This is a genomic window from Salegentibacter agarivorans (assembly GCF_900113135.1).
GTDB classification, from domain to species: domain Bacteria; phylum Bacteroidota; class Bacteroidia; order Flavobacteriales; family Flavobacteriaceae; genus Salegentibacter; species Salegentibacter agarivorans.
Window position 1 is genome coordinate 172,515 of the sequence record NZ_FOOH01000001.1, and the last position, 57,671, is coordinate 230,185.

The 57,671-nt window shown below is 36.7% G+C and carries 38 protein-coding genes (2 of these 38 cut by a window edge); 35 read left to right on the forward strand and 3 right to left on the reverse strand.

The genetic code is table 11. The features are described from left to right. The 14 genes from BM084_RS00780 to BM084_RS00845 form a co-directional block, all read left to right on the forward strand. Positions 1 to 2,424: the 3' portion of a glycoside hydrolase family 2 TIM barrel-domain containing protein gene (locus BM084_RS00780; protein ID WP_093302065.1), read on the forward strand. The gene continues 696 nt to the left of window position 1, outside the view; 2,424 of the gene's 3,120 nt are visible here — the last part of the coding sequence; its start codon lies beyond the left edge, outside the window; it ends in the stop codon at positions 2,422 to 2,424. A gap of 31 nt (positions 2,425 to 2,455) precedes the next feature. Next, on the forward strand, positions 2,456 to 3,868 hold the full coding sequence (locus tag BM084_RS00785; protein ID WP_093302068.1) for an arylsulfatase: 1,413 nt from the start codon (positions 2,456 to 2,458) through the stop codon (positions 3,866 to 3,868). Positions 3,869 to 4,013: 145 nt separating this feature from the next. After that, a complete protein-coding gene (locus BM084_RS00790) occupies positions 4,014 to 5,177 on the forward strand; it encodes an SIS domain-containing protein (RefSeq protein ID WP_093302071.1) in 1,164 nt (387 codons plus the stop codon). Continuing rightward, positions 5,167 to 6,093, forward strand: a complete 927-nt coding sequence (locus BM084_RS00795; RefSeq protein WP_093302073.1) for a 1-phosphofructokinase family hexose kinase — start codon at positions 5,167 to 5,169, stop codon at positions 6,091 to 6,093. Before BM084_RS00790 ends, BM084_RS00795 begins: the two co-directional genes overlap by 11 nt. Beyond that, positions 6,083 to 7,027, forward strand: a complete 945-nt coding sequence (locus BM084_RS00800) for a carbohydrate kinase family protein (RefSeq protein WP_075326312.1) — start codon at positions 6,083 to 6,085, stop codon at positions 7,025 to 7,027. The genes BM084_RS00795 and BM084_RS00800 overlap by 11 nt, the downstream gene beginning before the upstream one ends. Continuing rightward, positions 7,027 to 7,851 (forward strand): class II fructose-bisphosphate aldolase, encoded by an 825-nt coding sequence (locus BM084_RS00805; protein WP_075326313.1) that lies wholly within the window; start codon positions 7,027 to 7,029, stop codon positions 7,849 to 7,851. The genes BM084_RS00800 and BM084_RS00805 overlap by 1 nt, the downstream gene beginning before the upstream one ends. A gap of 88 nt (positions 7,852 to 7,939) precedes the next feature. Continuing rightward, positions 7,940 to 8,929 (forward strand): amidohydrolase family protein, encoded by a 990-nt coding sequence (locus BM084_RS00810; RefSeq protein WP_093302447.1) that lies wholly within the window; start codon positions 7,940 to 7,942, stop codon positions 8,927 to 8,929. A gap of 119 nt (positions 8,930 to 9,048) precedes the next feature. After that, the gene (locus BM084_RS00815; RefSeq protein ID WP_075326314.1) at positions 9,049 to 10,458 is read left to right on the forward strand and encodes a Gfo/Idh/MocA family protein; all 1,410 of its coding nucleotides are present in this window, start codon (positions 9,049 to 9,051) and stop codon (positions 10,456 to 10,458) included. Positions 10,459 to 10,662: 204 nt separating this feature from the next. Further along, positions 10,663 to 11,433 carry a transcriptional repressor AgaR gene (agaR, locus tag BM084_RS00820; protein ID WP_075326315.1) on the forward strand — a complete coding sequence of 257 codons (771 nt, stop codon included), beginning with the start codon at positions 10,663 to 10,665 and terminating at the stop codon, positions 11,431 to 11,433. 47 nt (positions 11,434 to 11,480) lie between these two features. Continuing rightward, positions 11,481 to 12,377 carry a dihydrodipicolinate synthase family protein gene (locus BM084_RS00825; RefSeq protein ID WP_093302076.1) on the forward strand — a complete coding sequence of 299 codons (897 nt, stop codon included), beginning with the start codon at positions 11,481 to 11,483 and terminating at the stop codon, positions 12,375 to 12,377. A 90-nt stretch (positions 12,378 to 12,467) separates the two neighbouring features. Further along, the gene (locus BM084_RS00830; protein ID WP_245764316.1) at positions 12,468 to 15,755 is read left to right on the forward strand and encodes a SusC/RagA family TonB-linked outer membrane protein; all 3,288 of its coding nucleotides are present in this window, start codon (positions 12,468 to 12,470) and stop codon (positions 15,753 to 15,755) included. A gap of 15 nt (positions 15,756 to 15,770) precedes the next feature. Continuing rightward, a complete protein-coding gene (locus BM084_RS00835; RefSeq protein WP_093302077.1) occupies positions 15,771 to 17,276 on the forward strand; it encodes a RagB/SusD family nutrient uptake outer membrane protein in 1,506 nt (501 codons plus the stop codon). 97 nt (positions 17,277 to 17,373) lie between these two features. Beyond that, entirely contained in the window at positions 17,374 to 18,498 is a 1,125-nt protein-coding gene (locus BM084_RS00840; RefSeq protein WP_093302080.1) for a sialidase family protein, read from the forward strand. Positions 18,499 to 18,710: 212 nt separating this feature from the next. Continuing rightward, positions 18,711 to 19,508 carry a 3-keto-disaccharide hydrolase gene (locus BM084_RS00845; RefSeq protein WP_093302081.1) on the forward strand — a complete coding sequence of 266 codons (798 nt, stop codon included), beginning with the start codon at positions 18,711 to 18,713 and terminating at the stop codon, positions 19,506 to 19,508. Between the two features lie 4 nt (positions 19,509 to 19,512). On the opposite strand, the gene BM084_RS00850 is transcribed toward BM084_RS00845, so the two are convergent. Beyond that, positions 19,513 to 20,220 carry a FadR/GntR family transcriptional regulator gene (locus BM084_RS00850; protein ID WP_075326319.1) on the reverse strand — a complete coding sequence of 236 codons (708 nt, stop codon included), beginning with the start codon at positions 20,218 to 20,220 and terminating at the stop codon, positions 19,513 to 19,515. Between the two features lie 114 nt (positions 20,221 to 20,334). On the opposite strand from BM084_RS00850, the gene BM084_RS00855 reads away from it, so the two are divergent. The 10 genes from BM084_RS00855 (at position 20,335) to BM084_RS00900 (ending at position 34,675) form a co-directional block, all read left to right on the forward strand. After that, the gene (locus BM084_RS00855; protein ID WP_093302083.1) at positions 20,335 to 21,489 is read left to right on the forward strand and encodes a n-acyl-d-glucosamine 2-epimerase; all 1,155 of its coding nucleotides are present in this window, start codon (positions 20,335 to 20,337) and stop codon (positions 21,487 to 21,489) included. Positions 21,490 to 21,603: 114 nt separating this feature from the next. Then, positions 21,604 to 23,280, forward strand: coding sequence for a beta-N-acetylhexosaminidase (locus BM084_RS00860; protein WP_093302086.1), 1,677 nt, complete (start codon positions 21,604 to 21,606; stop codon positions 23,278 to 23,280). 2 nt (positions 23,281 to 23,282) lie between these two features. Next, positions 23,283 to 24,209 carry a hydroxypyruvate isomerase family protein gene (locus BM084_RS00865; RefSeq protein WP_093302088.1) on the forward strand — a complete coding sequence of 309 codons (927 nt, stop codon included), beginning with the start codon at positions 23,283 to 23,285 and terminating at the stop codon, positions 24,207 to 24,209. 3 nt (positions 24,210 to 24,212) lie between these two features. Continuing rightward, positions 24,213 to 25,190: a formylglycine-generating enzyme family protein gene (locus BM084_RS00870; protein WP_093302091.1), complete on the forward strand. Its 978-nt coding sequence runs from the start codon at positions 24,213 to 24,215 to the stop codon at positions 25,188 to 25,190. A 16-nt stretch (positions 25,191 to 25,206) separates the two neighbouring features. Beyond that, positions 25,207 to 26,550 (forward strand): Gfo/Idh/MocA family protein, encoded by a 1,344-nt coding sequence (locus BM084_RS00875; RefSeq protein ID WP_093302452.1) that lies wholly within the window; start codon positions 25,207 to 25,209, stop codon positions 26,548 to 26,550. A 194-nt stretch (positions 26,551 to 26,744) separates the two neighbouring features. Continuing rightward, positions 26,745 to 28,775 (forward strand): family 20 glycosylhydrolase, encoded by a 2,031-nt coding sequence (locus BM084_RS00880; RefSeq protein WP_177195634.1) that lies wholly within the window; start codon positions 26,745 to 26,747, stop codon positions 28,773 to 28,775. A 3-nt stretch (positions 28,776 to 28,778) separates the two neighbouring features. Further along, positions 28,779 to 30,293: a sialate O-acetylesterase gene (locus BM084_RS00885; protein ID WP_093302096.1), complete on the forward strand. Its 1,515-nt coding sequence runs from the start codon at positions 28,779 to 28,781 to the stop codon at positions 30,291 to 30,293. 212 nt (positions 30,294 to 30,505) lie between these two features. Beyond that, a complete protein-coding gene (locus BM084_RS00890) occupies positions 30,506 to 30,814 on the forward strand; it encodes a hypothetical protein (RefSeq protein WP_093302098.1) in 309 nt (102 codons plus the stop codon). Between the two features lie 82 nt (positions 30,815 to 30,896). Further along, on the forward strand, positions 30,897 to 33,584 hold the full coding sequence (locus BM084_RS00895) for a sodium:solute symporter family protein (protein ID WP_093302101.1): 2,688 nt from the start codon (positions 30,897 to 30,899) through the stop codon (positions 33,582 to 33,584). Beyond that, positions 33,581 to 34,675, forward strand: coding sequence for an SGNH/GDSL hydrolase family protein (locus BM084_RS00900; RefSeq protein WP_093302103.1), 1,095 nt, complete (start codon positions 33,581 to 33,583; stop codon positions 34,673 to 34,675). The genes BM084_RS00895 and BM084_RS00900 overlap by 4 nt, the downstream gene beginning before the upstream one ends. A gap of 42 nt (positions 34,676 to 34,717) precedes the next feature. On the opposite strand, the gene BM084_RS00905 is transcribed toward BM084_RS00900, so the two are convergent. Both BM084_RS00905 and BM084_RS00910 read right to left on the reverse strand, forming a co-directional pair. After that, complete coding sequence (locus BM084_RS00905) at positions 34,718 to 35,407, reverse strand: LytR/AlgR family response regulator transcription factor (RefSeq protein ID WP_075326334.1); 690 nt, start codon at positions 35,405 to 35,407, stop codon at positions 34,718 to 34,720. Continuing rightward, positions 35,404 to 36,492: a sensor histidine kinase gene (locus BM084_RS00910; RefSeq protein WP_075326335.1), complete on the reverse strand. Its 1,089-nt coding sequence runs from the start codon at positions 36,490 to 36,492 to the stop codon at positions 35,404 to 35,406. The genes BM084_RS00905 and BM084_RS00910 overlap by 4 nt, the downstream gene beginning before the upstream one ends. A gap of 108 nt (positions 36,493 to 36,600) precedes the next feature. Between BM084_RS00910 and BM084_RS00915 the strand changes: the two genes are divergently transcribed. The 11 genes from BM084_RS00915 to BM084_RS00965 form a co-directional block, all read left to right on the forward strand. Then, a complete protein-coding gene (locus BM084_RS00915) occupies positions 36,601 to 38,883 on the forward strand; it encodes a GH92 family glycosyl hydrolase (protein ID WP_075326337.1) in 2,283 nt (760 codons plus the stop codon). Continuing rightward, positions 38,883 to 40,760 (forward strand): sodium:solute symporter family protein, encoded by a 1,878-nt coding sequence (locus tag BM084_RS00920; protein ID WP_075326339.1) that lies wholly within the window; start codon positions 38,883 to 38,885, stop codon positions 40,758 to 40,760. The genes BM084_RS00915 and BM084_RS00920 overlap by 1 nt, the downstream gene beginning before the upstream one ends. Before the next feature lies 1 nt (position 40,761). After that, positions 40,762 to 41,736 (forward strand): glycoside hydrolase family 130 protein, encoded by a 975-nt coding sequence (locus tag BM084_RS00925; protein WP_093302106.1) that lies wholly within the window; start codon positions 40,762 to 40,764, stop codon positions 41,734 to 41,736. Continuing rightward, positions 41,733 to 42,806: a carbohydrate-binding family 9-like protein gene (locus tag BM084_RS00930; protein ID WP_075326343.1), complete on the forward strand. Its 1,074-nt coding sequence runs from the start codon at positions 41,733 to 41,735 to the stop codon at positions 42,804 to 42,806. Before BM084_RS00925 ends, BM084_RS00930 begins: the two co-directional genes overlap by 4 nt. Before the next feature lie 19 nt (positions 42,807 to 42,825). After that, positions 42,826 to 43,953 (forward strand): family 10 glycosylhydrolase, encoded by a 1,128-nt coding sequence (locus BM084_RS00935; protein WP_075326344.1) that lies wholly within the window; start codon positions 42,826 to 42,828, stop codon positions 43,951 to 43,953. After that, positions 43,953 to 47,114, forward strand: coding sequence for a beta-galactosidase, LacZ type (locus BM084_RS00940; RefSeq protein ID WP_093302108.1), 3,162 nt, complete (start codon positions 43,953 to 43,955; stop codon positions 47,112 to 47,114). The genes BM084_RS00935 and BM084_RS00940 overlap by 1 nt, the downstream gene beginning before the upstream one ends. Before the next feature lie 3 nt (positions 47,115 to 47,117). Next, positions 47,118 to 49,436, forward strand: a complete 2,319-nt coding sequence (locus BM084_RS00945) for a glycoside hydrolase family 20 protein (RefSeq protein WP_093302111.1) — start codon at positions 47,118 to 47,120, stop codon at positions 49,434 to 49,436. A 15-nt stretch (positions 49,437 to 49,451) separates the two neighbouring features. Next, positions 49,452 to 50,639, forward strand: coding sequence for a PNGase F N-terminal domain-containing protein (locus BM084_RS00950; protein WP_093302113.1), 1,188 nt, complete (start codon positions 49,452 to 49,454; stop codon positions 50,637 to 50,639). Between the two features lie 2 nt (positions 50,640 to 50,641). After that, complete coding sequence (locus BM084_RS00955; protein ID WP_093302116.1) at positions 50,642 to 52,888, forward strand: GH92 family glycosyl hydrolase; 2,247 nt, start codon at positions 50,642 to 50,644, stop codon at positions 52,886 to 52,888. Positions 52,889 to 53,086: 198 nt separating this feature from the next. After that, positions 53,087 to 56,203 carry a SusC/RagA family TonB-linked outer membrane protein gene (locus BM084_RS00960; protein WP_093302118.1) on the forward strand — a complete coding sequence of 1,039 codons (3,117 nt, stop codon included), beginning with the start codon at positions 53,087 to 53,089 and terminating at the stop codon, positions 56,201 to 56,203. Between the two features lie 18 nt (positions 56,204 to 56,221). Further along, positions 56,222 to 57,671, forward strand: the 5' portion of a protein-coding gene (locus tag BM084_RS00965) for a SusD/RagB family nutrient-binding outer membrane lipoprotein (protein ID WP_093302121.1). 455 nt of this gene lie beyond the right edge of the window; the window shows 1,450 of its 1,905 coding nt (coding positions 1–1,450); the start codon lies at positions 56,222 to 56,224; its stop codon lies beyond the right edge, outside the window.

Here is a 57,671-nt window from a genome sequence, read left to right on the forward strand (position 1 = left end):
GTTTATTTGTATTCGCGTCCCCAGGTACATTTTTACGATCTTTTTGTAAAAAGTGGGTTAATTAATAATTATCGAGATGGAGAATTAAGCTTTGATATTGAACTCTGGAATCGAACTAATACCGATCAGGGTGAGAATATTGTTGAGGTTCTTTTAAAGGATAAGAATGGTGTTCTTCTCTATAAAGAAGAAAAACCCACTATTGGCTTAAAGCGTAAAAATGGAAAAACCTTGCTGCGTTTTGAAGAGAAAATAAAGAATGTGAATGCCTGGTCTGCTGAAACGCCTTATTTATACGATCTCATTATTAATTTAAAATCACCAAAAGGAAAGACTATAGAAAGTATTAAACAAAAAGTCGGTTTTAAAACTTATGAAGTGAAAGGCAACCAATTTTTGGTGAATGGTAAACCCGTTTTGTTTAAAGGAGTAAATAGACATGAATCTCATCCTGAAACTCACCATGTGGTTACCGAGGAACAAATGCTTACAGATATAAGAATAATGAAAGAGCTTAATATGAACGCGGTTAGACTTTCTCATTATCCCAATGACCCTCGGTGGTACGAGTTATGTGATCAATACGGTTTTTACGTCATTGATGAAGCAAATATAGAATCTCACGGGATGTATTATGACCCTGAACGTACCCTTGGAAATGATCCTGAATGGGAGCACGCGCATATGCTTAGAATTAAACGGATGGTAGAGAGGGATAAAAACTTTCCTTCTATTGTGGCCTGGAGTATGGGGAACGAAGCCGGGAATGGTTATAATTTTTATAAAGCTTACAATTGGATTAAAGCTTTTGATCCTACACGGCCGGTTCAATACGAACGTTCCACTACCGAATGGAATACAGATATAATTGTACCCCAATATCCTCACCCCAATACCATGAAATATTATGCTGAAAATGGTTTGGAACGTCCGTATATTATGAGTGAGTATGCACATGCCATGGGCAATAGTATGGGTAACTTTAAAGAATACTGGGAGGTTATCGAAGAATATGATGGCTTACAGGGCGGTTATATCTGGGATTGGGTAGACCAGGGGATTTACAATGAAGTAGATGGAAAGAAAATTTTTAGTTATGGTGGGGATTGGGGTCCAGAAGAAACCCCCAGCGATAATAACTTTTTGGTTAATGGAGTGATTATGCCAGATCGTACCTGGAATCCTCATGCGTATGAGGTTAGAAAAGTACATCAGGAAATTGGCTTCGAATTTAATAATGCAAATCGAAGGATAGAAATTACTAATAAGTATTTTTTTCGTGATCTAGCTAATTTTAAATATGAAATAGATTTGCTTAAAAATGGAGAAATAGTAAACTCAACTAATGTTGCGCCCATATCTCTTGCTTCGCAAAATATAACTGAAATTCCATTAGATTTTGAAATTCCAACGGATACTACTGCCGAATTCAGAGTACATATTAAAGCTAAACTTGCCAGTGATGAAAATTTAATGGAGGCGGGTACGCTTTTAGCAGAAGATGAATTTGCTATTACTAAACCGGTATCTACCGCGCCTAAATTAAACCCGACGACCTTTAATGTAGAAGAAACTGAAGAAATTTTGAAAATCTCAAAAAGAAGGTTTTCTGTGAAATTTGATAAAAAAACAGGTCGGTTTTTTGATTATGAATATAAGAGAGATATCCTAATTGAAAAAGGACCTAAACTTTCTCTTTTTCGACCCTTAGTCGATAATGATTTTGGTGCGGGCTTAAATAAAAGTTTGGATTATCTAAAAAACCCAGGTTTAAAGATTAAGAATTTTAGACATGAAAACCTTAAAAGTGGAGGGTATCTAGTAGAAGTACACTATTCTTTACTCAATGATGATGCTGAATTTATTCAAACTTTCGAGTTATATGATAACGCAAAAATAAAAGTAACGAATAGTTTTAAAGCCCTTGGGGGAGACCATAAATTATTGTTGAAGGTAGGAAATTCTATGCAATTACCTAAGGACCTGGAAGACTTCAGCTGGTATGGACGTGGCCCCTGGGAAAGCTATGCCGATAGAAAGTTTAGCGCTATGGTAGGAATTTATAAAGGCCTGGTAAAAGATCAATATCATCCATATATCCGTCCGCAGGAATCGGGGAATAAAACAGATGTACGTTGGGCAACAGTTTCTCAAGGAAAGAAAAAAGGAATAAAAATAGATTATATTGATAAGCTATTAAATGTTTCCGCATTGCCTTATTCATTAGAACAACTTTATCCATCGGCAAAAAAGAGCCAGGAGCATTCGCGACTATTGGAAGAAGATGATGTAATTCATCTCGATGTAGATCTCAAACAAATGGGTGTGGCCGGCATTAATAGCTGGGGTAGCCTTGCTTTAGAAAAGTACCGCATACCTTTTCAGGATTATGAATATAGCTATATAATTTCTCCCTTGGAATAACAAGGATTATTAACAGGCTTAAAAATTTAAAATGAAAAAAATAATTCATCTACTTGGGTTAAGTTTTCTTATTCTGGCTTGTGGAGATAACGCTAAGCACCAAGAGGAGAAATCACAAAAATCAATGCCAAATATAGTTTTTATTATGGCTGATGATTTAGGTATTGGAGATATCGGGGTCTATGGTCAGAATATTATTAAGACTCCCAATATTGACCAACTGGCGACAAATGGGATGAAATTTGAAAACTTTTACGCAGGTAGTACCGTTTGTGCGCCGTCTAGAGCGGCATTGTTAACAGGGCAACATACTGGAAATACTGAAGTAAGAGGGAATGGGGAATTTCCGCTAAATCCCGACAAGAAAATTATCCCCGAAATTTTAAAGGAGCAGGGATATACCACTGCAATGTATGGGAAGTGGGGGCTAGGGCTTGCCGGTAGCACTGGTTCACCCGAAAAAAGGGACTGGGATGAATTTCTTGGCCATTTGCACCATGTAGACGCCCATTATCAACAACCCGATTCCCTGGATGTGATAGAAAACGGACTATTAACTAAAGAGAAAACCCCTCCTAATAGTTACGCCAATGAACTGTTTACCGATGCTGCAGTTAACTTTATTGAAGAACGGAAAAAAAATGTTCCATTTTTTCTGTATTTATCGTTTACCATTCCTCACGCAGAACTTGTTGTCCCTAACACATATATAGAGCCGCATTTAAACAAAGATGGCTCAAGCAAATATGAGCCGGAGAAAGCCTGGCCTGAAGGACGACATTACGGTTCACAAGAATATCCTAAAGCGGCCTATGCGGCGTTGGTGGAAAGTATAGATGCTTACGTAGGGAAGGTGATAACCCAATTAAAAAAACAGGGGCTTGAAGAGAACACTATAGTCATTTTCACTAGTGATAACGGTACCCACCTGGAAGGCGGACGACGCCAGGCAGATGTTGACTTTTTTAGAAGTAGCGGTGATTATCGTGGAGTGAAAAGAGATTTATATGAAGGAGGAATTAAGGAGCCATTTATTGTTCAGTGGCCGGGAGTAGTAGAAGCCGGTAGTACCAGCAATTTTAAAGGAGCATTTTGGGATGTTTATCCTACTCTTGCAGAAATTACTGAGGCCAAAATTAAAGGAAATTCAATTGACGGCCTTTCTTTTTTACCGACACTTACGGGAAAAGGAAATCAAGAACAACACGAATATTTATACTGGGAGTTTCACGAGTTTGGTGGGAAACAAGCTTTATTACAAGAAGACTGGAAAGTTATTCGTCTTAATGTAAATGAAAATCCAAATGCTCCGGTAGCGCTATTTAATATTGAATCAGATCCAGGGGAACAAACGAATCTCGCAGAAGAATATCCTCAAAAAACTCTTGAACTATCGCAATTAATGAATTCTGTAAGAACACCGAACAAGAACTTTAATTTTTAGAAAAAATACCATTAATATCTAAATCAAAACTTTCGTTTCGTTAATTAAAAGTTTAAAAAAATCTGTAAAACGAAAAAAAATTTTTCGTTTTCAATTTTTTTTGTTTTATTTGAAAAAAGAAAGTTGGAGGTAACTTATAATATATATGAAGGAGAATAAATCAGGAGAACAAAGTGTCTCACATACCAAACAAGAAATAGAAGGTCAACCAGAATTATGGCAATCGGTTTTTGATCTAATTCAAGCACAACAAAAAGAAATCAAAGCTTTTTTAGACCCAATCTTGAATAAGAATGGTTTAGAAATAATTTTAACCGGGGCTGGGTCTTCAGCTTTCGTAGGAGAAGCAGCTCAAGGGCTGGTTCAAAAAAACAGCAAACGTACTACACGTGCCATTGCTACAACCGATTTAGTCACCCATCCTGAGCTTTTTTTTCCTAAAGATCATCCAGTGCTTTTAGTATCTTTTGCTCGTTCCGGTAACAGTCCGGAAAGTGTTGAAACTGTAAATTTAGCCGACAGTTTTTGCTCTGAAATTTTTCATTTAGTGATTACCTGCAATAAAGAAGGGGAGTTATTTAAATATACCAGAGCTAATACAAAAACCGCTTTAGCCATTTTACTCCCGGAAAAAGCGAATGACAAAAGCCTTGCAATGACTGGGAGTTTTACTTCAATGTTACTAAGTATATTATTGGTTAGTGATCTAAAGAATTTGGAAAGTCATAAACTGGAATTGCAACGAATAATGAACCAGGGGAATCTTCTTCTGGATAGTGCAAAGGCTTTTAAAGAAATTTCGGCGAAATATTTTGAACGCGTGGTATTTTTGGGTTCTGGACCTATGCTAGCAATTGCCCGGGAATGTCATTTAAAACTTCAGGAATTAACAGATGGTCAGATTATTTGTAAACATGATTCCTTTTTAGGTTTTAGACACGGTCCGCGTGCAGTGACTAATGAACAAACCTTATTGGTTTATCTTTTCTCGCCTAGTGACCATGTTTATAAATATGAATTAGATCTTGCAAAATCTATTGCAAAAGATCCCAGAACGATAGAATGTGTAAGTATTGGTCGTTCAGAAGATAAAGTCCTCCATTCCTGTCTAAATATAGATTTAAATTTAAATTCAAATCAGCAGTTAAATATTGTACCTGCGACTCTGGTGGGCCAGATTATGGGTTATTATAAATCTTTACAGTTAGGTCTAAATCCAGATAACCCCTCGATTTCTGGAGCAATAAGCCGGGTAGTGCAAGGCGTGAAAATTTATGAATATCCTGAAAAAATAGAGCATGATTCTTAATCTTTGTCCTAATCCTTCTATAGATAGTTACGCCTGGATGAATAATCTTGTTGCCGGCCAATCAAATAGAATATCAAATATAAAAGAATATCCAGGCGGTAAAGCCACCCATATAGCCCTGGCCCTTGCAGAACTAGGAACAGAATCTATGTTATACGCCTTTTGGGGTGGATCCTCTGGAGAATGGATAAAAAAGGAATGCCTAAAGAAGGGTGTTTATATAAATGGAATTGGTTTAAAAGACAATAACAGGAAGTGTTATACATTTTTATCGGAAAATAAAGCATTTAATAATACCGAGATTTTAGAACCGGGCCCCAGCCTTAATAAAAAGAACTGGGAAGATTTTAAACAGGGATATGTACGTTTAATTGAACATACCAGCATTATTTGTCTGGCTGGATCCTGGCCCAGGGGAATTTCTGCAGATACTTATGCCGAATTAATCCAGATAGGAAATAATTTTGGAAAGCGAAGTATACTTGATTGTACCGGTAAACAGCTTCAAAATGCACTTGAAATAGGTTTTTTTGGTTTGCACCTTAATGAGCACGAAGCCATGAGTCTTTGTGGTAGTGCTAATATGGAGGATTTGTTGAAGACTTTGAACGGCAGGGTAGAGCTAGTGGCTTTAACCCGCGGTAGTAAAGGATTGGAACTTTTTTATAGGGGAAAACTTATCACAGCAAATGTAAAAATAGATGAGGTAATAAGCCCAGTAGGGAGTGGTGACTGTCTTACTGCAGGTATTGCCTATGGTGTGGCAAATAACTTCTCACCATCTAAAATTGCCACCTATGGAGTGGCTTGTGGGGCAGCAAACTGTTTAAACGAAGATTTGGGAATGTTACATTTAGAAGATGTAAACCGGTTATTACCTCAGGTAGAAGTAAAAGAGATAATATATGAGCAATAAAAAACTATTGGTGGTTGGAGAGTTGAATATTGATCTTATTTTGAATCAAATTCAGGGTTTTCCGGAAATAGGTGCTGAAAAAATTGCTGAAAACATGGATTTTACCCTGGGTAGTTCTTCAGCAATTTTAGCTTCGAATATTGCTGCTCTGGGTGTTCCTACTTCCTTTTGTGGATTGCTTGGAGAGGATAATTTTGGTGATTTTATTTTGAAAGAATTACGAGGAAAAAATGTGGATACTCGGTTTATTAGTCGTTCTGAACACCACAAAACCGGTATTACCGTAGTGATGAATTATGATCAGGATAGGGCCAATGTAACTTATTGCGGAGCAATGAGTGTGCTAAGTATAGAACATATACCCTGGGAAAATATTTCAACATTTTCACATCTTCATTTTTCAAATTATTTTCTGCAGCCTGGTATGCAGCCTTATATTACTGAACTATTTAAGAAAGCAAAGGAAGCTGGACTTAGTACTTCTCTAGATTTACAGGTAGACCCACAGGATAAATGGGATTTTGATTATAAAAATTGTTTACCATTTGTAGATGTTTTTCTTCCTAACGAGAATGAGCTTTTGAAACTTACGGGAAAGAAAAATCTAAAAGGTGCTATTGAAGCGATAAAAAACCATACTAATATTCTGGCTTTAAAATTAGGAGATAAAGGTGGTAGGGTGGTATCCGGATCTGAAGATATTACAATAAAACCTTATTTAAACAACACATATAAAGATGCCATTGGTGCCGGTGATTCCTTTAATGCAGGTTTCTTAAAGAAATTCCTAAGCGGAGCATCTTTACGGGAGTGCCTTGATTATGCTAATCTCACAGGCTCAGTAAGTACAACGGCGGCCGGAGGTACTGGTGCTTTTAGTAATGAGAAAGAAATTAAAAGCAAAATTCAACAAATCGTGAATAAGAAATTATAATGAAATTAAAAGAAAAATTACAACAGTTGAGAAGTGAAGGCCGTGGAATTCTGGCTACTAATTTTTATAACCTAGAAACCTTGCATGGGGTATTAGGTGCCGCTTCAGAAATGAATGAACCTTTAATTTTACAACTTACCCAGAGCTCTATAGATTATATGGGATTGGAAACAGCGGTAAATTTAGGAAGAACTGGATTAAAACAGTTTGGAGTAGAAGGTTGGATTCATTTAGATCACGGTGGTTCGGTAGATTTAGCGCAGCGTTGCCTGGATGCAGGTTTTGATTCAGTAATGATAGATGGTAGTGAATTAGCTTTTGAAGAGAATATTCAAATTACCCGGGAAGTTGTAGAACGGGCTAAAAAATATGGAGCACATGTAGAAGCTGAATTGGGGTACGTTGCTAAGTTAGGACAATCTCACGATGAAGAAGTTTTTACTCAACCCGAAGAAGCCAAACAATTTGTAGAAGAAACGGGAATTGATGCCCTGGCAGTTGCTATTGGTACTGCACATGGATTTTACCAAAAAGAACCTGAGCTACAATTAGATTTACTGGAGAAAATTGCAAAAGCTACTCCTGTAGGATTGGTATTGCACGGTGGTTCTGGAGTGCCAGGTTCCCAGATGCAGGCAGCCATTTCCAGAGGGATTTGTAAAGTAAACCTTGCTACAGAAATCAAGAATATCTTTATGAAAACCTTGCAAAGTGAATTGCGTAATAATGAAGAGATAGACTTAAGAAAGGTATTTCCCGTAGCAACTGAAGAAATTACAAAACTGGTTAAAGGTAAATTAGAAATTGTAAAGAATAATAGGTAAAAGCTGTTAGAATAAAGTGCAGCCAAAATCTATTTCCTATGAAGAGGAAAAAAATTAAGTGCAAATAGAATTAAAAAAAGAAAACAATATGATATCAAAATTTATAGATGCGCACGTGCATTTAAACACGCTTTCTGCAGAAAAAATGGAGAAAATGATGGAATATAATTCGGGTTTTCTTTCTATAAACACCAATATCCCATTTTTTGATGAAATTGAAGAACAGGAAAAGATCATTCTTAAGCTTCAGAAAAAATATCCGGGAAGAATAAAATATTTTACCACGTTCAATTTTAAAAAATGGGGAACTTCAGAGTTTGTAGATGATGCTATCAATCAGATAAAGCGAGGGATAGATAATGGGGCAGTAGGGGTGAAGATATGGAAAGATGTAGGTTTTGATTATCATCACGAAGACGGCAGTTTTGTAATGATAGATGATCCTGTCTTTGATCCAATTTTTGATTTTATTCAAAAGAATAAAATTATGCTTATAGGTCATCAGGGAGAGCCTCGAAATTGTTGGTTACCTCTGGATGAAATGACCGTAGATTCAGATAGAAACTATTTTAAAGACCATCCCGAATATCATATGTTTCTTCAAAAGCAATATCCCTCTTATGAAGATCAAATGCAGGCCAGGGATAATATGCTAGAAAAATTCCCCGAAATAACCTATGTGGGGCTTCATTTGTTTAGCATGGAGTGGAGCATCAAAGAAGTTGCTGCTCGTTTGGAGGCATATCCAAATACTTTAACCGATGTAGCTGAGCGTGTTTGCCATTTACAATTGCAGGCTAAAGATAATTGGGAAGCTGTACGCAACTTCTGCATAAAATATCAGGATAGAATTATATACGGCACCGATGTGATTGACGACGGTAATACGCCAGCAGACGAAATCGCCGGAAGGTTTGAAAATTTGTGGCAATTTCATTACGATTTTTTCGCCACAGCAAAAACATTGAGCGCTCCGGAATTTCAAGGAGATTTCAAAGGTCTCGATCTCCCCAAAGATGTTGTGGAAAAGATATTCTATACTAATGCGAAAGAAACTTATGGTTTTTCCGATTTTTAAATTGCTAATGTTTGTTTTTCCGGGTTCGCTTTAAATAGTATGAAAACATATCTTTTATGATCTGCTACTTCTTAAGTACTTAATAACTATACAGATTTTCTAGAATTAAAACTTTTATTATGAAAAATAACCGAAGAGATTTTTTAAGAATAACCGGTCTTGGCGGGCTTGGACTGGTAAGCAGTAGCTTTTTAAACTGCAAAGGGCCTGAAGCATTTTTAGCAAATGCTCCTACCGGTCCCCAACAGTTTAATATGAGCGGTTATGCCGCTCCCAAATTAGATACCGTTCGTATTGGTTTTATTGGTCTGGGAATGAGAGGTCCGGGTGCGGTAAACCGTATGAGTCAGATTGAAGGAGTGGAGATTAAAGCACTGTGTGATTTAAGACCTAAACAGGCTGAAAAAGCAAAAGAACTTTTAAAGGGAACTTCCCATAATCCCGATTTATATTCGGGGAGTGATGATGCGTGGAAAGAAATGGTAGACAGGGAAGACCTGGATTTAATTTACATTGCAACCCCGTGGGACTGGCATACGCCAATGGCAGTATACGCTATGGAAGCCGGAAAACATGCTGCAGTAGAAGTTCCAGCGGCAAAGACTATAGATGAATGTTGGGAGCTTGTGGAAACATCTGAAAGAACTAAGAAGCATTGTATGATGCTTGAAAATTGCTGTTATGATTTCTTTGAACTTTTAACTTTGAATATGGCACGCCAAGGTTATTTTGGAGAAATTATTCACGGAGAAGGAGCGTATATCCATGATCTATTAGATCTAAATTTTCAGAAAAATGCTTATGAAGATATGTGGCGTCTAAGAGAGAACTATGAAAGAGATGGAAACCTTTATCCAACTCATGGTTTAGGCCCAATTTGCCAGATAATGAATGTAAACAGGGGTGACCAAATGGATTATTTAACGTCCCTATCCAGTAATGATTTTCATATGGCTGGGAAAGCTAAAGAATTAGCTAAAGATGATTCTTTTTATGACCAATTTGTTGGTAAAGATTATGCTGGAAATATGAATACCACCATGATTAAGACCAAAAATGGAAAAAGTATAATGGTGCAGCATGATGTTACTTCTCCACGCCCTTATTCTAGAATACACTTAGTAAGCGGGACTAAAGCTTTTGCGAGAAAATGGCCAAGCCCTGAGAGAGTAGCTAAGGGACATAGTTGGTTAAATGAGAACGAAATGTCTGAACTTGAAAGTAAATATACTCCTGAAATAGTGAAAAAAGTAGGTGATATGGCGAAGAAAGTCGGTGGCCATGGAGGAATGGATTTTATCATGGACTGGAGATTGATTGATTGTCTTAGAAATGGCCTTCCTTTAGACCAGGATGTATACGATGCAGCTTTATGGAGCGCAATCACCCCTCTTTCAGTAGATTCTGTTACCAATAGAGCTCAGTCTATGGACGTGCCTGATTTTACAAGAGGAGCATGGAAGAATAATAAGCCTGTAGATGTAACTTTAAAAGGAGGTGGAACAACCAATGTAATATTAAAAGCTTAGAAATTATTTATTCATTATTACGAAAAAACTTGTATATTTTGGAATAAAACTTTCAAACGAAATATAATATTTTTTAAATTCCTGTTTTGTTGTCTATAACTAACAGGAATTTTTTATTTTTTGTCTAATTTTGGAATAAATAATAAAAAAGTAACTATACCTCTAATAGGGAAAATAGTTAACTAAATAAATCAAAGCTAATCTATGAGAAAAGCCGCAGCACGCCGATCTAAAATTTTGGAAATTTTAGATGAAACAAATAAAGTGAATGTAACCGAATTAAGTGAGCACTTTAGTGTGAGTGAAGTTACTATTCGTAACGATTTAGATAAATTAGAAAAAAATAAACTCCTTGTTAGGGCTCATGGAGGTGCTTTTAAGACAAATAACCTGGCCTTAGCGGTATCAGAAAAGAAAAGTATTAATCGCGATCTTAAACGGCTAATTGGGAAGACCGCTGTTGGTCTTATCCAGGAAAATGATTCTATTATTCTGGACTCAGGAACAACTACTTTTGAAATTGCGAGTAATCTGGGGAAGTTTAAGGAAATTACGGTTATTTCTAATGCACTGGACATTGTTAACAATCTTGCTCAGTTTGATAATTTAAAAGTTTATATGCCTGGCGGATATTTAAAGGAATTTTCCATGTCCTTAGTGGGGCCAATGGCGGAGCGAAATTTAAAACAGCTTTTTTGTAATAAATTGTTTCTTGGAGTAGATAGTATTAGAAGTAATGTCGGTTTTTTCACCCACCATATGGAAGAGGCATATCTAAATCAAATAATGATTGAGATTGCTGAAGAAGTAATTGTGGTGGCAGATTCTACTAAGTTCAAAAAAACCGGCCTGGCTTTTATTCAGAATTTTGAACATATAGATAAGGTTATTACCGACGATGGAATTGATGAGAACGACCTTAAGATGTTACAAAAGAATAACGTGGAAGTTTTAATTGCAGGAAAAGGTGAATAAAAGATAATATTTTATATATTTGATATGTAATACATAATACATATCAAATGAAAAACTTGTTTGCGGCGACTTATGCGCCTATGAAAGATGATTGGAGCATTAATCCTGGGATGGTTGGTTCGTATGCCGATTTCCTTAAAAGGAATAAACTATCTGGAGTTTTTATTAATGGTTCAACTGGTGACTTTGTTTCATTAACCACTAATGAGCGTACAGAGCTACTGGAAGCCTGGGCAGATCATAAATCAAATGGCTTATACTTAATAAATCACGTGGGAAGCAATAGCCTGAAAGAGGCAGAAATTCTTGCAGCTTCTTCAGTGGGAAGGGCAGATGCAGTGGCAGCAATAGCTCCTTTTTATTTTACACCTTCAAATATCCAGCAATTAATTGACTATTGTAAATCAATTGCATTAAAGGCAAAAGACCTTCCTTTCTACTACTATCACTTACCTGTTTTAACCGGTGTAAATTTTCCAATGCTGAGTTTTGCTGAAAAAGCTAAGGGGCAAATTCCCAATTTTGCTGGTATTAAATTTACTGAGAATAATCTCGTAGAATTTCAAAAAACGAGTCTTGGTCATCCTGATTTGGATATTTTCTTTGGAGTAGATGAAGCTTTTTATTCTTCACTAGGCTTACAGGCTGGTGGTTGGGTTGGAAGTACTTACAATCATTTATCACCACTTTTTTATAAAATAAAGGAAGAATTTGATAAAGGTAATCTTCAGAAAGCTGCACAATTACAGAGTTTTGTAGCAAAATTTGTAGAAACATTGAGTAGCTATGGAAGCTTCAACGGATCTGGGAAAAGTTTTATGAAGAAACTTGGCATAGATTGTGGCCCCTCTCGTTATCCGCATCCTACTTTAAAAGATTCTGAAATAAAAAATGCTTTCGAAACTTTTGAAAACATTGGCTTATCCGAATATTTTTCATCATAACGAAAAATTTTTTATTAAATTATTATGTATAACATAATGCTTTTATTTATATTAGCAGTGTTAAAAACAAACAAATTAAATCCTAATTTTATGAAAAAAAGATTAATTATGGATGATTGGAGATACCTTTTGAATAAGGTATTACAATTATCCCGGCCAGATTTCACTAATAAAGTACTATTGGGTGGGCTTGTATTTTTGTGTTTTGGCTTTACGATGCAATCTCAGGATTTCGAAGTTTCAGGAGTTGTTTCAGATGAAGCAGGAATCCCTATACCAGGAGTTAATGTATTAGTGAAAAATACTAATCGTGGTGTTCAAACCGATTTTGATGGAGCATATAATATAGAAGTATCCCAGGGAGAAACTTTATCCTTTAGTTATATAGGTTTCAAAACTACCGAAATCGTTGTAGAAGACGGGGATTCTGAAATTAATGTTATTCTTGAAGAAGATCTATCCAGCCTGGATGAAGTGGTTGTTACCGGGTATTCCACCCAGTTGAGGAGTAATATGGCTACAGCAGTTTCCAAATTAGATACTAAGGTACTGGAAAGCGCGCCTAGATCTAATGCGGCTACAGCGCTTCAGGGTACTATTGCAGGTTTACGTGTAACTCAAAACACTGGACAACCCGGAGCTACACCAAGTATCTCCCTACGTGGGGGGAGTGATTTTGGTGGTGGCGGTAGTCCATTAATTTTAATTGACGGAGTTCCTGGATCCTTTTATGCTTTAAATTCCGACGATATTGAATCTATGGAAGTCTTAAAGGATGCTGCTTCTACTGCCGTATATGGTGCGCGAGCTGCAAACGGAGTTATTCTGGTAACTACCAAAAAAGGAAAAGCTGGACGTTCTAACATTACCTATAGGCATAGGTATACTATCAATGAAAGACGGGACACCCCAGAATATCTTGGGGCCGAAGATTTTATTATTTATAATCGTAGGGCCATTAGAAATACACAAAGAGTACTTGGTGAAGGCGCATTTAATAATTTTCTAGTAGGACCCCAGGGGATGGGAACTGGCAATAACACTACAAACTCTCCTTTTACTACAATGATTTTAGGAGAGGATAATAGATATTTGCTAGATCAGCCAGGTTGGAGTTCCATTCAAGATCCTATAAATCCGTCGCAGCAGTTAATTTTTCAAGAAAATGATATGAGTGAGTTGTTTTTTCAAAATAGTCATTCAAAAGATCATTCTCTTTCTTTTGATGGCGGTAATGAGAAAGGTACTTATTATGCCGGTTTGGGATATCTTGATGATCAAGGTATTGTTATTGGTTCTGGTTTTGAACGGTTTTCAGGAACGTTTAACGGATCCTATAACGTAAAAGATAATTTTAAAGTTTCTTCAAATTTACTTTATGCGCATTCCGAAGTTAATGGTACTTATTTGGGTAATGATAATCAAATATTCGAACGTGCGGCGGGGCAACCACCTACGTCCAGGATTTATAATAATAATCCCGATGGGAGTTTAAGTGATGATCCAAACCCTGGTACAAATACTAGTTTTGGTAATCCATTATACTATAAGGATAAATTTTTAAGTGAGAATTTGGAGCAGCGTCTTACTGCATCAGTACAATTGGACTGGCAGTTTATAGAAAATTTCAACTTAATGCTTAGGGGTTCCCATTTTACTATTAATAACACTAATGAGAGTTTTAATAAAGCGTACTTAAATGCGGGATCATTAGTAACCACTAGAAATGCTTCTGCCAGCCATCAAAAAACATTGAGGAATCAGGCCACGGCCACGGTTACTTATGATAATGTTTTTAATGAAAAACACAATGTTAATGCAATGTTGGGTGGAGAATTTTTTCGAGAAGACTATTTTGTATTGAGTGGAGCAACAAGGTTATCTCCTACCGATTTAATTACTACTCTGAATGCGGGAGCAGAAGCTAATGGAGTGCCTTCTTCCTCAAAAACTAATTATGCTATTGCTTCAGTTTTTGGGCAGGTAAATTATGATTATGATAATAGATATTTACTAGGTCTTACTTTTAGACAAGACGGAACTTCGAGATTAGGGACTGAAAAATATGATTTCTTCCCAGGGGTATCATTTGGTTGGAATCTTCATAATGAAAACTTTTATGAAAGTTCAAATGTTGAAAGCTTAGTATCGCGTATTAAGCCACGTGTAAGTTATGGGGTGAATGGGAATATAGATGTATTGAGTAATTATGGTGTTTATGGTTTATATGCGGAAACCGCTGTGTATGGTGGTCAAACCGGTTACGCTAATACCAATTTACCAACACTTGGTCTAAAATGGGAACGTGCCACTACACTCAATTTTGGATTGGATTTAGGCCTGTTTAAAAATCGTGTGAATCTTTTAGTAGATTATTTTATTCGAGATGTGGATGATAAACTTGCAGGTTTAACTTTACCTCAATGGACTGGATTTAGTTCTATCCTTGTGAATAACGGGACCTTAAGAAATAAAGGTTTTGAATTAGAATTGGATGCAACAATTGTCAATAACGACAATTGGAACTGGAATATTGGTGGTACTTATTTTACACAAAAAAGATATGTGGAATCTTTACCTGATAACGGGGTAGAAAACAACCGTCAAGGAGGGATTGAGGTTTATGACCCTGAAACCGATGGTACCCGATATATAGGTGGTTTACAGGAAGGACAACGAGTGGGAACTGATATTGTTACGGCTTATATTCAAGAAGGAGTTTATCAAACTGAAGCAGATCTGGCAGAGCACGAAGGTCGTAGAGTAGAAATGGCAACCAACCCAGAATTTCAGCAGTTAGGGGATTCTCGTTGGAGGGATGTGAATGGTGATAATATTATAGATTTTCGCGACAGGGTGAAAATTGGTAGAATTACACCAGATTTCTTTGGAGGATTCACCTCAGATCTTACCTATAAAAACTTTAACTTGTTTATAAAGACTGACTTTGCTTTAGGCCATCTAATACAAAACAATGCAAGATCCCGGGGAATGGCGCAAGTTCAAGGAAATATGAACTGGACTAACGAATTGTTAGATACCTGGACGGAAGAAAATCCAAATACAAACGTTCCCAGATACGATTTCACTGATCCACAACGTAACCACTTGTCCTTTCCGTATGGAGGACAGTACAATAGTAGTTCTCGTTATTGGGAAAAAGGGGACTACCTAGCTCTTAGGGAGGTGACCTTAAGTTACAATGTTCCAGGAGAACTTATAGGTAATGTATTCCAAAACCTTAGAATATATGGAACGGGAAGTAATTTAGCATACTTTAATGATTATACCGGTTACTCTCCAGAAAATGGAGGTATAGATAGCGGTCGTTTCCCCTTACCGGTAAGTTATACTCTGGGGGTTAATTTAAGTTTTTAATAAAAAATAATTATTATGAGGATTTATAAAATAGTTAGTGCACTTTTCTTAGTTTTTGCACTAGGAGCTTGCGAAAGCGAGTTAGATCTACAGCCAGAAAGCACCCTAACCTATAATGGGTTTTGGGAGAGTGAAGAGGCTGCAAGGGCCGCACAGGTTGGTTTATATGCTAATTTTAGAAATTATAATAGTACTTTCTGGGTTATGGGTGAAGTTCGGTCAGATATTTGGGGTGGCCCTACCTTTGAATCTCCTTCTAACCTTGATTTAATTAATCAAAATATTAGTGCTACTCAGGTGCCATTTGGAAATTGGGCCGGTTTTTACGGTTATATGCATCATATTAATGATTTTCTTTTAAATATTGAAAATATCGAATTTGACAATGAAGCCGATAAAGCTCACCTTATTGGACAGGTGTATGGAATTAGGGCATTTATGTATTTTACAATGTTAAAAACCTGGGGTGGAGTACCAATTTCAACTGAACCTTTGTTAGACGTTAATCCGAGCGAATTAGCTAAAGCTCGTTCTTCTAAAGAAGAGGTAATGGCATTAGTAAAAAGCGATATTGCCAGATCTTTAGAGGCTTTTGGAGATGATGAATCTTTTTGGAATGGGCAGCGAACCTATTGGTCTAAAGCTGCAAGTTTGGTCTTGAAAGGAAAAGTTTATTTATGGTCTGGTAAACTCCTTGGCGGGGGAGATACAGATTATAATGAAGCAAAATTAGCTCTAGAAGAAGTACAAGGAATGGGCTTTAGCCTGGTAGAAAATTACAATGATCTGTGGGGTGAAGAAAATGAAAATAATAATGAGTTCATTTTTAAATTTGATTATACACAAGATGAAGCTGGAAATTTTTATAGCGGATTATTTACTGGTCGGTCTACAGAGATAAATGCTACCTGGGATTCCTATGGTAACTCTATGGCCGATTTTATTTCTAATGGAGGTAACCGTTATGGTCCAAGTATTAAAATACTGGAAATGATTGATAATACTGAAGATGCTCGTAGGGATGAGACTTTTATTAGGCTTTATGGTAATGATGAAGGTCATATTCCATTTGATACTGAAGGGTATCAGGCCTCTATTCTGAAAAAGTTTTTGGGTGTAGTTGAAGCAGGTAGCCGTTTAAGTAATAATGATGTACCATTGTTTAGATATGCCGATGTTATATTGCTTTTGGCTGAGGCCAAAAATAATTTAGGGGAAGATCCGTCAGAAGAAATCAATCAAATTCGAATGAGAGCTTATGGAGAGGATTATACAGAAGCCGAAGATGCTTATACAGGTGGCTCTCAGGTAGAGAATACTCGTGCAATTCTTGATGAAAGGTTAAAAGAATTTATCGGGGAAGGAAAACGTTGGTGGGATTTAAGACGTGCAGGAGGCACATTTATATTTGATGAAATAGAAAGTTTGGATGCAGCTGAAGCTTATAAATTGGAACTACCAATTTCTCCAGGAATGATAGCCAATAATCCGCTATTGGAACAAACAGAAGGTTATGAATAATAATTATACCCATGGTTATTATTTATTAGTTAGTTAGTTAGTTAGCTGAAAAGGCCGCACTTGCGGCCTTTTTTAAAATTTAATTAAATTAAAAATTATGAAAAAAATTGTATTACTAATAGTGCTCGGTGCTTTTTTGCAAGGTTGCAATGATAACGCTAAAGAAAAAGAAGCCAAAATAGAAGAAATTAATGAGCCTGAAACACAGGAGTTAGTGTTTGAAGATCTTTTTAATGCAGAAGCTAAAGAGAATATTGCCTGTTATCGTATCCCTTCTTTGATAACTGCTCCTAATGGAGATCTTATAGCTGCAATAGATGAGAGAGTACCTTCTTGTGCTGATTTAAGAGGGAGCAAAGATATAAATATTGTACAGCGTAGAAGTACCGATAATGGTAGAACCTGGAGCGAAATTGAAACAGTAGTTGACTTTCCCGAGGGAGAATCTGCATCAGACCCTTCTATGATTGTTGATGAAGAGACAGAAGAAATTTTTATGTTCTATAACTTTATGGATCTTGACAATGAAGCGAATATCTATTATCTACATGTAGTTTCGAGTAAAGACAACGGCAAAACCTGGACAGAACCCCGCGATATTACTACGGAAATTGCTAAGGATGAATGGCATAAAGATTTTAAATTCATTACTTCTGGACGTGGAACACAAACAAGCTCTGGGAGGCTACTGCATACCCTTGTAAACCTGGATAATGGTCTACATTTATTTGGTAGTGATGACCACGGAGAAAACTGGTTTTTAATCGACACCCCAATTCAGCCTGCTGATGAATCTAAGGTTATTGAGCTTGCCGATGGAAGATATATGATTAATGCTCGAGTGAATACAGGTGAAGGACATCGATATGTACATATTTCTGATGATAAGGGAGAAAGTTGGGAAACCCGTCCCGAAACTAAATTAACCGACCCAGGAAATAATGCAAGTATTATTCGGTATACTCGTGAAGATAAGAACGAAAAAGATATACTGCTTTTTTCAAATTCCAATGATGCCGAGAAAAGAAAAAACCTAAGCGTTCGTATAAGTTATGACGAAGGAGAAACCTGGAGTGAAGGAAAAACTATATATCCTGGATCTGCAGCCTATTCTGATCTTACGGTTTTAGAGAATGGTGATATAGGTGTGTTTTTTGAAGCCGATGGCTATTCCAGGAATCTTTTTACAAGCTTTTCTTTAGAATGGTTGACTGATAAATAAAAACAATAACCAAAATACTTTCAATTATCCAGACTTGGTATTCTTTAATAATTTCACAGGTTTCCTTGATTAATTACAGTTGATTTAATTTAGCCAGTTGTGAATACCGAGATCTGGATTTTTTACAATACTAAATCAAAATTCCGCCCGGGAATTTTGATTTTGGTGTTTTTAAACTATTTTAACACCTAATTTTCCTATTTAATATTCAGATGAAATATAATATTATTAAATTCTTTTGTTGTTCCGCTAGCATTTTAATTTTGGTTTCTTGTAAAGTAATTACTTTAAAAAGTGAAAAAGATGATGGTTGGGAATATTTATTCAATGGAAAAAATCTGGATAACTGGATAGTAAAAATTCACAAACATGAATTGGGTGATAATTATCAAAACACTTTTCAGGTTAGAGATGGAGTTATTCAGGTAAATTATAAGGGATACGAACGTTTTAACGAAAGATACGGTCATCTTTTTTATGGGAAGCCATTTTCAAATTATCACTTAAAATTTGAATATCGTTTTACTGAAGAATGGATGGAAGATGCGCCAGGATACACCTTTCGTAACAGTGGAGTGATGTTTCATTCTCAGGATCCTAAAACAATTTTAAAAAATCAGGATTGGCCAATTTCAGTTGAATATCAAATGCTGGCAGATGCCGGTGACGGCAATCCACGCCCAACGGGAAATATGTGTTCCCCGGGCACTGAAGTTTTTTTTGAGGGAGAAATGGATCCACGGCATTGTATTAGTTCCTCTTCAGATACTTACTTATGGAACGAATGGGTGCAAGCTGAATTGATAGTTCAGGATAGTCTTGTTATCCACAAAGTGAATGGTAAAACGGTATTGAAATATACAAAACCTCAAATTGGTGGTGGTACCACTGAAGGTTATGATCCGGAAATAAAACAAGATGGAAAACTTTTAACCCAGGGATACATTGGTCTCCAGGCCGAAGGGCAAGGAGTTGAATTTCGGGATATTAAAATTAAGCGACTTGAATAAAAATTTATTTTTCTTTAAAAATAGAATCAAAATGAGGTTCTAAGTGATGACGCATGGCATTTCTAAATGTTTCTGGTGTTCCAATTTTGATATTATCCATTAACATTCGGTGAGTAACAAAATGTCCTGAAGAATATCGATGTTTAAAATCTTGCGGAGTGTTTTTTAAATGAACATATTCAAAAACGGGTAATAATAATTGCTGAAAGCCTTGGAGGGTTTTATTATTTGAAATTTGGTAAAGTTTCCCGTGAAAAGCTATTTCCTTATCAAGACTAAAATGGCTTTGATCTGACTCCTGTTCCTCTTCCTTTACAACAATCTCTTCCAGATCATCTAAATCTTTTTGGGTTTTTCTTTCAAAAAGAAAATCTGCCATTCCCATTTCTAAGATTAAACGCAGTTCAAAAAGATTCTTTAATATACCGGTGCCCAAAAGCGTGGGATCTAAAATACGAGCAAAATTATTTATAATATCTGGTTCAGTAAGAACCATGCCTCTATGTTTTTTTGACTCCACCAATCCAAGGGTTCTTAGCCTTAGTAATGCCTCCCTTATAACCGTACGACTAACTCCCAGTGATTCAGAAAACTCAAGTTCTTTGGGAATTGGATCTCCGGGTTTTAAATTGTTATTTTTAAAAAATTCTAAGAGTCGAATTTCAACTTTATCAACCAGAGAAAGTGTATCAATAGGTTTTATGTTCTTCATAGTCATGCAAATATTCCAAAAAAGCTAAGAAATAAAAATAATTTATAAAATATCAGATAATAGAGGATAAAGATATAACTAATTTTTATATTCGTATTATGTTATACATATAATATGAATTCAACTATATATAAAAAAGCACTTTTAGAAGATGTTATTCCTTTTTGGAGCAACTTTTCAATCGATAAGACACATGGAGGTTATTTTTCGTGCTTAACCCAGGAAGGCCAGGTGTATGATACTGATAAATTTGTCTGGTTGCAGGGAAGGCAGGCCTGGATGTATTCGTTTCTTTTCAATAATGTAGATCAAAAAAAGGAATGGCTTGACATTGCTAAAAACGGGATTGACTTTTTGCGCACTCATGGCATGGATAAAAATGGTAACTTTTATTTTTCCCTTTCCCGTGAAGGGAAACCTCTTATTGCTCCCTATAATATTTTTTCCGATTGTTTTGCAACGATGGCTTTCGGGCAATATGCAAAAGCCAGTGGAGATAAAGAGATTGAAGCACTGGCTCGTAAAACCTACTATAATATTCTAGATAGAAAGGAAAATCCAAAAGGTAAATACGATAAAACTACGGGTAACCGGCCCCTTAGAAATTTTTCCCTTCCAATGATTTTATCCAATCTTGTTTTGGAACTGGAATCGGTCTTACCAAAAGAAGAGGTTGATCTGCGGCTGGAACACAGCATAACGGAAGTGATGGAGGTGTTTCTTCAGGACGATGGACTAATTTATGAAAACTTAAATCCGGACGGTTCATTTTCAGATAGTTTTGAAGGTCGTCTTATTAACCCAGGCCACGGTATTGAAGCAATGTGGTTCATGATGGATATTGCAGAAAGAAAGAATGATAAAAAATTGTTGGATGAAGCGGTCCAGGTTGTTTTAAATACCTTAGAATTTGGCTGGGATAAGCAATACGGCGGAATTTTTTACTTTCTTGATATTAAAGGTTATCCACCCCAGCAGTTAGAATGGGATCAAAAACTTTGGTGGGTACACCTGGAAGCCCTTGTGGCGCTCTCAAAAGCCTATAGTTTAACCAAAAACCAGGAAGTATGGGAGTGGTATAAAAAAGTCCATGAATATGCGTGGAGTAAATTTTCCGACGAAAAGAATGGCGAGTGGTTTGGCTATTTAAATAGGCAGGGTGAACCACACCTTAGTTTAAAAGGAGGGAAATGGAAAGGTTGTTTTCATGTGCCTCGTGCTATGTATCAATGCTGGCAGGCTTTCGAAAAAATTGAAAATTCTCATTAATTAAAGGTGATTTTATTTTTAAAGATATCGAAAGTTAAAAATTATGAAGTATAAATTTTTAATTTTCGATATGATAATTATATTTATGCAAAATTTATATATAGAAAGTTAATTATGAAAAAATTTACTGCCTTCTTAATTTTAGCAGCCACTCTTATCTCCTGTGATCAATCCAAATCTTACGATGAATTTGCACAAGTTGAAAATAAAAAGCAAGATTATGCTATAATTCCGCTTCCACAAAAAATGGAAACTTCAAATGGGATTTTTGTTATAGACGAGAATACTCAAATACAGGCAAGTGAAGAATTAAGTCAGGAAGCTGAATTTCTTGCGGATTATATTGGGGAAATTGCCGGTTTTACCCCAGCAATTAAATCTGATAGAGATGAAGTGGAAAGAAGCATTAGTCTTAAAATTTCAATTGATTTTGATCAGGATGAAGCCTATAATTTAAAGATTACACACGAAAAGGTTGTAGTTGAAGGAGCTTCAGCTAAAGGTGTTTTTTATGGGATCCAAACGCTAAAACAACTTCTTCCTTTAAAATCTAAATTTCAAAATGAATCTGCAACAATCAGTATTCCTGCCGTAGCTATTTCAGATGCACCAGCATTTAATTATCGTGGCATGCATTTAGATGTGGCCCGACATATATTTCCGGTAGCGTTCATTAAAAAATATATAGATCTAATAGCAATCCATAAAATGAACACTTTCCACTGGCATTTAACCGAAGATCAGGGGTGGAGAATCGAAATTAAACAATATCCTAAACTTACCGAGATTGGCTCTATTAGGAAAGAAACGATGATAGAAAAGAATTTTGATCCATATAAAGGTGATGGCAAAGAATATGGGGGATATTACACGCAAGAAGAAGTAAAAGATATCGTGGAGTATGCTGCCAAAAGACATGTAACTGTTATACCTGAAATAGAATTGCCGGGCCACTCTCGCGCAGTTTTGGCTGCCTATCCAGAATTAGGTAATAATACAGGCCCCTATGAAGTGGCTACAAAATGGGGGGTGTTTGACGAAATATTGGCACCAAAAGAAGAAACTTTTGAATTCCTGGAAAATGTTTTAACCGAGGTTATGGAATTATTCCCAAGTGAATATATTCATATTGGTGGAGATGAAGCACCAAAAACAGAATGGGAAAAAAGTACCCAGGCACAGGAAGTTATAAAACGAGAGGGGCTAAAAGATGAACACGAATTGCAAAGCTATTTTATTAGGCGAATTGAGAAATTTCTAAATAAAAATGGCCGTCAAATAATTGGTTGGGACGAGATTCTTGAGGGAGGCCTTGCTCCTAATGCCACGGTAATGTCCTGGAGAGGTAACCAGGGTGGGATTGAAGCTGCTAAACAAAAGCATAATGTAGTGATGACTCCAAATACTCATTTGTATTTTGACCATTATCAAGCCAATCCTGAAAATGAACCTCTGGCAATTGGCGGCAATTCTACTGTTGAACATGTATATTCTTTTGATCCCGTTCCTGAAGAATTATCAACTGAGGAAGCAAAGTATATTATGGGAGCGCAAGCCAATGTTTGGACTGAATATATGAAAGATTCAGATTACGTAGAGTATATGATTTTACCGAGAATGACTGCTTTATCTGAGGTAGTTTGGACCTATCCTGAAGAACGTAATTGGGAAGAATTTAAAAGCAGGCTAACCGAATTTAAAAAACACTACGACGAAATGGATTTAAATTATGCCACACATGTTTTTGAAGATTCTCAATCAATTAAAAATGAACCTACAGCAGCTAAATAATAATGAATAGAAGAACCTTTGTTAAGCAAAATATAGCAGCATCTGCTTTGGCAGGTTTGGCGCCGGTAGGAGCTTTTGCCGCTAATTTCAATGAAAATACTTTTTTAAATGAGGATAATTTTAATCTTGATTATGCCCCTCACCTGGGAATGTTTCGTAGCCACGCAGGAGAAGATCCCATAGATCAGCTTAATTTTATGGCTGATCAGGGTTTTAAGGCTTTTGAGGATAATGGAATGAAAGGTAGGGCCGTAGCGTTACAGGAAGAAATGGCTGCGACAATGACCAAAAGAAATATACGCATGGGTGTTTTTGTAGCCCATACTATTTACTGGACTGAGCCTAACTTAGCTAGTGGAAATAAAGACTTGCAAAATGAATTTCTAAAAGAGATAAGGGAATCGGTAGAGGTTGCAAAACGCGTTAATGCTAAATGGATGACAGTGGTGCCCGGTTATGTGGATCAACGTCTAAATATGCAATATCAAACTGCAAATGTAATTGAATCTCTAAGGCGCGCTGCCGATATTTTAGAACCCCACGGACTTACAATGGTTTTGGAGCCTCTTAATTTTAGAGATCATCCTGGTTTATTTTTGAGCGAATCCCCCCAGGCCTATCAAATTTGTAAAGCGGTAGATAGTCCGTCCTGCAAAATACTTTTTGATATTTATCATCAGCAAATACAAGAAGGGAACCTAATTCCTAATATTGAGGCCAGTTGGGATGAGATAGCATACTTTCAGGTAGGCGATAACCCGGGAAGAAATGAACCCACTACCGGTGAGATCAATTATAAAAATGTATTTAAATATATCCATTCAAAAGGTTTCGACGGGATAGTAGGTATGGAACATGGGAACTCCCTGCAGGGAAAAAAGGGCGAAATCGCCGTAATAGAAGCATATAAACAAAGTGACGATTTTTAAAAAATGAGATATATAAAATTTTTTGTTACCTGTCTAACTTTGGCTTCTGTTGAATTTTACGGCCAGGACAAGTTAGAAAATTATGTTCAGGAATTTTCAGGTACAGATCTAGAGATTAAAATGATTGCTATTCCTGGCGGGGAATTTCAAATGGGTAGTTCGCTAGAAGAATTTGGTCATTATGAAGATGAAGCACCGTTACATAAGGTACAGATTGATCCTTTTTGGATGGCATCTCACGAAATTACATGGAAGCTTTTTAAGCTCTACCTGGAGCGTCCGTTAAATGATTTGCCATTAGAGAATAAGGCTAAGGATGTAACTATTAAAGTTGATGCTATTTCAGGTGCTACTGTGCCTTATGTAGATATGAGTTTGGGAATGGGAACAGGCGATGGTATGCCGGTAGTGAATATAACATATCTGGCCGCGCAAAAATTCTGTAAATGGCTTTCAGCAAAAACAGGATATTTTTATCGCTTACCCACTGAGGCAGAATGGGAATATGCTGCCAGGGCTGGGAATCAATCTGCTTACCATTTTGGCGACAATCCTGACGATTTAGATGAATATGCCTGGTTTTATGAAAATAGTGACGGTCATTATCATGCCGTGGGTTCAAAGAAACCAAACCAATGGGGACTTTATGATATGCACGGAAATGTTGCGGAGTGGACTTTAGATGCTTATAGCGCTGATACTTATAAGAACAGGGAGGATCTGACCCCTAATCCTTTTGCAGTACCAGAAAATGAATATCCTCATAGTGTGAGGGGAGGCTCTTATTATGATGATGCTGAATACTTAAGAAGTGCTGCTCGTTTGGGATCCAGTGAGAACTGGAAAATGCGCGACCCTCAATTTCCCAAAAGTAAATGGTGGAATACCGATGCTCAATTTGTGGGATTTAGGATTGTAAGAGATCCCAATCCGCCAACAGAAACAGATTATGAAAAATATTGGGGGCCAATTACTCCTTGATTTAAAACTTTTAAAAATGAAAAAAACAGAACCAATTAAGCCAGAAATTATAAAAAATTCACGGAGAACGTTTTGTAAAACTACAGCGCTTTTTACCGCCGGAATGATGATACCTGCTATGGAAATGAATGCTATGTACAATGTTTTTAACGACAAAAAGCTGAAACTGGCTGTGGTAGGATGCGGAGGTCGCGGCACAGGTGCTGTAAATCAAGCTCTAAAAGCCGACGAAAATGTACAGTTGGTTGCTATGGCAGATGCTTTTGAAGACAGACTACTTAGTAGCTTGGACCAGTTGGAAAATGAGTTTGCTGGGTCTAATAAAGTAAGGGTTAAAGAAAAAAATCGGTTCACCGGTTTTGATGCTTATAAAAAAGCTATTGATCTGGCAGATGTAGTAATACTTACGACACCACCGGGTTTTAGACCCTACCATTTTGAATATGCCATTAATGCGGGGAAACATGTATTTATGGAAAAACCTGTGGCTACAGATGTACCAGGAATTAGAAAAGTTTTGGATTCAGCAAAAATTGCTAAAGAAAAGAAGTTGAACGTTGTTGTTGGTTTACAAAGAAGATACCAGAATAATTATATAAATATTGCTGAAAAAATTCAAAAGGGAGAAGTTGGAAAAATTCTTTCAGGGCAGGTGTATTGGAATAGTAGTGGGGTGTGGGTAAACCCCAGACAGCCAAACCAAACCGAAATGGAATACCAAATGCGTAACTGGTATTACTTTAATTGGCTTTGTGGTGATCATATTTTAGAACAACACATTCATAATATTGATGTTGCGAATTGGTTTATAGGTGAGTATCCTGTTTCGGCTCAGGGAATGGGCGGTCGGCAAGTGCGTACAGGACCCGAGCACGGAGAGATCTTCGATCATCATTTTGTTGAATTTAAATATCCCGGTGGGGCCGTAATTTCTAGCCAGTGCAGGCATCAACCCGGAACAATGTCAAAAGTAGGAGAGGGGTTTCAGGCCACCAAAGGTATTGTTGAAACCAATGATGCAGGTGTTGCAAAATTAGTAGATTTAGAGGGCAACGATATTTTTAAATATCGAGGTCGGAATGATCCCAACCCTTATCAGGAAGAACATAACCAATTGTTTAAATCCATTCGAAACGGCGAGGTTATAAGCGATGCTGAGAATGGAGCTAAAAGTACAATGACTGCGATCATGGGCCGAATGGCTACATATTCAGGGCAGGTAATCAGTTGTGATGAAGCACTTCAATCTAACCTGGAATTGGTTCCTGAAAATCTAAGCTGGGATTCCACACCACCTGTAATGCCAAATTCTGATGGGCATTACCCAATACCTACCCCAGGAAAAACAAAAGTTATGTAATTTTTGTCGTCACACTTTAAGTTGATTACAATTTTTTTCCTATTAACTTTAAAATCTATCATTATATATTAATCCAGTTTTAGAATTCAAATGAGTTTTAAAACTGGATCTTTCTAAGATTGAAAATTTTTTCCTTCAATTGAAAGCCCTTATTATATTTTTATATATCATACATAATACAATTTACTATGGCAATGAGAAAACTAGAGATATTCGCAGTCCTTCTTTTGTATATTATAAGCTTTACAACAACTGCTCAGGAAGAATTCAAAAGTAATTTAAGTGTGGAAGAACTTAAGGAAGCACCCGTAAAACTAATGCCCTACCCAAAGGAAGTTTCATGGGGGGAGAAACCAATAGACTTTAAGCAAGTTGAGATTAATAACTTTAACTTTTTACATCCATCGGTAAAAAGTGAATTGGAACAATTGCTGTTTAAAGCCGGCGTTAAAACTAGTAAGAACAATAAGAATAAGATTAAATTTAAGAAAATTGATAGTTTAACCCGGGAGGCCTATACCCTTGAAATCACTTCCGATGAAATTAAAATTGGAGCTTCCTCTGATGCTGGTTTTTTTTACGCGTTAAAAACATTAGAACAGATTGTTGATGGGAAGAAAGGTTTTTATGCTGTAAAAATCTGGGATGAACCCGCGTTTGAGTTGCGGGGTTATATGATTGATACGGGCCGGAATTTTCAACCTATTGAAACTCTAAAGAATCATTTGGATATACTGGCAAATTATAAATTGAATACTTTCCACTGGCATTTAACAGATTATCCTGCCTGGCGTATAGAAAGTAAAAAATATCCAGAACTTAATGCAGCTGAAAATCATAGGCCTACACGGGATCCTGGACTATTCTATACTTATAATGAAATTCGTGAAGTAATTAACTATGCTAATGAATTGCAAATTCAGGTTATTCCAGAAATAGACATGCCTGGCCATAGCGATTCGTTTACAACGGCTACCGGCCATAGAATGGAATCGGAAGAAGGAATAAAGATTTTAGAAGACGTTTTATATGAATTTTTTGAGGAAATTCCGAAAGAAATGGCACCTATAATACACCTGGGCTCTGATGAAGTTGATGTTCCCGACCCTGAAGGTTTTATGAATCGAATGCTCCATATAATTGAATCAAATAATACATCGGCCGTAATTTGGGATCCAGGTTTACCGGCAAACGATAGAGTAATTCGCCAAACCTGGCGACCAGAACATGAGATCGAAAAAATGGACCAATCTGGTTTAAGGGGTATTGATTCTCAAAATTCCTATATCAATAACAGCGAACCAATGCTACAAATTCCGAGACTATTGTTTAAACCTATTGGACAGGATAGCAATCACAAGATAATAGGTGGAATCATCGCGCTTTGGCCTGATGTAAACCTTGATGAACCTTTTGATGCGGTGAGACATAATCCATTATACCCTTCACTATTAACCTATGCCTGGACAACCTGGACAGCCGATATTACAGAAACTTCCTCAAAATTTATAACCAGAGTACCACCAAAGAATAGTAAAGCTCATGATTATTTTTCTGCTTTTGAAGATTTCCTAATGTATCATAAAAACACCTATTTTAAAGGTCAACCTTTCCAATATGTAAAGCAGGCCGATACCGAATGGAAACTTATTGGTCCTTTTGAAGACAAGGAAACCCTGGGCGAAATAAAAGATTCATATTCAATTAATGATAGTATTCTTCAATGGAAAAATGCTACAGGAAATACAGTTTATATCCGGGACCGGTTTAAACAGGGTGGATTTTATCCCAAAGCGAAGCCCGGCGAAACTTATTTCGCTCATACCTATATTTATGCCGACGAAGCTAAGAATATACCCGTATGGATTGGTTTTGAAACCCCTTTTCGTAGTAATCGGGCTTATACTGGAATTCCTGAAGTAGGGGAATGGGATGTAAGTGGAGGCACGATTTGGGTAAATGAAAAGGAAATTCCCGCTCCCAATTGGAAAAATCCCGGGTGGAAACCTGAAAAGACCAGTGGTTGGGGAAGTAAAGGTGACCAGGAAGTGCCCTGGAAAGATGAAGAATTATATTGGACACGAGAACCAGCAAAAATTTCGTTAAAAGAGGGTTGGAATGAAGTTTTGATCCGTGTTCCGGGAAGTAGCGATTATCAAAATTGGATGTTTAGTTTCGCACCGTTGGAGCAGGAAGGAATTAGGTTTTCAACTTCAAAAAATTAACCTATGAGATGCTTATTACTAACCTTTGTTTTACTACTCGCTTTTAGACCTATGCATTCGCAAATAACCTTTGCTGATATATTTACTGATAATATGGTACTCCAGCGGGACCAACCCATTAGAATTTGGGGAATTGCTCCCCCCCAATCTAAAATTTCAATTTATTTTCAGAATAAAGTTGAATCTGTTGTCACAGATGTTAAGGGCAATTGGGAGGTAGTGTTTGATGAGCAGCCTGCCAACTCTAATCCTCAGGAACTAATTTTGAAATCACCCCAGCAAACAATTACCTTAAATAATCTACTAATAGGGGATGTGTGGCTCTTACTGGGTCAATCTAATATGGAATGGCCTATGAGTGGGGAGATGCATTTTGAAGAGGAGTTAAAAGATGCCAATAACAAACAACTCAGGTTTTATAACCCTAAGTATATAGGAAAGAACATTTATGGGAAGGCCTATAATCAAGACGAAAGAAAAAAATTGGCTGGGGGAGAATTATTCTATGATAAAAAATGGGAGGAAAGCGATACTTCTACTTTTAAAGCTATGAGTGCTATAGGATACTATTTTGGGAAACAAATTTCAAATAAAAAAGGGATTCCGGTAGGCCTTATCAATTTATCTATTGGCGGTGCACCCCTGGAAACATTTATAGCATTAGAAACTTTAAAAAAGAATAAAAAATTTTCTAAGAAAACGGGTTCAAACTGGCTTTATAATGCACATCTACCCGATTGGATAAGGGAAAGAGGTCGGGAGAATATCAACGGAAATCAAGTAGAAAATAACTCCAATGGACCAAATCATGGTTATAAACCTGGTTTCGCATTCAGCACAGGTATTGCGCCTATTTTAAAAATGCCAATTAAAGGTATTCTTTGGTATCAAGGCGAAAGTAACGCCCAGGAAAAGGAGCGTGTAGAAGAATATCCTGAGCTGCAAAAACTTATGATACAGGATTATCGAAAAAAATGGGAGAACCCTAATTTACCTTTTTATTGGGTTCAGTTGTCTTCAATTGATACCATAAATTATGACTCTCACTTTTGGCCTGAATTTAGGGACGGGCAGCGTAGATTACTGGAGGAAATGAAGAATGTGGGAATGGCCGTGAGTAGTGATATTGGTGCCCGTCACGACGTCCACCCACGAAATAAAAAAGCTGTGGGCAATAGACTTGCGCGATGGGCTTTAAACCAAGAATATGGGCAAGATGTTTTAGTTTCTGGTCCCTTACCAAAGAGTGCTATTTATAAAAATGATAGTATAATAGTGGATTTTGAATACATTGGGAATGGCTTAAGCGTTTCCAATAGCAAATCTTTGAGAGGATTTTCCCTTAATGGAAAAACGGAAGCAGCGGCAAAATTAAAAGGAGATAAAGTATTTATTAAAACTTCAGAAAAACCTAAATTTATTTACTATAACTGGCAGCCCTGGGCTACCGGGAATTTGATTAATTCGGAAGGCTTGCCGGCTTCAACATTTAAGATGGAAGTTATGAAACGTGATTAATCAAAATCAAATATCCGGAACAAGGAATTTATCTTAAACACGCTTATTTTTACCTAAGTATATTGATCGCTGTATATTTTGGTTTTTTGTACCTAAAAATGGTAGATTCACATTTACTAAAATTCCTTTTTGTATCTTTTTAATCATATTTATTAATAGTAACTATACATTGAATTATGGTAGATTTCAAGGATTTAATATGAATTAATAGTATGAAGTTTTTCTCTTTCATCTTCTTAATATTACTACTGGGTTGTACTGTTGAAAAGCAAAATGATAATGAATTAGAACATGCAGCGGCTACTTTATATTACCAGCCAGACTGTGCAACTATAAATGGCTATATTACTCTAAAACTTTCTGATGAAAAATATGTTTTTCAACATGAAATAGAAGAACAATTTCGCGCAATGGGTGTAGAAGTCAAGGTTGCTTTTAGAAAACATAGCAAATCAGACATTCTAACTAACGAATGTATAACTGCACCAATAATAACTATAACTTCATTAGAAAAACAATAAATTCACAAAGTAAGTTATAAAATAATATTTATATATGTTATACATAATACAAAATTGTTATCTTTAGGCCAAAATTTAGCATATGAATATTCGGTTGATTTTACTTTTGTTCTTCCTGTGTGGGCAACTAACTGCGCAAACTGAGAAAAAACTTGATTTTAAATGGGATACTATTGCCACGCTTAATGATGATTTAGGCGTAAATGGAGCCTTTTCTGGTATTCATAATGATGCATTTATAGTAGCTGGAGGAGCAAATTTTCCAAATGATCCAGTTTGGGAAGGAGGAGAAAAAGTTTGGTATAATACTATTGAAGTTTTACAAAAATCGAATGATAGATATAACTGGATTTCAGTAAATGCAAAATTACCCCGGAAACTGGCTTATGGAGCTTCAGTGTCTACTCCCGATGGCTTGTTATGCATTGGAGGGAATAATTCAGATGGTACATTTTCTGAAGTTTTTCTGCTAAAATGGAACCCGAGAGAGAAGAAAATCGAAATTGAAAAGCAGCCTGATCTACCTGAACCTCTGGCTAATATGCAGGCTACAAATATAGGTGATGAGGTTTTTGTTGTTGGAGGACAGGAAGAAAATGGGAGTAAAGCAAGTAATAAATTTTTCTCTTTTAAAAATAATGAATGGCAACGTTTAGAAGATTTACCAGGCCCAGGTAGAATTCAACCCGTAGTGGTTAGCCAGAACAACGGAAAGGCGAATTGTGTTTATGTTTTTAGTGGAACTCATTTCAATCCCGATGCAAATGATCCGAATCAATTTTTGACTGATGTGTATGAATATAATCCGCTTCAAAAGAAATGGAGACAAAAAGCAGATATTCCTACCAATACTACCCCCGGGCTTTCGGGAGGATATATTGGAGCTGCGCCTGCGGTGAAACTTGGGGATGCACATATTATTATTTTTGGGGGAGCTGGTGGAGAAAATCAACTTTGGAATCAGCGTTTAGAACTTCAGAATGAGTTGGTATCTGTAAGTGAATCTAATTATTCGGAAGCAGAAGCTCGTCACAAATCTGATTCGCTTAAAAAATTAATAGCTAATAATTTTCAGAATACATCTTTCTCTTCCACCATTTGGGCATATCATGCCATTACAGATACCTGGAGTCAAAGAGGGGAGATTCCCGGAAAATCTCCTGTAGTAACCGATGCCGAATTTTGGAATGATGAGATTTTTATTGCTGGAGGAGAGATAAGTCCTGGTGTACGTACCCCGGCCGTTCACAAAATTAGTGTGGAGCCCCACCGGGCAGATTTTGGCTTGATTAATTACATTACTTTATTTGTTTACTTAGCATTAATTGTTGGGCTTGGTTGGTATTTTTCCAGACGAAACAATAGTACAGATGATTATTTTCTGGCTGGGGGGCGTATACCCTGGTGGGCTGCTGGGTTGAGTATTTATGCAACGATGCTTAGTGCAATAACCTATCTTTCACAACCGGCTTTGGCCTATTCTTATGACTGGCAGGCCTATTTAGGTTACTTTACTATTTTGCTTACGGTGCCTATCGTCATTACCTTTTATCTTCCATTCTTTAGAAATTTAAATATTACTACTGCTTACGAATATCTTGAAAAGCGATTTAATATTGCGGTGAGAATATTTGGTAGTGCTTCTTTCGTATTGTTTCAGGTGGCGAGAATGGGGATTGTTGTTTATCTGCCAGCCCTTGCACTGTCTACAGTAGTAGGTTTGGACATCTATACGGCAATAATTATCATGGGTGTTCTTGCAATACTTTACACGGTATTGGGAGGTATTGAAGCTGTAATTTGGACAGATGTTATTCAGGTAATTGTACTTATTGGGGGTCTTATCCTTGGACTTATCTATATAGCCATAGATATTGGGGATGTAGGTTATATTTTTGAAACTGCTTATGCGGATAATAAAATGAAGTTATTCGATTTCCGATTTAGCTGGACTGAGGTCGTAACCTGGTCATTATTTTTAGGTTCTTTTGCATTAAATTTTGCGCCGTACACTACAGACCAGGCAGTAGTACAACGTTATTTAACCACAGCCAATGAAAAGGAATCACGTAAAAGTATCTGGCTTAACGGAATAATTTCCATTCCTGCTGGATTGCTTATCTTTTTAATGGGGACTTTTTTATATGTCTTTTTTAAAGACAATCCTGATTTTATAGTTGTGGGAATGCAAAATGATGGTATTTTCCCATTGTTTATTGCAAATCACCTTCCTCCCGGTGTGGCCGGTCTTGTAATAGCGGGGATTTACTCTGCTTCAATGTCTAGTTTAGATAGCAGTATGCATAGTGTATCAACGGTGGTTACGGTTGATTACTATAAACGCTTTAGTAAAAATTACTCCGAACTTACTGCTATGAAAGTTGCAAAATGGGTAACAATAACGGTTGGGGTAATTGGTACAGCAGTTGCTTGTTTAATGGCAGCTTTTCCCATTGCTTCCCTCTTTTTCTTCTTCCAGGAAGTTGTTGGTTTATTTGGAAGTGCCCTTACAGGTATTTTTATTCTCGGGATTTTCTTAAAAAGAGCTAATTGGGCTGGTACATTAATCGGGGCTTTACTTAGTGTAATTGTGGTTGTTTTTCTAAAATATCAAACTCCTATAAATTTCTATATCTATCCCCTAATCGCAATTCCGGTTTGTGTGATTGGAGGTTATCTGGCAAGTTTGATGATAAAGGTTAAAAGAAATGATAACTCTAAAAACCTGGTTTATCATAAAGGTTTGAAAGATCATAAATTTGAACAATGAAAGGATTTCTAAGCTTATTTTTAATGCTGATTTTTGGAGTTCTAACCGCACAGAATGCTACAGAATTTACCTGGTATAAAGTGGACAAAATGAAGCATGGGGGAAGAATTGATACCGAGACTTCAAATCCATTTCAACGTTTTCCCGACTCTATGAAAAACATTGTGAGAAAACGCGTATGGGATCTATCTGAAAATCCTGCAGGTGTCTATATGAATTTTGAAACTAATACTGATGAGATTATTGTGAAATACGAGGTAAAAGGACCGGTAGAATTTCCGCATATGCCTGCAACGGGGGTAAGTGGAATAGATCTTTATAAACGTGATGAAGGGAATTGGGATTGGGTAAAGGCCAATTATAATTTTGCAGATACTATTTCCTATAAATTTCGGCTAAAAGATACTATAGATTCGACTCAAAATAAGTTAAGATTATATCTCCCATTGTACAATACCGTATCTCATATGGAAATTGGTATTAAAACTAATTCTAATTACAAAGAATCTCCACGGGACCTTACAAAACCAATTGTAGTTTATGGTACTTCCATAACTCAGGGTGCTTGTGCAGGGAGACCGGGTACAGCCTGGACTTCAATTTTATCAAGGGAAATTGGAATTCCTTTATTTAATTACGGTTTTTCTGGAAATGGGCGTTTAGAAGAAGAGGTTCTTAATTTTTTAGCCCAATTAGATGCAGAAGTTTTTATATTAGATTGTCTTGCAAATTTCACATCTGGTCAGGGTTTGAACGCACAACAAGCTAAAATTCGTTTGATAGAAGGGGTTAAAACCATTCGAAAATCACATCCTGAAACACCAATAATTTTAACTGATCATGCGCATGCGGGATATCCACATGGAGCAGTCCATTATCCTGAAAAAGAAAAGTACCTCGAATTAAATCGATCTAATCGGGAAGCTTTTGAGAAATTAAAAAGAGAGGGATTTGATAATATTTACCTTTTAGGATTTAAAGAGTTGGGGTTAGACCAGGAAGATTTTATTGATGGGGTGCACCCAAATGATGCTGGAATGATAAAATATGCCAATGCTTACCTTCACTTATTACGTAAAGTAATAAATTAAAAATCGCTAAGATTTAGATAAAATTTTTGAAGGTTTAAAATGTTATTCTAGATCAAGGATTTTAGCTTTTACCTCATTGAGATAGCTACGCCCAATAACATATAGAGATCCATTTATTTCCACACTATTGCCTTCCACAGCATCAACTTTATCTACTGATATGGTATATGACCTATGAATTCTTAAGAATTTTTTTTCAGGTAAACTTTCGGTAAAACTACTTAAAGTTTGGTGTACTATATATTTACCAGAACGTGTTATAATTTTGATATAATCTTTTAAGCTTTCCACTACCAGAATATCATTAAGGTAAATTTTCTTCATTTTCTTTTTGTCTACTTTTACAAAAAGATGTTCTGTTTCGGTAGGCTGATTAAGCGATTGGCGTTTTACTTTATCTATCGCCTTTAGAAAACGTGGAAAAGATATTGGCTTCACCAGGTAATCGAGTACATCAAGTTCAAAACTTTTTACTGCATATTCCTGATGAGCAGTAGTTATTATAACCATGGGTTTTTTCTCCAGGGTATTAAGAAAACTAAACCCATCTAAAACCGGCATATTAATATCAAGGAAAAGAACATCTGAAGGATTTTTTCTCAGAAATTCAAGTGCTTCTACAGCATTATTAAAACTAGCTTCAACCTTAATATCTTTAACTTGTGAAAGATGATTCTTTATAACGCTTACCGCCAGAGGCTCATCATCAATAATAACACAGCGTAAACTCATTTAGATTTTAATTTTAATGCGACAATAAAGTTCTCGTCTTTGGAGTATATTTCCAGATTATAATCTTTTTCGGCATAGCCTAAAGCCAAGCGTTTTTTTACATTTTTTATCCCTATGCCTCCGCTTTCCTTTTCCAGCTTATTATTTATTCTTTTGTCTGGTAAGGTGTTGCTTACTTTAAAGTAAATATCTTCCTGTTTCACCTGTAATTTTATAGAAATACATACATCTCCAATGTTCTTACTGGCCCCATGCTTAAAAGCGTTTTCAATAAATGGAATAAATAGCATAGGCGGAATTTTTTTACCCTCAATATCCCCGGTAACTTCCATATTTATTTTTACCTGTTCCCCATATCTAATTCGTTCCAAATCCAGGTAATTCTGAATACAAAGTATTTCTTTATCAAGTGGTTGTTTGTTATCTTTAGTTTCATAAAGTAGATAGCGCATAAGTTCAGAAAGTTTTAAAACAGTTTCCGAAGCTTTTTTAGATTGTTCAAGGCTTAGAGAGTATATATTATTTAGGGTATTGAAGAAAAAATGAGGTGAAATTTGCGACCGTAAAAAACGCAATTCGGTTTGAAGTTGCTCTTTTTCTAATCTTGCGGCCCGTTTGCTTGCACTAAGCCAATCTAAAGTTATTTTTATTGCGGTTACAAAAGAAATCACATAGAACTCTCCCAGCATCATAGTAAGGGCGTAATTAAATGTGAATTCAGAAGTAGCTTCGGGACCTTCAGGCCATACATTATTACTTACAAGAAATAGCGTAAGATAGAACTTAGCCACTACCATAATAAAAATTGATGCTAATAAAATAGTGGAAAAGCTTATAAATCGCCGTTTAAAGATAAATCTTGGAATTAAAAAATAAATGGTGAAATAGCATAAAAACATATGAATAGGAAAGCCAATCAAATTACCTTTAAGTGATAAAGCAAAATCATCGTAATAACTACCCCATCGCAGCGTATTAAAAAGAAAATATATTAACCAAAAAACCAAATGATGCCAGGCAGTAATTTTATAGTCACCCTGGTTTTGAATGGAGAAACCGTTTAAGAATTGTTTTCTGGTAAGCATTTTGATTTTTTTCGCTATTCAGCTTTTGTAAATGGTTGTTGGTCTAAATTTCTTTTTTGTGACGCTGAATATATGAATATTTAGCATATAAGTTAAAATAATGTTTACGTGATCTTAAATAATCGATTTCAAGCCCCAGGAAATTTATTAGTATGTTTTTTGGTTTTAATTTTTGCTTCCTGTGAGCAACGGGAAAAAGAAAAAAATAACTCTGATAAAACTGAAAAATTAACCGCACATGTGGATCCTTTTATAGGAACTGGAGGACATGGACATACCTTTCCAGGAGTGGCTCAACCTTTTGGGATGTTGCAACCTAGCCCAGATAATGGAAGAAGTGGTTGGGACTGGTGTTCCGGTTATCATATATCAAGCGATACCATTGCTGGGTTTAGTCAATTGCACCTAAGCGGTACCGGAATTGGTGATTTAGCCGATTTACTTTTTATGCCGGTTACCCAGGAGATTGATCTTGGCCAGAAAGTAACTTCACAGAAAGATATTCCTTATGCTTCAGAATTTCAACACGATTCTGAAATTGCCATTCCCGGTTTCTATAGTGTTTTTCTCGATAAACCTCAAGTGAAAGTTGAGCTCACAACTTTAGACAGGACTGCATATCATAAGTATGAATTTGAGGAAAACGGCGAACAAAGCCTTATTCTGGATTTGGGTTTTGCCATTAACTGGGATAAACCTACAGAAACCGCTATAAATATTGAAAATAAAACCACAATTAGCGGTTATAGGCACAGTACCGGTTGGGCAAATAACCAGAAAGTATTTTTTGTAGCAGAATTTTCAAAACCAATAACCGATCACCGATTTTTTCAGGATTATCAAGTAGTGGAAGGAGATAAAGTTTCGGGAGAGAAGACTTCAGTGCAATTCTATTTCGATAAAGATTCCGGTCGGGAAATTGAAATGAAGATCGCTGTTTCTTCGGTAAGTGTTGAAAATGCCAAACAAAATTTAGCCCAAGGAGATTTCGATTTTGAAAATATCAAAGAAGAAGCCATTCAAAATTGGGAAAAGGAACTTTCTGGAATAAAAGTAAAAACTCCGCAGGACTCCTTAAAAACAATTTTTTATACAGCACTTTATCACACCAAGCTTTCCCCGGTGGTATTTAGCGATAGCAATGGAGAATTTAGAAAAGAAAATGACAGTATTGTAAAGACCAATTACACAGCATACTCTACGCTTTCTCTTTGGGACACTTTTAGGGCGCAGCAACCCCTACTTACCATAACCAACCCAGATAAAGTTACCGATATTATTAATTCTATGTTGGAATATTATAAGGTTGAAAAATCGCTCCCGGTATGGACGCTTTATGGAAATGAAACCAATACCATGACCGGCTATCATTCAATCCCGGTAATTGCAGAGGCTTACTTTAAAGGAATTGAGGGGTTTGATCCTGAAAAAGCCTTTAAAGCTATGAAAACTACGATGATGCAAGATGCTCGAGGACTAAAAGCTTATAAAGAGCATGGGTTTATCCCATATGATGCGAGTGATGAATCTGTTACTATGACTTTAGAATACGCCTATAACGATTGGTGCGTAGCGCAAATGGCGAAAGCATTAGGGAAAGAAGAAGATTATGAATATTTCTCCAATCGGGCCAAAGCTTATGAAAAGGTTTTTGATAAGGAAACCGGTTTTATGCGCGGAAGAAAAAGCGCAGAAAATTCGTGGAATGAGCCTTTTGATCCAAAACATTCTAACCACCGTGTAAATACAGACTATACCGAAGGTAATGCCTGGCAACATAGCTGGTTTGTGCTTCACGAGCCGGAAAATCTTATAGAATTACACGGTGGGGAAACTGCATTCAACGAAAAACTGGAACAGCTTTTTACAGAAAGTTCTGAGATTACCGGAGATCATATTTCGGCAGATATAACCGGTTTAATCGGCCAGTATGCTCACGGAAATGAACCGAGCCATCATATTGCTTATTTGTTTAATAAAGCAGGGCAACCCTGGAGAACGCAATATTGGGTGCGAGAAATTTTAAAAACCCAATATAGCACCAGGCCAGATGGACTAAGTGGAAATGAAGACGCAGGACAAATGTCGGCATGGTATGTTTTTAGTAGTATGGGCTTATATCCTTTTAATCCTGCTTCAGCAACTTATGAAATTTGCAGTCCAATCTTTGAAGAATCAGAAATCCGTTTAAAAGGCGGAAAAACTTTTCGCATAAAGGCTGAAAATGTTTCCGATGGAAATATCTATATACAATCGGCCAGTCTAAATGGAGAAGAGTTCAATCAAACCAATATTTCCCATGAAAAGATTTTAGAAGGAGGAGACCTCGTTTTTAAAATGGGGGCTGAGCCTAATAAAGAATGGGGTACTAAGAAAAGCAGCTCGAACTAATGGCATTTTGGGATGTATTTATAATTATTGTATACGTGGCCGTTACTCTTGGCCTGGGGATTTATGTTTCCCGTAAGGCTTCTAAAGGTCTTGACTCCTATTTCTTAGGTGGAAAAAGCATAAAATGGTACTATTTAGGGCTAAGTAATGGATCAGGAATGTTTGATGTTTCCGGAACGGCCTGGATGGTGGGAATTTTATTTCTATACGGGGTAAAAAGCTTTATGTTTATGTGGATGTGGCCAATCTGGAACCAGATTTTTGTCATGATGTTCCTGGCGGTCTGGATTCGTCGTTCGGGTGTGATGACAGGTTCTGAATGGATCTTAACCCGCTTTGGTGACGACAGGGCAGGAAGGGCTTCTCACCTAATTGTGGCAATTTTTGCTGTAGTAGCGGCCATAGGTTTTATAGCTTATTTTTTTGAAGGTGTAGGTAAATTTATGACTGTAATATTACCCTGGAGTCTGGATTTATTTATTGGCGATTTTTTATTGCTAACATCTGAACAAGCTTACGCACTAATTATAATTTTTCTTACTACTATTTATACCATTAAAGGGGGGATGTTTTCGGTAGTAGCGACAGAAGTTTTACAATATTTAATTATGGTATTAGCAGGAATCCTGATTGCCGGCTATACTTTTTTTGTAATAACCGATGTGGAAATTAGTGCAGCGATTCCCGAAGAATGGAAAAATGTTGCCTTTGGAAATGAACTGGAAGGTTTTTGGAGCGGTAAAAAGGATGTTTTTAATGAACTTATTGATACCGAAGGATATAAAATGTTTGGAGCTTTTATCGGGATGACCCTGTTTAAGGGTTTTTTCGCAAGTGTCGCTGGTCCAACGCCCAGTTATGATATGCAACGTATACTCTCTACCCGAACTGTGAGAGATGCTGCTTATATGAGCGGATTCACAAATTTGGTACTTTTTATTCCGCGTTATTTACTGGTTGGTGGAATCGTGGTTTTGGGGCTTGTATTTCTCGCACCAGAAATTGCTGCGCTGGAAAATTTAAATGGAGGTGATATGGAATTAGTATTACCTCAGGTTATTAATTATGAAGTGCCCGTTGGAATTAAGGGTTTGTTGCTGGCTGGGCTTTTAGCTGCTTTTATGTCAACCTTTTCAGCTTTTGTAAATTCCGGGCCTGCATATATAGTAAACGATATTTACAAAAAATATTTTAAACCTGAAGCTACCGATAAACATTATATAAGGGCGAGCCATATTTCTTCATTTTTGGTGGTAGCACTTGGGGTAATTATGGGCTTTTTTGCCGATTCAATAAATTCAATCACATTATGGATAACCAGTGCGCTGTACGGCGGATATATTGCTGCAAATTTTTTAAAATGGGTGTGGTGGCGTTTTAACGGTTGGGGTTATTTTTGGGGCATGCTCTCCGGCTTAATAATCGCTACCCTACAATTTTTTGTAGATAAGAATAAGGAACATTATATGGAAGGTAGCTGGTTGTTTGAAATTGCGGGTACACCGGCCATTTATCTCTTTCCTATCATTTTTGGGTTTTCCTTATTAGGCTGTATTTTGGGAACCTGGCTAACTCCAGCTACTAATTACCAAACCTTAAAATCATTTTATGAAAATGTACGCCCCTGGGGATTATGGAAACCGGTACGCAAAATGATGGAGCAGGATGGGCATCCGGTAGAGAAGAATAAGGATTTCGGGATAGATATGTTTAATTGTGCGATAGGAATACTTTGGCAATCCAGTATGATATTGATGCCAATTTACCTTGTGGTGCGCGACTTTTATCAGGTGTTAGTTTGGTTAACTGTATTTATTATAACTACGGTAATTTTAAAATTTACCTGGTTGGATAAAGTAAAAAATTATAAAGAATAATATGGAAAAATTAAAAAATATTCCCTGGCAGGAGAAACCTGAAAATTGTAATACGGTAATGTGGCGTTATTCAGAAAACCCCATTATAGACCGTTATACAATTCCTTCCTCCAACAGTATTTTTAACAGTGCAGTGGTGCCTTATAAAGATGGTTATGCCGGAGTATTTAGGTGCGATAATAAAGCGGTGCAAATGAATATTTTTGCCGGTTTTAGTAAAAACGGGATTGATTGGGAAATAAATCACGAGCCTATAGATTTTAAAGCGGGCAATACGCAAATGATAGACTCTGATTATAAGTACGATCCGCGGGTGGTTTTTATAGAAGACCGCTACTGGATTACCTGGTGTAATGGTTATCACGGCCCAACAATAGGTATAGGATATACTTTTGATTTTAAAGAATTCTTTCAGTGTGAAAATGCGTTTTTACCTTTTAATCGGAATGGGGTGTTATTTCCGAAGAAAATTAACGGTAAATATGCTATGCTAAGTAGACCTAGTGATAATGGACACACCCCGTTTGGCGATATTTATATTAGTTACAGCCCTGATATGAAATACTGGGGTGAGCATCGCTGTGTGATGAAAGTTGCTCCATTTGAGCAAAGTGCCTGGCAATGTACCAAAATTGGCGCCGGCCCAATTCCAATTTTAACAGATGATGGCTGGCTTGTATTTTATCATGGAGTAATTGCTACCTGTAACGGTTTTAGGTATTCTATTGGGGCAGCACTCTTAGATGAAAATGAACCTGATAGAGTTAAATACCGTTCTCAACCTTATTTAATGGCTCCAGCTGAGTTATATGAACTTACTGGAGATGTACCAAATGTAATTTTCCCCTGTGCCGCTATACATTCGGAAAAAGAGGATAAATTAGCTCTTTACTACGGCGCGGCCGATACGGTAACTGCAATAGCTTTTGGAAAGCTTCGTGAGATTGTAAATTTTGTAAAAAATAACAGTTTATGATAAAACAATATATTTTTGTTTTAATGGTAATTGGTTTCCTTTTTCAACAGCAAAATTTTGCTCAAAGTAAACAGGTTCCTCGTACCTACGTTGCCCATAAAACTTCAGAGAAGATAATTATTGATGGCAAGGCAGAAGAAACCGCCTGGAAGACTACACCTAAAAGTCAGGATTTCATAGATATTGAAGGTGAAAAAATCCCTACCTATCAAACCAATATGAAAATGCTTTGGGATGAAGATTACCTGTATTTTTATGCGAAAATGGAAGAGCCGCATATTTGGGCTACTTTAAAACAACGTGATACGGTTATATTCTATAATAATGATTTTGAAATCTTCATAGACCCAGATGGTGATACCCATAATTATTACGAGTTTGAAATGAATGCTCTAAATACCATTTGGGATTTATTTATTGTAAAACCTTACCGTGAACCAGCGCCAATTGTGGACAGCTGGGATATTCAAGGCCTCAAATCTCAGGTATATATACAGGGAACCTTAAATGATGCTTCTGATGAAGATGAATTTTGGAGTGTTGAAGTTGCTATGCCATGGGAAGTTCTAAAGGAAGCTAATAGCCACAATGAAATCCCAGAGAATGAATTTTGGCGTATTAATTTTTCTCGGGTAAACTGGGAATTTGATCTGGAAAATGGTACTTATTCCCGGGCCAAAGATGGGAAAGGTGGTTTTAAACACGAATATAATTGGGTGTGGTCACCGCAAGGAGTTATTAATATGCACGAACCGGAACATTGGGGATATGTTTATTTTTCAAACAAAGCTCCTGGCGAAAAAGAGGAATTCAGTATTCCAAATGATGAGAAAATAAAATGGGAGTTATATAGAATGTACCGTGCTCAAAAAACCTATAAAGATAAAAATGGAAAGTGGGCAGGAACTCTTTCAAAAATCAATGGGGATTTTGTACAGGTTGAAGGTGAAAAACTGCAGCCTAAATTAGAAGTCCACAAAACAGGCTGGAATATTTGGGTAGAAAGCCCCTTTACAGGCGATAAACTTCTTATTAAAGAAGATGGAGATTTTATAAAACAAAAAAACTAACCGGTATAAAATTTAAAAAATGAAATATATCTATTATTTATTATTGGCTTTTACAGTTACAGCTTGTGGAAATTCTTCTGCTAAAAATGATTCAGCTGCAACAAAGAAATCTGAAGAAAAAACCAATTCTTCAAACAATGATTTTAAGTATTGGACCTGGATAACAGCCAGTCCCGAAAAATCAGATAAGGAGTATTCAGAAGAATTCAGAAAATATAAAGAAAATGGAATAGATGCAGTGTTAATTAATACAGAAGCTGATGCCCAATTGCTTTCAGAATTAGCTCCACTGGCTACAGAACAAGGTTTGGAAGTTCATGCCTGGATGTTTACCGTGAACCGCCCGGGAGATGAAGAAGCTCAAAAACACCCTGATTGGTACGCAGTGAGCAGGGATGGTAAATCCACTTTTGACCAACCACCTTATGTTGGTTACTATAAATGGCTTTGCCCAACCCGGGAAGAATCTAAAAATCATATTTTAAGTTTGGTAGAAGGTTTGGCCAAAGTAGAAGGTGTTGAAAGTGTACACCTGGATTATATTAGGTATTCTGATATCTTTCTTCCTATCGGGTTGCTGCCAAAATATGATTTAGAGCAAAATGAAGAACTTGCTGAATTTGATTTCTGCTATTGTGAGGTTTGTGTAGCTGAATTTGAAAAAGAGCATCATAAAAATCCGAAAGATTTTGATAATCCGGCTATTGATATGGAATGGAAGCAATTCCGTTTGAATAAAGTAAAAGCGATTGTAGATGAAGCTTATAAAATAGCCCACAAGAACGATAAATATTTAACAGCAGCTGTATTTCCTTATCCTGAAATGGCAGATCATATGGTACGTCAACGTTGGGATAAATGGAATGTTGATATGGTTTTGCCTATGATTTATCAAAATTTTTATAATGAAGAAATAGACTGGATTGGTTTTGCTACAGGGCAGGGTGTTAAAGATTTAAAGGGTACTAATACTGAATTGCACACCGGGATTTACCTTCCAGAATTAAATGGGGAAGAACTGGTAAATGCTATAAAGTTTGCTTATGAAAATGGAGCAAAAGGAGCAGCATTCTTTGATGGAGGAGCCTTTACTGATGAACATTTTGAAGCACTTAAAAAAGCAAGAGAACTTCTAAAAGAAGAATAATGTATAAATTTAAAGAATACTATATTTCATTCGTGGTCGGATTTTTAGCTCTAGTACTCACAGGGCAGGACCTTTTTTCTCAAAACGAATATTATCTCGATCCTGAAATAAATCAAGAAAATAGGGAGCCTATGCGGGCTTCCTATTTTGTTTTTGAGAATAAATCATTGGCAGAAACAAATAACTGGAAAGATTCTAAAAACTATTTAAATCTTAATGGAGAATGGGATTTTAAATGGTATGAAAGTCCGGGTGAATTACCAAAAAATTTCCATACCCTTAACTTTGATGACTCTTCCTGGAATACTTTTCAGATACCGTCAAACTGGGAGGTTAATGGTTATGGTATTCCTATTTATGTAAATGCTACCTATGAATTTCAAAACCTAATAGATATTAATCCTCCAAAAGTACCGGTGGATTATAATCCAACAGGGGTGTATCGCCGTAACATTGAAATAGACGAAAATTGGGATCAGAAAGACGTGTTTTTACACGTGGGAGCGGCAAAATCAAACCTGAAAGTTTGGGTAAATGGAGAATATGTTGGTTATGGGGAAGATGCCAAATTACCGCAGGAATTCAATATCACACCATTTATTAAAACCGGTAAGAACTTAATTGTAATGAAAGTTATGCGCTGGAGTGACGGCTCATATTTAGAAGGACAGGATTATTGGCGAATGAGCGGTATTACCCGTGACACCTATCTTTTTGCAAGAAAAAAAGTGAGATTGCAGGACTTTGAGGTAAAAACCGAATTGGATGAGCATTACCAGGATGCCATTCTAACTATCGTACCGGAGTTTTCAGATATACCTAAACGCGACAAACATAGGCTGGAAATCATACTTGAAAGGGAAGATGATAAGTTATACCAGGCTGAAAAGAGAGTAAGCGAATGGCAGGAATCTTTAGAAATTAAAATAGATGTTGAAAATCCCGATAAATGGACGGCCGAGACACCAAATCTATACACAGTAAAATTTACGCTAAAAGATAAAAAAGGAAAAGTACAGGAGATTATTCATCAAAATGTAGGCTTCAGGGAAATTCAGATTAAAGATGCTCAATTATTGGTAAATGGTAAGCCAGTACTTTTTAAAGGCGTTAACCGGCACGATACAGATCCTACCACTGGACAGGTTGTTTCTCGCGAAAGAATGTTGCAAGATGTAAAGAGGCTTAGAGAATTCAACTTTAACGCGGTTAGAACTTCACATTATCCCAATGATCCATATTTCTATGAACTTTGTGATAAGTACGGCCTTTATGTGGTTGATGAAGCTAATATTGAATCTCATGGGATGGGTTATGATTTAACCAGAACACTTGCTAATAATCCTAATTGGAAAAAGGCACACCTGGAACGTCTTGAAAGAATGGTTGAAAGGGATAAAAACCACCCTTCAATTGTGATTTGGAGTATGGGTAATGAAGCGGGGAATGGATATAACTTTTATGAGGGCTATACCTGGATAAAAGAACGTGATCCTTCACGGCCTATAATGCATGAACGTGCAATTTTACCTTATCGAAGTAAGGCAGATATGCAAGTTGAATGGAATACTGATATAATTGCACCAATGTATGCCTCTCCCGATGAGATGTTGGCTTATGTACAAAAAAATCCTGATCCCGATAGACCTTATATTCTTTGTGAATATGCTCACGCTATGGGAAACAGCCTTGGGAATTTTGAAGATTATTGGAAGATAATTCGGGACTACGATACTTTTCAAGGTGGATTTATTTGGGATATGGTAGACCAGTCCATTTATAAAATATTGGAAGACGGCACTAAAATTTTTGCCTATGGGGGAGATTTTGGTCCAGAGGATGTTCCTAGTGCTAATAATTTTCTCAATAATGGCGTGTTTTCACCTGAAAGAAATCCAAATCCACACGCTTTTGAGGTTAAGAAAATTTACCAACCAGTGCGAACAAGTTTGGTGGATGCACAAGCTACTAAGATTAAAGTTTTTAATGAACAATTCTTTAAGGACTTATCTGATGTAAGATTAAACTGGTTTTTGCAAGCTGATGGAGAAATTATAGACAATGGCGAATTAGAATCTTTAGAAATAGCACCCAGGGAACTAAAAGAGATCGATTTGGGCTTCCCACTTCCCAATGAAAATTATAATGAGATATTTCTCAATTTAGAATATATTCTTAAGGCAGAGGAGGGCCTCTTAAAAGAAAATCATGTTCTTTCTAGTGAACAGTTAGCTATTAGAGTACGAGAGCCGCAAAAACTTGAATTTTTAGAAAAAACAGCAATAAAGGTTGAGGATTCAGAAAAGAGAGTATTGTTCAAAGATGAACGGGTTACTTTTAGTTTTAACAAAGAAACCGGCTTTCTAACAGATTATATTTTTAAAGGGAATAAAGTACTGAAAACAGGTTTTGATTTTAAACCTAATTTCTGGCGTGCACCCACCGATAATGATTATGGAGCCCAACTGCCTACCAGGCTGGAAGTCTGGAAAAAGATGAGCGAGCAACCACCGTTAGAATCATTTAATTATAAAGAAAAAGATGGAAATTATATCATTTCAACAAAATATGACCTGGATGAGGTCGCTTCCAGCCTGTATATAGAATATAGCATAAGTGGATCGGGAGAAATAATAGTTGACTATCAATTAAATACCGATCCTCAAAACGAGAAGAGAAAAATGCCATTAAGAGTTGGAATGCAAATGCAGTTACCATCGCAATTCAACAACTTGGAATATTATGGTAGAGGACCTCATGAAAATTATAAGGATAGGAAAAATTCAGCTTTAATAAAAAAGTACAGTCAAACGGTCGCAGAGCAATATTATCCTTACATCCGTCCACAAGAAACAGGAAATAAATCAGACGTCCGTTGGTTAATGTTAGAGGGCAATAACATCAACTTAAAAGTTGAGGGTGAGCAACCGTTTAATTTTACTGCGCTACACTATTTAATGAAAGATCTGGATGATGGGGAAAAAAGAGACCAGCGCCACGCAGCCGAGGTAAAACCGCTTGAACTTACCAGTCTGTTTATTGATAAGGCACAGATGGGGCTGGGAAGCATTACCAGCTGGGGACATTTACCCCTGGAGAAATACAGGCTTTTAGATGAAAAATATCATTATCGTTTTAAAATAACTCCTGAAACTAAGTAAGCTATGATAAAAAAGGTTACACTAATTGTACTTTGCTTGTTAATTATTTCGTGTGAAAGTAGCGAGAATACAGTTGATTCTAATAATATTCAAATAATTCCTGAACCAGAACAAATGAGTCTAAGGGATGGTGAATTTACCTTTAACGAAAACACCAAAATTATAGTCCCCGATTCTCTAAAACCTGTTGCTGAAATTTTAACCGAAAAATTTAGCAGTGCCGCCGGTTGGAAGCTTGGTATTTCTACCGATAAACCTGAAAAAAATTATCTAATTTTTAAGCTTGATGATGAACTAGAAAAGGAAACATACCTTTTAGAAAGTGATAAAGAAAAGGTAGAAATAACTGCTTCAGGCATACCCGGCTTTGTATATGGAATTCAAAGTTTAAGACAATTATTGCCTATCAAAATTGAAGAAAATTCTGTGCGGGAAATCGATTGGAGTATACCGTTCGTAAGTATAAAGGATAGTCCAAGGTATAAATGGCGGGGCAGTCATTTAGATGTGGCACGTCATTTTTTTGAAAAAGAATATATAAAAAAGCATTTAGACCGAATGGCTTTTTTAAAGTTAAACACTTTCCACTTTCACTTAGTAGATGATCAGGGATGGCGAATAGAGATTAAGAAATATCCAAAACTTACCGAAGTAGGTGCATTTAGGGTAGATCATGAAGATAAGCATTGGAATGCCAGGCCTACACCACAACCGGGAGAAAAAGCGACATTAGGCGGGTTTTATTCACAGGCAGATATTAAAGAAATTGTGGCCTATGCCGAGAAACTTGGTATTACTGTAGTGCCAGAAATTGAAATGCCGGCACATGTGATGAGTGCCATTGCAGCTTATCCCGAACTATCTTGTTTTGAAAATGAAATTATGGTACCCTCTGGAGGGGTGTGGCCAATCACTGACATATATTGCCCCGGAAAAGAAAATACCTTTGAGTTTTTAGAAGACGTTTTACTGGAAGTAATGGAATTATTTCCCTCTAAATATATTCACGTAGGTGGGGACGAAGCGACTAAAACCAATTGGGAAAAATGCCCCGATTGCCAGGGCAGAATGCAGGAAGAGGATCTGGCGAATGTTGAAGAGCTTCAGAGTTACTTTATACAACGAATGGAACGGTTTATTAGTTCTCACGATCGAGTTTTAATTGGTTGGGATGAAATTTTAGAAGGCGGATTGGCCCCAGGAGCAACCGTTATGAGCTGGCGAGGCGTACAGGGAGGATGGGAAGCTTCAAAACAAGGGCATGATGTTGTAATGACACCTGGGTCTCATATGTATTTTGACCATTATCAGGGTGATCCCGATACAGAGCCTGTGGCCTTTGGAGGTTATACCACGCTTAGCAAAGTTTATGAATTTGATCCCATAGTAGATTCTATGTCCATAGAACAAAAGAAGCATGTGCTTGGAGGTCAGGCGAATTTATGGAGTGAATTTATAGATAGCCCCAGTCATTCTGAATATATGTTATTTCCCCGACTGGTAGCGCTTTCTGAAGTAGTATGGAGTCCAAAAGAAAAAAAAGATTGGAAGGTTTTCTCAGAAAAATTAAAACAAAATATCCTCCCACGCTTAGAGGCAATGAATATTAACTACGCCAAAAGTGCATTTGCCGTTACCGCAGAAACCGAAGTAGATTTAGATTCTGAAAGTTTAAAAATAAGCCTGGAAAATGAATTTCCCAATACTGAAATTAGATATACTTTAAATGATAATACCTTAAATGAATCTTCCAAAAAATATACTCAGCCCCTGGAGATTTCTGAAACCACTAAACTTAAAGCAGCTGTTTTTGAAAATGGAAGACAGCCCGGTGCAGTTTTGGAAAAAACTTTTAGTTTTCATAAAGCTGTGGGAAAAAAAGTAAGGTATGAGCCCATCTATCACGATAGTTACAAGGGACCGGAAGATGTGGGCTTGGTAAATGTACTTCGTGGAAGCTTAAACTTCCATGATGGCCAGTGGCAGGGATGGTTAGTAGACGATGTGAGAATTGATATAGACCTGGATGAGTTAACAGAGATTAATAAAGTAAGTGTGGGAGCGATGGAAAATCAGGGATCTGGTATTTATTATCCATTGAAAGTTTCTGTATCCATCTCAGAGAATGGAAATAACTACCGTTCTATAGGTAGCATTTCGCGCGAATTTAAAGAAAACGGAAATCCGGAATTAAAAGATTTCAGTATAGAATTGGAGGAATCTGTAGAAGGAAGGTTTATTAAAGTAGAAGTAGATAACCTGGGTCATTCACCAGGAGGAGGAGATTCCTGGCTGTTTTTAGATGAAATAGTTGTTGAATAATTAAAAAGAGTTTTAATGAATAAATATGTATTAGTATTAATTTCTGTTTTGACTTTTTTAAGTAATGCCCTTAAAGCGCAAGAATCAGAAATTGTAGAAGTATTTAAAAACCAACCGGTAAATTTTCACGGAGAGAAAGGTGATACTTTGAGTATTAAAAGGGTACAAGATGGACGGCTTTTATTTAAAAAGGTTAAAGCTCCCGTTTTTCCTGAAGGTACAGATGTAAAACTGAAAATGACCCTAAAATCAGCAGGAGATGCCTGGGATAAATCGGGATCATTATTTGTGGTAACTGAGCCTGATAAAATTGATATAGAAGATATTGCGAATGGAACCGAAACTTTTCCAGAAGCAGCAGGCGTTAAAGATTATCCAGGAATTAAAATGGCTGAAAATTATATTCCTGCTCTTGAAATTTTACGATTTATGACTCCTTTTGGAGTGGGTTATTACAGTGATGAAGAAGCGCATCCAAGAATACGCTATAACCGCCCTGTTTCGGTTCCAAATTGGGCTCAGGAAGTAGTTTGGGAAGAAAATATAAGCCATTTGGCTTCAGAACTTACCGGGGAGTTTATAATAGGTGTTTGGATTGATACCTGGACGGCCGAAGGCTATACCATAGATGTTTCTCTTGAATACTCTGGAAGACCATTAACCACAAATAAAGTGATTCCTTTAGTAAACACCATTTATTATGCAGGGCAAAAGCACCCAGACCTTTTTGCTTATCAGGACCTGGAAACTAATTTTGAATTACCCGAAGATGCAACCAATGTAAAACTTCATTATATCACTACCGGTCACGGGGGGCATAGTGGCGGAGATGAGTTTATAAAAATTAACAATAAAGTGAACGTTGATGGCCGTAAAGTGATTGATTTTATTCCATGGCGTGACGATTGTGCTTCTTTTAGAAGGTTTAATCCATCTTCTGGAGTGTGGACGCGTCAGGATACTGCCTATGCTTACAACAAAAAGGGTAAAAAGGAATATAAAGAGATTGAAGAACGCCTGGCTTCTTCAGACCTTTCTCGTTCTAATTGGTGTCCCGGCTCAAAAGTTAGTCCTGAAGTTGTGAATTTGGGTGATATGAAACAAGGCAACCATACATTAAAGATTTCTATTGATGGGACGCCCATAGAAGGAGATAAACTCAATCACTGGCTGGTTTCGGCTTATTTAACTTATGAAGAATAAACATGAAAAAGTTTTTAGTTGTATACGGTTTACTATTATTCCAATGTGTAACCGCTCAAAATGAACCGGTAGATTACGTAAATCCATTTATAGGCACCTCTAATTTCGGAGCTACCCATCCCGGGGCAATAGCCCCGAGAGGGATGGCAAGTGTTTCTCCTTTTAATGTAGCAGGTCGAACAGATTTAAATTCTTTAGAAAAAGATAGTAGGTGGTTGTCTAACCCGTATGTTTATGAAAATAAATTTTTAACAGGATTTAGTCATGTCAATATGAGTGGCGTTGGATGCCCAGAACTTGGGGTTATTATTAGTATGCCTACTACTGGAAGTCTAAAGATTAACCATCTCAATTATGGAACAACTTATTCAAACGAGGAGGCTAAAGCAGGTTATTATTCGGCGGAATTAGATGAATATAATATTAAGGCTGAAATGACGGCTTCAACTAGAACGGGAGTGAGCCGTTATTCTTTTCCGAAAGGGAAATCAAACATTTTATTGAATTTAGGTTTAGGTCTTACTAACGAGCAGGGAGCTATGGTTAAAATTGTATCTCCTACTGAGATTGAAGGAATGCGTACGGTAGGTTCGTTTTGTTATAATAGTCCCGAAGCTGCATATCCTGTGTATTTCGCTGCTGAATTTTCAGTACCTGCCAATGAATTTGGTGCCTGGAAAATACCTTCCAAATATGAAGGTGAAGAAGCCCAATGGATGACTTACAACGGGGAAACTCGCATTAAAAAAGGTTTTACCCGGGAAGTAATAGGAGATAGTATTGGTGCATATTTTACTTATGATTTTAAAGAACCTACCTCGGTTGAATTAAAAATTGGAGTTTCCTATGTTAGTATAGAAAATGCCCGGGAAAACCTTAAAAAGGAAACCGGTGGGAAAGATTTTGATGCGGTATATGCGGAAACTAGAAAATCCTGGCAGGATAAACTCTCTGTTGTTGAGGTTAAAGGAAATAATGAAGAAGATAAGCATGTTTTTTACACTTCTTTATACCATATGCAAATTCATCCAAATATTTTTAATGATGTAAATGGAGAATATCCAGAAATTTCAACAGGTAAAATTGGTAAAACAGAAGGAACACGCTACACTACTTTTTCTTTGTGGGATACTTATAGAAATTATCATCAATTACTCAGCCTTCTTTATCCTGAAGAACAATTAGAGATGGTAAACTCTATGTTAGAGATCTATGATGAAAATGGTTGGTTACCTAAATGGGAATTAAATTCTACAGAAACTTTTACAATGGTGGGAGATCCTGCTGCAGTTATTTTGTCTGACACTTATTTACGCGGACTTACAGATTTTAATGTAGAAAAAGCTTACGAAGCTATGCTTAAAAGTGCTACAAAAACTGAAAACAATCCATTACGACCGGGGCTTGATGAATATATTAAAAATGGCTTTGTAAGTGTAGATTCTGGTGTGGCGGGTCCGGTTTCGGTAACTCAGGAATATAATATAGCAGATTTTGCAATTGCTCAACTGGCAAAGGAATTAGGTAAGGAAGAAGGTTATCAAAAATTTTTAAAGCGTTCGGTTAGTTATAGAGAATTATATAACCCAGAGTCTCAATTCCTTCAACCTAAACATGAAAATGGTAGATGGATGGAAGGTTTTGATCCTTTAGCCGGAGCTAATTTCAGCAAAAATCCAGGGTTTATTGAGGGAAATGCCTGGCAATACCTTTTTATGCTTTCTCATGATGCTGAAGGATTAATAAAATTAATGGGTGGAGAGAAGGCCTATGAAGAAAAGCTGGATGCGGTTTTTGAAAAAGGCCACTTTGATATGGCCAATGAACCAGATTTCGCTTATCCTTATCTTTATAATTTTATTCCAGGCAGTGAAAACAAAGCTTCAAAACAAGTAAATAAATTATTAAACAAGTATTATAAAAACTCTCCTGATGGGTTACCTGGTAATGATGATACAGGTACAATGAGTGCCTGGGCAGTTTATAGCATGATGGGATTCTATCCAATTATACCAGCTAAGTCCGTTTACACCATAACAACTCCTGTTTTTGAACAAATTAAAATCAAGTTAAATCCTGATTTTTATGGAAAAGACAGTTTAATTATTCGCAAAAAGGAAATTAACAACCAGAAAAATAAGGTTTATCCGTTGATGCGAAATAATCAAGTATTCCCTAATTTTTTCATTAGCCACGAAGATTTAGTGAACTCTAAAGAGTTAATATTTTTAACACCAGAAAAAGAATAATTTAAGTTTTTACGAACTCCTTATGTTAAACGCTATTCATTTGGTTTATCGATAACGTTTTCGTTTAAGGTTATTTAGCTATTGAGCTATGTTATTAGTCGAAATTAATTTTTCATCTTAAAGATTATGACAAATTTGGGTAAAGTTTAAGAAAACAGACACTAGCTGTTTCGAGAAATTAACCAAAAACTAATAATAATGAACAAAAAATTATTCTTGTTTGCATCTTTATTATTGTGTAGCATTCAAGTCTTGCTGGCACAATCACAATCCGTGAGCGGTAATATTGTTGATGCCGAAAATGGCATGCCGCTTCCGGGAGTAAATGTCGTGGAAAAAGGAACCAGTAACGGGGTCTCTTCTGATTTCGATGGAAATTTTACAATTGAAATAGATGAAGGGAGTATTCTCCAATTTTCTATGTTAGGATATATAACCCAGGAAATTGAGCCTGAAGGATCGGAAATTCAAATTGAATTAGCCCCCGATACTGAAGCGCTCGATGAAGTGGTGGTAACCGCCCTTGGAATTAAAAGAGAAAAAAAATCTCTGGGTTATGCGCTTCAGGAAATTGGAGGGGAATCCCTAACAGAAGCCCGGGAAAATAACCTTGCCAACGCAATGACTGGTAAGGTTGCCGGCTTGCAGGTAGTGCGAGGGAGTAATGGGCCAGCCAGTTCTTCTAAAATTGTATTAAGAGGTAATAACTCCCTTACAGGAGATAATCAGCCTTTAATTGTGGTTGATGGAGTACCAATGGATAATTTCACCGGTGCAGCTAACAATGATTTCTGGAACCCTTCACCAGATATGGGGAATGGGCTAGGAGATTTAAATCCTGAAAACATTGAAAGTATGACGGTTTTAAAAGGAGCTTCAGCAGCAGCTCTGTATGGCTCTCGTGCAGGAAATGGAGTTATTTTAATTACTACTAAAACTGGAAAAACTCAGGAAGGTTTAGGAATAAGTTATTCAACCAATATAGGTTTTCAATCAATTTTCAGTTCACCAGATTTACAAAGTTCATTTGGCCAGGGTGCCAATGGTCAATACGATAATCAGTCTGGTTTAAGTTGGGGGCCAAAAATTGAGGGCCAAACTGTTGAAAATGCGGAAGGAGAGCAAGAACAACTTCAGGCTTATGATAATTTGGACAATTATTTTGATAATGGCTTAAATGTTAACCATAGTTTATCTTTTCAGCAACAGGTTAGTGATGGGACTTCTTTATTTTCTTCAGTTAACCATTTAGACGATCAAAGTCTTATACCCGGAGCAACATTAAAACGTTTAAATCTTATGACACGTGGAGTGTCTGTTTTTGGAGATAAGGATAATTGGAAGAGTGATGTAAAAGTACAGTATATTAGATCTACTGCTGAAAATCGTCCGTTAAATGGGGTAAATGTATCTAATGCATTTTCTACAATGTATTTATTACCACGGTCTTTAGATGTTACGAAATACGAGCGTGATACTGATGAATTTGGAAATATGAGATGGTATGTTCCTTCTAACTCTATGAATCCTTATTGGGCTTATAGAAACAATTTAAACATGGACACTAGAGACCGGTTTATGCTAAACGGTTCTATTCGCCATGATTTTAATGATTGGTTATATGCTGAAATAAAAGCTGGTGCTGATCTTTATACCACTAATACAGAATCTAAGTTATACAGCGGTAGTCCTTTATCACCAACTGGTCGTTACAGTTTAGGTAAGAATACCTTTAGGGAAACCAACTATAATGCATTGATAAGTGGTTCGAAAGATGATATTATAGGAAAATGGGGTGCAGCAGTAACATTGGGAGGAAACCTTATGGAGCAAGAATCCAGTTTAATAAGTAGCAATGCTGGAGAGTTGGAAGTGCCTAATTTATTTTCATTAAACAATGGGATTGCAAATCCTGGTGTTTCTCAGGGCTATTCTAACAAAAAAATTAATTCGCTATTCGGAACTTTTCAGGTTAATTACGATGGTTTTCTCTTTGTGGACGTTACCGGGCGTAATGACTGGTCTTCTACTTTAAGCAAGGCTAATCGTTCATTCTTTTATCCTTCGGTAAGTACTTCATTAGTAATTAGTGATATGATAAAAAATACCGGTGGTACTTTACCAGACTGGATAACTTTTGCTAAAATAAGAGCATCTTATGCTGAAGTGGGTAACGATTTGCCAGCCTATCAGTTATTTAATTTTTATAATATAGGAAAAGATCCAAATGGAAATACTACGGCAGGTAGAAATGGAACGCTTTATAATCCAGATGTAAAAAGTGAATTAATTAGATCTAACGAAATAGGATTTGACGCTAGGTTTTTTAATAACCGATTCGGTATTGATTTCTCCTGGTATAAAACTAATGCAACAAGGCAGTTAATCAATTTACCTTTAAATCCTTTAAGTGGTTATGGCAGCGTTAAAGTTAATGCCGGAGATATCGAAAATAGAGGTTTCGAGCTTATGTTAAATGGACGAATTTTAGACAACCCGAATGGTTTTAATTGGGACATGAACCTAAACTTTTCAAGAAATGTGAATACGGTGAATAGACTTGCAGATGGAGTTAGTCAATATACTCTTGGAGGGTTTGATAATGTGAGCATTCTTGCCGTGGAAGGTGAGCCTTATGGAGAGATTTATGGTACAAAATACCAGCGTGTTGAAGATGAATCTAGCCCGTATTTTGGACAAATTATAGTAGATGAGGAAGGTATACCTCTTGCTAGTAGCGATAGGGAGCGTCTGGGGAATCAGCAACCCGATTTTCTTTTAGGTTTCTCAAACTCTTTTAGATATAAAAATTTAAGTTTAAGTTTTCTGGTAGATGCACGAATTGGAGGAGAGATTTTTTCAGGAACTAATCGAGCAATCCAAAATGCAGGAACAGGAGCTCAAACTGTTGTGAATGGAAATCGTGAAGATTTGGTTATTGATGGTGTAGTAGCTGATGGCGAAGGTAACTTTAGTCCAAATACTACAGGTGTATCTCCTCAACTTTACTGGATGAACCTTACCGAAAGATCAGGAAACCTTGGTATTAATGAAGCTAACATTTACGATGCTACAAATGTTAGGTTGCGATCTGTAAACCTTAGATATGATTTGCCTAACCGATGGATTGAGAATACCTTCTTTAACCAGGCTTATGCCGGTATTTCTGCAAATAATGTTTGGATGATAGACAGTAACTTAAATGGGGTAGACCCAGAGTCGGTTTTTGCTACTGCCACCAATGCCGTTGGATTTGAAAACCTGGCTTCCCCAACTATCCGAACCGTATTTTTAAATATTGGGGTTAAATTTTAATTTTTAAAGAGAAATATTATGAAGAATATAATAAAAAGATGGACTGTTGCAGCAACAGTACTTGTTGGGATAAGTTCTTGTTCAGATTTTGAAGAAATCAATGTAAATCCCGTAGCCGCAAATGCAGATCAGGTACAGGTTGAATACTTTATAAATAATTCAATTGTATCTGCTCAACAGGATCCCCACGTGTCAGAAAGAGCATTTGTACTTTACTGGAAAGCCGCTGGAAGACAAGATAGAACTAATACATTGCCTATAGGATCATATAATGATGGCTGGAGTAATGATTATTTTAATTCTATTTCAGGGTGGTTAAATCACGCTTATACAGCAATTCAAATTGCTGATGAAAAAATTGAGAATGGAAATATAAATGAGTATACCAATAACCTAAAACAGGTAGCCAGGATTTGGAGAGTTTACTTATTAAGTGAAATGACTGATAATTTTGGGCCTATTGCTATTAACGGTTTCCAGGGAGAAAATCCTGATTTTAACAGTGTAGAGGAAGTTTACGATTTTATGTTAACTGAATTAAAAGAGGCCGTTGCTGATATGGATGAAGAGGTAACTGTTCCATCAAATGTTCAGGATCTTGATCCCGCGTATGGATATAATTTCAATAACTGGAAAAAATATGCCAATTCCATGAGAATGAGATTAGCAATGAGACTTTCTCAGGTAGATGAAGCTAAAGCCCAGGCTGAATTTGAACTTGCGGCTAGTGATGAGTTTATAACCAATTGGGATGAAAGTTTTAAAGTTGCTGAAAGACCTGGTTGGGATGCATTAACAGGAGTTATGACAAGAGAATGGAACCATCAGTACCTTTCTCCTACACTTAACAACTTAATGATTGGTTTAGGTGGAATTTCTTCTGAAGAATTATTACCCTCAGATTTACATCAATATATTAAACCTGAAGGTTATTTTGGTCGCAAATATGAAAATCATTTTACTACTTTAACTAATAATCCTTCTGCAGGATATTGGTTTGATGGTTTACATCCCGAAATAGATCCCAGGGCTTATAAAGCTTATATAATTCCGGGTTGGTTTGACAATCCTGAAATGAACCGATACCCATCCTGGGATCTTTCTGCAACCGGAACCACGACCAGAAATTTATTGGATGGTGATAATGTTGTAGAAGAAATAGATGCAGCCTTTACCTGGAATGCACCTTCTATAGGAGATTGGGGTGAAAAAGGTTCTGGAAACCAGGTTTATAGCTGGCCAGGAACTTTGCCTCGTTTAGCCAATAAATTTAGAAATAGTACTTCTGAACGAGTATTCTTTGGATCCTGGGAAAGCTATTTCTTAATTGCCGAAGCGGCAGTTAGAGGATGGAATGTGCCACACGATGGCCAAATTGCATATGAAGAAGGTATTAAGCAAAGTTTTGATTATTGGAATATCTCCTCTTATACTGAAGAATATGTGGCTTCAGAAGATTATAACCGCG

Excerpts from the sequence above, each read along its gene's own strand:
- BM084_RS00865 (WP_093302088.1), top strand. The coding sequence starts at position 23,283 with ATGAATAGAAGAACCTTTGTTAAGCAAAATATAGCAGCATCTGCTTTG.
- BM084_RS00945 (WP_093302111.1), top strand. The coding sequence starts at position 47,118 with ATGATAAAAAAGGTTACACTAATTGTACTTTGCTTGTTAATTATTTCG.
- BM084_RS00845 (WP_093302081.1), top strand. The coding sequence starts at position 18,711 with ATGAAATATAATATTATTAAATTCTTTTGTTGTTCCGCTAGCATTTTA.
- BM084_RS00890 (WP_093302098.1), top strand. The coding sequence starts at position 30,506 with ATGAAGTTTTTCTCTTTCATCTTCTTAATATTACTACTGGGTTGTACT.
- BM084_RS00935 (WP_075326344.1), top strand. The coding sequence starts at position 42,826 with ATGAAATATATCTATTATTTATTATTGGCTTTTACAGTTACAGCTTGT.
- BM084_RS00950 (WP_093302113.1), top strand. The coding sequence starts at position 49,452 with ATGAATAAATATGTATTAGTATTAATTTCTGTTTTGACTTTTTTAAGT.
- BM084_RS00860 (WP_093302086.1), top strand. The coding sequence starts at position 21,604 with ATGAAAAAATTTACTGCCTTCTTAATTTTAGCAGCCACTCTTATCTCC.
- BM084_RS00840 (WP_093302080.1), top strand. The coding sequence starts at position 17,374 with ATGAAAAAAATTGTATTACTAATAGTGCTCGGTGCTTTTTTGCAAGGT.
- BM084_RS00785 (WP_093302068.1), top strand. The coding sequence starts at position 2,456 with ATGAAAAAAATAATTCATCTACTTGGGTTAAGTTTTCTTATTCTGGCT.
- BM084_RS00815 (WP_075326314.1), top strand. The coding sequence starts at position 9,049 with ATGAAAAATAACCGAAGAGATTTTTTAAGAATAACCGGTCTTGGCGGG.
- BM084_RS00885 (WP_093302096.1), top strand. The coding sequence starts at position 28,779 with ATGAGATGCTTATTACTAACCTTTGTTTTACTACTCGCTTTTAGACCT.
- BM084_RS00805 (WP_075326313.1), top strand. The coding sequence starts at position 7,027 with ATGAAATTAAAAGAAAAATTACAACAGTTGAGAAGTGAAGGCCGTGGA.
- BM084_RS00940 (WP_093302108.1), top strand. The coding sequence starts at position 43,953 with ATGTATAAATTTAAAGAATACTATATTTCATTCGTGGTCGGATTTTTA.
- agaR (WP_075326315.1), top strand. The coding sequence starts at position 10,663 with ATGAGAAAAGCCGCAGCACGCCGATCTAAAATTTTGGAAATTTTAGAT.
- BM084_RS00900 (WP_093302103.1), top strand. The coding sequence starts at position 33,581 with ATGAAAGGATTTCTAAGCTTATTTTTAATGCTGATTTTTGGAGTTCTA.
- BM084_RS00795 (WP_093302073.1), top strand. The coding sequence starts at position 5,167 with ATGATTCTTAATCTTTGTCCTAATCCTTCTATAGATAGTTACGCCTGG.
- BM084_RS00870 (WP_093302091.1), top strand. The coding sequence starts at position 24,213 with ATGAGATATATAAAATTTTTTGTTACCTGTCTAACTTTGGCTTCTGTT.
- BM084_RS00930 (WP_075326343.1), top strand. The coding sequence starts at position 41,733 with ATGATAAAACAATATATTTTTGTTTTAATGGTAATTGGTTTCCTTTTT.
- BM084_RS00960 (WP_093302118.1), top strand. The coding sequence starts at position 53,087 with ATGAACAAAAAATTATTCTTGTTTGCATCTTTATTATTGTGTAGCATT.
- BM084_RS00800 (WP_075326312.1), top strand. The coding sequence starts at position 6,083 with ATGAGCAATAAAAAACTATTGGTGGTTGGAGAGTTGAATATTGATCTT.
- BM084_RS00880 (WP_177195634.1), top strand. The coding sequence starts at position 26,745 with ATGAGAAAACTAGAGATATTCGCAGTCCTTCTTTTGTATATTATAAGC.
- BM084_RS00910 (WP_075326335.1), bottom strand. The coding sequence starts at position 36,492 with ATGCTTACCAGAAAACAATTCTTAAACGGTTTCTCCATTCAAAACCAG.
- BM084_RS00955 (WP_093302116.1), top strand. The coding sequence starts at position 50,642 with ATGAAAAAGTTTTTAGTTGTATACGGTTTACTATTATTCCAATGTGTA.
- BM084_RS00830 (WP_245764316.1), top strand. The coding sequence starts at position 12,468 with ATGAAAAAAAGATTAATTATGGATGATTGGAGATACCTTTTGAATAAG.
- BM084_RS00905 (WP_075326334.1), bottom strand. The coding sequence starts at position 35,407 with ATGAGTTTACGCTGTGTTATTATTGATGATGAGCCTCTGGCGGTAAGC.
- BM084_RS00825 (WP_093302076.1), top strand. The coding sequence starts at position 11,481 with ATGAAAAACTTGTTTGCGGCGACTTATGCGCCTATGAAAGATGATTGG.
- BM084_RS00790 (WP_093302071.1), top strand. The coding sequence starts at position 4,014 with ATGAAGGAGAATAAATCAGGAGAACAAAGTGTCTCACATACCAAACAA.
- BM084_RS00920 (WP_075326339.1), top strand. The coding sequence starts at position 38,883 with ATGGCATTTTGGGATGTATTTATAATTATTGTATACGTGGCCGTTACT.
- BM084_RS00855 (WP_093302083.1), top strand. The coding sequence starts at position 20,335 with ATGAATTCAACTATATATAAAAAAGCACTTTTAGAAGATGTTATTCCT.
- BM084_RS00925 (WP_093302106.1), top strand. The coding sequence starts at position 40,762 with ATGGAAAAATTAAAAAATATTCCCTGGCAGGAGAAACCTGAAAATTGT.
- BM084_RS00810 (WP_093302447.1), top strand. The coding sequence starts at position 7,940 with ATGATATCAAAATTTATAGATGCGCACGTGCATTTAAACACGCTTTCT.
- BM084_RS00875 (WP_093302452.1), top strand. The coding sequence starts at position 25,207 with ATGAAAAAAACAGAACCAATTAAGCCAGAAATTATAAAAAATTCACGG.
- BM084_RS00850 (WP_075326319.1), bottom strand. The coding sequence starts at position 20,220 with ATGAAGAACATAAAACCTATTGATACACTTTCTCTGGTTGATAAAGTT.
- BM084_RS00895 (WP_093302101.1), top strand. The coding sequence starts at position 30,897 with ATGAATATTCGGTTGATTTTACTTTTGTTCTTCCTGTGTGGGCAACTA.
- BM084_RS00835 (WP_093302077.1), top strand. The coding sequence starts at position 15,771 with ATGAGGATTTATAAAATAGTTAGTGCACTTTTCTTAGTTTTTGCACTA.